The organism is Streptomyces sp. NPDC056061, from assembly GCF_042266885.1.
Taxonomy (GTDB): domain Bacteria; phylum Actinomycetota; class Actinomycetes; order Streptomycetales; family Streptomycetaceae; genus Streptomyces.
This window is the reverse complement of sequence record NZ_JBHJWQ010000003.1, coordinates 209552-267222: the sequence shown is the minus strand read 5'-3', so window position 1 is coordinate 267222 and position 57671 is coordinate 209552. Positions and strand designations below refer to the sequence as shown.

Below are 57671 nucleotides of genomic sequence, written 5' to 3'. Positions count from 1 at the left end.
GTCCCCGCAGGTGTTCGGGTTCGGGACGCAGTCGCTCAAAGGACTGCTGGGCGATGCGCTGCACGGGCACCGGGACGGCTGGTCGCCGCTGTGGAGTCCGTACCGCTTCTCCGACCACCCGCCGCAGCCGGGGTTGTGGGCGGTCGAACCCCACCTCGGATTCCGGGGTACGGGCGCCAAGTTCGAGGAGATCCTCGTCGTCACCGACTCCAAGGACCCCGAGCAGAGCGCCTTCTGGCTGGACGACGATCTGCCGCACGTGCGGCGCTGGGCCGAGGAGAGGGTGGCGGCATGAGTCCGCAGGGTCTGGAGGATGCGCGTGAGCGCCGGGTCCGCACGGGCGGAATCGAGCTGTGCGTGGCGGAGTTGGGCGACGAGACGCGACCGACGATCGTGCTCGTCCACGGCTATCCGGACAGCAAGGAGGTCTGGACGGACGTGGCGAGGCAGCTGGCCGACCAGTGGCACGTCGTGCTGTACGACGTGCGCGGGCACGGCAGGTCCACGGCGCCGAAGCCGCTGCGCGGGGGCTTCACCCTGGAGAAGCTGACCGACGACTTCCTGGCCGTCGCCGATGCGGTCAGCCCGGACCGACCGGTGCACCTGGTCGGGCACGACTGGGGGTCGGTCCAGTCCTGGGAGTTCGCCACGGTCAAACGGACCGAGGGCCGAATCGCCTCGTTCACCTCGATGTCCGGGCCTTCCCTGGACCACTTCGGTCACTGGATCAAGCAGCGGATGGCCCGGCCCTCTCCGCGTCGGGTGGGCCAGCTGCTCGGCCAGGGCGCCAAGTCCTGGTACGTCTACATGCTGCACACACCGGTCCTGCCCGAGCTCGCCTGGCGCGGTCCGCTCGGCAGGCGATGGCCGCAGATCCTGGAGCGGATGGAGAAGGTGCCCGCGGGCGACTACCCGACGCCCTCCCTGCCCGACGACGCGGCACACGGCGCCTGGCTCTACCGCGACAACGTCAGGGCCAGGCTGAGCAGGCCCCGCACCGACGCCTACGCCCACGCACCGGTCCAGTTGATCACTCCGACCGGTGACGCCTTCCTCTCGGAGCGGCTGTACGACCAACTGGAGCTGTGGGCACCACAGCTGGTGCGTCGATCGCTGCCGGGCAAACACTGGGTGCCGCGGACCAGGCCGGACCGGCTCGCCTCCTGGATCAGCGAGTTCGTCACCGCCAACGAAGCGGCCCGGGAGGCGGGGCGGCCGGTGCACGACTCGGCGCCCACCGGGGCCTACGCGGACCGGTTCGGCGGGCAGTTGGTCCTGGTGACGGGTGCGGCCGGTGGAATCGGCCGGGCGACCGCCTTCGCGTTCGCCGAGGCGGGCGCCCGGGTGGTGGCCGTGGACCGGGACGCGGAGGGTGCGGCCAGGACGGCGGAAATGGCCCGGCTGATCGGGTCCCCGGCCGCCTGGGGCGAAGCGGTCGACGTCAGCGACGAACAGGCGATGGAGAAGCTGGCCGAGAAGGTCGCCTCCGAGTACGGCATCGTCGACGTTCTGGTCAACAACGCCGGTATCGGGCTGTCCGGCTCCTTCCTGGAGACCACGAGCGAGGACTGGAAGAACGTCCTCGATGTCAATCTGTGGGGAGTCATCCACGGCTGCCGGATCTTCGGCAGGCAGATGGCCGAGCGCGGTCAGGGCGGTCACATCGTCAACACCGCTTCCGCCGCCGCCTATCAGCCGTCCAGGGCACTTCCCGCATACAGCACCTCCAAGGCAGCCGTGTTGATGCTCAGCGAGTGCCTGCGGGCCGAGTTCGCCGACCGGTCGATCGGGGTCAGCGCGATCTGCCCCGGAATCGTCAACACCGGCATCACCGCCGCGGCGCGCTTCGCAGGGGCGGACGCGGCGGAGGAGACCCGGTTGCGGAAGCGAACCAGTCGGCTGTACGGACTCCGCAACTATCCCCCGGAGAAGGTCGCCGACGCCGTCCTCAGGGCGGTGGTGCGCAACCAGGCCGTCGTGCCGGTGACACCGGAAGCCCGCGGGGCCCGCGTCCTGGCCCGGTTCAGTCCCGGCGCACTGCGTGGCATCGCCCGGCTGAAGCCGCCGCTGTGAGCGGCTCCGGACGATCGGCCGCGGCGGACAGGCAGTCGTCGGTTGCGGGTGGACAGACGTCGACGGCGGCGGGCGGGCGGCCCGCCGCCGAGTACCGAATCGAGGATCTGGCCCACGCCAGCGGTGCCACGGTCCGTACGATCCGCGCCTATCAGGACCGCGGCCTGCTGCCCACGCCGGAGCGGCGCGGCCGGGCGAATGTGTACCGGGACACCCATCTGTCCCGGCTCCGGCAGATCGCCGACCTGCTCGACCGCGGCTACACCCTGTCCAGCATCAAGGAATTGCTGGACGCCTGGGACACCGGCCGCGGCCTGGGCGGGGTGCTCGGTCTCGTCGCCGAGGTGCACGGCCCGTGGACGGACGAGCGGACCGGCCGGATCACTCGGGCCGAGTTGGACGCCAGGTTCGGCGGCACCCCGGACGACGAGGCGGTGGCCGAGGCGGTGGACCTCGGTGTGCTGGAGCGTGTTCCCGGGCGGGACGACGAGTTCCTGGTGCCCAGCCCGCAGGAGCTTGCCGTGGCAGCGGAGTTGCACGCGGCCGGAGTGCCGCTCGGTGCAATCTCCGGTCATCTGCGTGAACTTCGCGGACAGGTGGAGCAGATCGCCTCACGCTTCCTGGAGTTCACCACCGAGCACGTCTTTGGCCGCTACCTGGGCCATCGCCCACCGACGGACACGGATGCGGCCGAGGCGGCCGCCATGGTCCGCAGGCTCCGTCCACTCGCCCAACTCACGGTGGATGCCGAACTCGCCCGGGCGATGCGCACGTTCGCCACGCTCCATCTGCGCCATCACTTGGGCGAGGACACGGTGCTCCTGGCGGATACCCCACCCGTCGAAGGGGAGCACGTGGCCCTGCCGGCCGAGACAATCGAAGCCGTTCGACGTCTCGTTGGCGAGGACAACGTTTCCGCGTTCGTGGCGACGGCGGCCGAACGCGAGGTGCGCGCACGGCTATTGGACTCTCTCGTTTCACCTCGGGCTGAATCCGGGCGAGTTGACCAAATCACCCGAAATGACATTGTGTTGTCCACAGAAGGATGAACTAGCCTGTGGATAACCTCAGTTGGCTGTGGATCAAACCTGCTGCCAAAAAATTACCAAAGCAAATAAATTCACCTTGGTGAATTCGTGACGAAATGCGGATGCGTTCCGGAAAGCGCCTGGCCAAGCTGTAGACATGGATGCGAAACGCACCGTCAAGGTGTCCAAGTACCTATCGAAGCACCTGCGCCATCAGCCGGAGCGGCTCGGGATCACGCTCGATGCGCATGGCTGGGTGCCCATCGACGAGCTACTGCGTGCCACGGCCCGCAACAACGTCCCCCTCACCCGGGCCGAGCTCGACCACGTCGTCGCCACCAACGACAAGCAGCGCTTCGCCGTCGAGGGCAGCCGTATCCGTGCGAGCCAGGGCCACACCGTGCCGGTGGACCTGGACCTCCCGCCGTCCGAGCCGCCCGCGTACCTCTACCACGGCACGGTGGGCCGTGCGCTGGACGCAATACGCGGCGAGGGGCTGCGTCCCATGAACCGCACGCACGTCCACCTCTCGGCCGACCGCGAGACGGCCACCAGGGTCGGGGCACGGCGCGGCCGCCCCGTCGTGCTGTCCGTGGACGCCGCCGCGATGCACCGCGCGGGCCACACCTTCTACGTCAGCGCCAACGGCGTCTGGCTCACCGCCGCCGTACCGCCCCCGTTCCTGCGCTTCCGCAGCTGACCCGGGAGCGGCCGGCAGACGAGCCCGACTGCGCAGGCTCATCGGCGCAAACCCGTCCGCCGATTCCGCGAAGGCGCGTGAGCGGCCGGTGGGAGACAGGGCGTGCACGGAGGAGCGTGCCGACCCGTATCGGCCGCGGTCATGCGGCCGAACCCTGTGGTTCTGCCGATCCACCGCCGACGCGAGAGCCGAGGCCGGATTCGGCACTGCCCGGCGCGCCCGTGGCGCCACGGCAACAACCCCATCGCGGCTTCGGCGTGACTTCCCGAATCTGCCCCGTCGGCATGTCCCTGGCAGCGGGAAGCCCACGTATCGTCGGAATCACGCGTCTGAGCACGGTGATCCTCCCCATCCACCGATGGGGCGAAGGACAGAAGACCTGGCGGCGGGCCGAAGAACTCGGCTTCCACACCGCGTACACGTACGACCACCTCTCCTGGCGGACCTTCCGCGACGGCCCGTGGTTCGGCGCGCTGCCGACACTCACCGCCGCGGCGGCGGCCACCGACCGACTGCGGCTCGGCACCCTCGTCCCCTCGGTCAAGCCTTGCTCACCTATCGCAGCCTGACCTGCGGAATCAGAGTGCAGGCTCAGAAGGATCGGGCGTCGGCGCGGAGATGCGAGTGCGGCACAGTCGGCGGAGGTTGTCCGGGGCTCTCGTGATGACGGTGACGTCGCCATGTTCCGTGTGGCCCGCGGCGGCGGGCATCACATCAATGGCGTACTTGTGACCGTGCAGGAACGGTACGGTCCAACTAACCTGTCGGCGCTCCGTGATGACTACGAGTGCCCGCCGACGAGCTCACTGAGGCGGTCGCCGATGACGGATACGCCCGGACGGGGCTCTCTCGCGTAGTACCAGGGTTTGCGCCGCCGCAGCAACGTCTCACCGTGCTCGCTCCAGGTGAATCCGGGTTTACGCAGCAGCTTCTGGAACACCGTGTTGGCGGTCTCCGGGTGGGCGGCTGCCAGTCGACGGACGGGCAGTGGCGTGATCGACTCCTCGCGCAGGTACGTGCGCAGCAGATCCTGGTGCCGCCTGCGGCCCGTGAGGGCCGGTTCCGCGAAAAGGTCCCGCAGCATTCCGTAGTCGGCGTAGACGTTCAGCCCGTCTACCTCGTCGTAGATGACACCGATGGTGTCCGCCTCCGCGAGCTCTCGCGGCAGCTCGAACAGCGGCAGGTCCGGGCCGGGCGACCGCCTGCGCCGGGCACGGCCGGGCTGTGCGGGGACGGCGGTGTCCTGGCGGTGGCGGTAGTAGGCGTTGAGGAGGTTCTCGGCTTCGGCAGGCGGAAGGACCAGCTCGTCGTTGCCGCAGAACTCGACGAACGCGGCCCGGTCCTCTCGCATCCGCTGCCACCCCTGCTCGATCTTCGCGGGGTTGCGGAAGACCAGTTCGGGACGGCTGGTGGCCAGTTCGAGCGCCGCCTGCGCAATGTCGATGGCACTGGACCTGGGGTAGTACGACATCGCCCCGGACACCAGCCATGCCTCGTCGGCCGAGTGGACAGGCACCAGGTGGGTGTGGAGGAATCCCCCCTTGAGCACTCCACGGAACGCCGCTCGACCGACGTTCGAGTACGTGCGGTACTCCAGGTCGTCGACCAGGTTCAGCAGGACAACGGCATCCCCGTCCTTCCGCTGGACCTCGAAGACACCCTCGACCGGGTCACGCCAGCCGAGCAGCATCCCCCGGTCGGCCGTGGTCAGGTCCTTCCGCCCCGCGAGGAACTGATCCAGCACGGATGAACCGTCAGGTAGCCGGTACCGCAGGATGAAGTGGTCGGTGATCCGGACGGCCTCACCCTCCTCCAGTTGCCGCGCAGGCCCCGCAGCCTCCAGCAGCAAGGGTGTCAACCACTTGTCGAAGCGGGCGCTCTGAGCAAAAGTGACAAGTTCCCCCTTCAGCTCGGCGCTGCGTTCAATGAGGTCGGCGAGCGACGGTCCCCCCGCGCCCTGTACAACATCAGCCACGTTCGTCCCTTTCATGCCAACCGGTCCCATGTGAGATGAGAGGTGTCCGGCCTCAACCGGCCCAGTGGCGGTACGCCTCGATCCACTCCGCGCCATCGGGCGCGGGGATGGGCAACGGCAGGTCCAGGATGCCGATCGACTGCCGAACGCGACCACGAGAGCACAGGGCGACGACCCTGCCCTCGGGCGTGAGGCCGACACCGCGCACCGTCACCTCGACGCCAAGAACCGTGGTGGTGAAGGGCAGATCGAGGTACTGCTCCAGCATGGTGAACAGGCCGTTTCGCTGCTCGTCCTCGCCGTAGGCGTCCACCGTTGCCTCTTCGATCATGGCCTCACGTTCTGCCCTGCCCAGCGTGCCCATGACGCCACGGTAGCGGCCCCCACTGCGATGTCGGTGCGGCCCCGAATCTCCTTTGCCGGTCGGCGCATCAGTGGCGGCAGGAAGTCCGCGTATCGTCGGGATCATGCGTCTGAGCACGGTGATCCTCCCCATCCACCGGTGGGCCGAAGGACAGAAGATCTGGCGGCGGGCCGAGGACCTCGGCTTCCATGCCGCGTACACGTACGACCATCTCTCCTGGCGGAGCTTCCGCGACGGGCCGTGGTTCGGCGCGATCCCGACGCTCACCAGCGCCGCGACATCAACGCAGAGTATGCGATTGGGCACCCTCGTCACCTCCCCCAACTTCCGGCACCCAGTCACCCTGGCCAAGGATCTGATCACGCTGGACGACGTCTCCGACGGGCGCGTCACCCTCGGGATCGGCGCGGGCGGCAGCGGCTTCGACGCCATGACGCTGCGCCGGAGCGACGAGGAACCGTGGACCCCGCGCGAGCGGGCCGACCACTTCGACGAGTTCGTGCCTCTGCTCGACCAACTGTTGCGAGAGCCGTCGGTGACGCACGAGGGCCGGTTCTACGCGGCGCACGAGGCCCGCAACATCCCCGGCTGTGTGCAGCGGCCCCGGCTGCCGTTCGCGGTGGCCGCCACCGGGCCCCGCGGAATGGGGCTCGCGGCCCGGTACGGACAGGCCTGGGTCACCACGGGCGATCCGAAGCTGTTCGAAACGGGCACCCCGGAACAGTCCGTTCAGGCCATCCGCGGACAGCTGACACGACTGGAAGCGGCCTGCGAGGCGGCCGGCCGGGACGTGGCCGAGCTGGACAAGGTCCTGCTCACCGGTTTCACGCCGGACCGCCCGCTGGATTCCTTCGACGCCTTCGTGGACTTCGCGGGCACCCACTTCGCGCTGGGCTTCACGGAGATCGTCCTGCACTGGCCGGTACCCGACTCCGACTTCGCCGCGAACGAGAAGGTCTTCGAACGCATCGCCACCGAGGGCCTGACCGAGCTGAGCCGCTGACCGTCGGCGCCCGCCGCCCGCCGATGTCCGCCTCCACGGTCCGGTCGACTTGCCGCCCGCCGATGTCCGACCCGGCCGATCGCCGAACGGTCCGGTCAGCCGTCGGCCGGGTGGCGACCGCCCGTTCGGGTCGCCGTCGGCCGGGTGGCGGTCGGCCCCTGCGGGCGGCGGACCGCGCAGGCGTGGCACCCACCGCAGAGGTGGGTCCGGCGCCGAGTCCAGCAGTCTTGGCATATTCCTGAGTCACGCCCCCCCGGTCAGGAGCGCGCAGCCTCATATGTGCGCCCCTCCGCACGGTCGTGCGGTCCGGTACGCGAGAATGGGCGGGTGACCTCAGCTACCGACTCGCCTTCGCCTGCCGTTCCCCGGCTGATCGCCACCGACCTCGACGGCACCCTGCTGCGCGACGACAAGACCGTCTCGGAGCGCACCGTTGCCGCGCTCGCCGCCGCCGAGGAGGCCGGTATCGAGGTCTTCTTCGTCACCGGACGCCCGGCCCGCTGGATGGATGTGGTCAGCGATCACGTCCATGGTCACGGGCTGGCGATCTGCGCGAACGGCGCGGCTGTCGCCGACCTGCACGCGGACGGCAAGCTGATCAAGGTACGTCCGCTGGCCCGCGACATCGCCCTCGATGTCGTACGCACCGTGCGGGCCGCCGCTCCCGGCACCTCCTTCGCGATCGAGCTGACCACCGGCATCCACTACGAGCCGGCCTACCCGCCGCTCCGCCGTGATCCGGGCGCCACCGTCGCCGGCGCCGAGAAGCTGCTCCGCGAGGAGTCGCCGGGCTCGGGTGCCCCCGTGCTGAAGCTCCTCGCCCACCACGCCGAACTGGCCCCGGACGACTTCCTCGCCCTCGCCCGCACCGCGGCCGGGGACCTTGCCTGCTTCACCCGGTCCAGCCCCACCGCCCTGCTGGAGATCAGCGGGCCGGGAGTGTCCAAGGCGAGCACGCTGGCGCTCTGCTGTGCCGAGCGCGGCATCTCGCCCGCCGAGGTCGTCGCCTTCGGCGACATGCCCAATGATGTGGAGATGCTCCGCTGGGCGGGCACCTCGTACGCGATGGGCAACGCGCACCCCGCCGCCCTTGCCGCCACGACCGGCCGGACCGCCTCCAACAGCGAAGACGGCGTCGCGCTCGTCATCGAGAGAATCCTCGCCGAGCACCCGTCGGCCGACGCCATCGACGCCACGCGCTGATCCTTTTACGCACACGGGGCGGCCGGCCGGGGCGGCGGGACGTGCGTTGCCCCTCGCGAGTCCCCGAAGCACCACAGGTCCGCACTCAGATCGGTGCCTCCCACACCACCGTCGTGCCGCCCCCGTCCCTCCCGATGCCGGGGCCGAACCAGCTCGCGCCGCCGAGCGACTCCGCCCGGCGGGCCAGGTTCCGCAACCCGCTGCGCCGCCCGCCTTCGGAAATGCCCACACCGTCGTCGGCGACCGACAGCCGCACCGCCTCACGCCCGTCGGGCAGCATGGCGGTCGCATCGACCACCACGTCGATCGTCGACGCCCCGGCGTGCCGGAAGGCATTGGACAACGCCTCCCGCAAGGCCGCGATCAGGTTCTTCCCGGTCAGTTCGCCGACCAACGAGTCGACCGGACCGAGGAAACGGTGCGAGGGCTTGAAACCCAGCGGGACCGCCGCCATGTTGATCTCACGTAGGACACGGGTGCGCAGCCCGGCCGGTGCCTCGGCGGGCTCCTGCTGGAGCGCGAAGATCGCGGTGCGGATCTCCTGGATGGTCACATCAAGTTCGTCGACCGCGCGGCCGACGCCGGTCTGCACCTCGGGCGCGGCCGACCGCCGTTGGGCACTCTCCAGCATCATCCCGGTGGCGAACAGCCGCTGGATGACCAGGTCGTGGAGATCGCGGGCGATCCGGTCGCGGTCCTCGTACACGGCGAGCCGTTCCCGGTCCCGTTGCGCCTCGGCCATCATCAGCGCGAGCGCGGCCTGCGAGGCGAACTGCGTGGCGAGGGTCCGCTCGGTCTCCGTGAACGGCCTCCCGCCGCGGGCCCGGGGAGTGGCGAGTGCCCCCAGAACCCGGCCGCCGCTCTGCAGGGGCAGCAGCATGCTGGGGCCGAACCGGTCGGCCAGTTTGGTGATCATGCGGGGATCGGTGGCCGAGTCGTCCACGAAGACGGCCTCGCCGCCGAGCAGTTGCGCCACCACCGGGCTCTCCGGCCCGATGATCACCCCCAGCGGCGCGGAGGGGGCGCCCGCGGAGACGGCGACGATCTCCAGTCCGCCCTCCGCGGCCGGCAGCATCACGATCCCGGCCGCGGACACCGCGAGATGGCGTGCCTGCTCGGCGACGACGGCGAGCGCGTCATCGGCGTCACCACCGGAGAGCAGGGCGGTGGTCACGGCAACCGAACCGTCGATCCACCGCTCCCGCTGGCGGGCCGCCTCGTACAGACGGGCATTTCCGATGGCGATCCCGGCCTCCGTGGCGAGCACCCGCACCATGTGCAGCTCGTAGTCGTTGAACTCGCTCCCGTCCGCCTTCTCCGCCAGGTAGAGATTCCCGAAGATCTCCCCCTGCACCCGGATCGGGACACCGAGGAAGGAACGCATCGGGGGATGACCGGGCGGGAACCCGGCGAACCTCGGATCGGCCGTCAGGTCGGCGAGCCGCACCGGGGCCGGGTCCCGCAACAGCGCGCCGAGCAGGCCCCGGTGGCCGTCGGGGCGGCGTCCGATCGCCTGCGCCACCTCGTCGGGCACTCCGCGGGTGACGAAGTCGGAGAGCCCCTCGCCCTCCTCGTCGACGACTCCGATGGCCGCGTAACGGGAGTGGGCGAGTTCGGCGGCCGTCTCGCAGATCCGGTCGAGCGTGGAGTGCAGTTCCAGGCCCGTGCCGACGGATCGCATGGCCTCCAGCAGCCGCGGCACGCGAACGGTCAGCTCGGTGGACAGGCCCCGCAGGCTGCGCGTCGCCTCCGTCGCGGCTTCGAGTGGGTCCTTCGGGTCCTGCTCTGCCATACCCAGAGAGTAGTTAGTCCCCATAGGTGAGGAAAGTCGGCTGTTCTCCTGCCCGGCCCGCGCTCGGCCCTCCCCTCATGCCGGCACACCCGCTGCTGCCTCGGGCACCCCCGTACTCTCCCGCTCGCGTTCCAGCATCCGGCGCAGCGGCCCCTCCCCTGACGCGAGATCGGCGTACGGGCCGCGCTGCACCACCCGGCCGGCATCCAGCACCAGCACCTCGTCGACGGCGTCGAGCCCGTGCAACCGGTGGGTGATCAGCACCGTCGCACGCCCGCGGGTGGCATCCAGCAGATCCGCTGTCAGGGCGTCCGCGGTCGCCAGATCGAGGTGTTCCGCCGGCTCGTCCAGGACGAGTACGGGGAAGTCGGCGAGGAGGGCCCGTGCGAGCGCGAGACGTTGGCGCTGACCGCCGGAGAGACGTGCGCCGTGCTCGCCGACGAGGGTGTCGAGTCCGTCCGGCAGCGCCTCGGCCCATTCCAGCAGCCGCGCCCGGTCGAGCGCGGACCTCAGTTCCTCGTCCGTCGCCCCGGTGCGGGCCAGCCGCAGGTTCTCCCGGATCGAGCTGTCGAAGACGTGGGCGTCCTGGGCGCAGAGTCCGACAAGACTGCGGACCGTGTCGCCCTCCAGGGTGCGGGCATCGGTCCCACCGATCCGGTAGGTGCCGGTACGCGCGTCCAGGAACCGGAGCAGGATCTGGGCGAGGGTCGTCTTCCCCGAGCCGGACGGTCCGACGACGGCGATCCGCCGCCCGGCGGTCAGTGTCAGGTCCACGGTGTCCAGGGCATCCCGTTCCGCTCCCGGATACCGGGCCGACAGTCCCCGCACCTCAAGCGGGAAGGGCGTTCCGGGCGCCTTTGCGGGTTCGTCCGGTTCGCACACGGGGAGCGGGGCGTCCAGCACCTCGTACACCCGCTCCGCACTCCGCTTCACCCGCTGCCGGAACTGCACGGCGAGCGGCATGCCTGTCACGGCCTCGAAGGCGGCCAGCGGGGTGAGCACGACCACCGCGAGCTCCACCCCCGCGAGCCGCCCGTCCTGCACGGCGGGGAGGGCGACGAGCGCCGTGGCGACGACGGTGAGACCACCGACCAGCGCGATCAGACCGCCGCCGAGCGCGGTGGCGGTCGCCGCGCGGGCCGCGATGCGGGTCAGGATCCCGTCGGCCTCCCGGGCCCGCGCCGAACGGGCGGGCAGCGCCCCCGCGACGGTCAGTTCGGCGGTCCCGCCGAGAAGGTCGGTGACGCGCATGGCCAGGTCGGCGCGTGCCGGGGCGAGCCGCCGCTCCGTGTGGCGGGAGCTCGCCCCGCCGACCCACGGCACCACCGCTCCGGCCAACAGCAGTCCGACGGCCAGCACGACGCCAGCCGCGGGCAACAGCCACCCGACGAATCCGACGGTGGCCAGGCCCACGACCACTGCGGTCCCGGCGGGCAGCAGCCAGCGCAGCCAGTAGTCCTGAAGCGCGTCGACGTCCGCGACGAGCCGGGAGAGGAGGTCCCCGCGCCGGGTGCGGCGCAGACCGGCCGGAGCGACGCGCTCCAGGCCCCGGTAGACCGCGACGCGCAGCTCTGCCAGCATCCTGAGCACCGCGTCGTGCGACACCAGACGCTCGGCGTAGCGGAAGACGGCACGGCCGAGCCCGAAGGCACGGGTGGCGGTCACGGCGACCATCAGGTAGAGCACCGGAGGCTGCTCGGAGGCACGGGAGATCAGCCATCCGGAGACGGCCATGAGACCGACGGCGGAGCCCAGGGCGAGGCTTCCCAGCAGCAGCGCGAGAGCGAGCTGTCCACGCCGGGCGCCTGCGGCCCTCCTGACCCGGGCGAGTACGTTCCCGGTACGGGCGCCGGCGCCTTCGAGCGGCTGGGGCTCCGCCGTCGTGCCGGGTCCGTCGCCCGCCTCGGCCGTCGGCCGTGGCGCCGCGGTGTTCTGCCCCGGCCTCCCCGGCTCCTCCGGTCGGAGAGCCGCACCCGATCCGGGGACCGCAGCCGATCCGGGAGCCGCGGCCGGTTCGAGGGCCACCACCCGGTCGGCCACCGCGAGCAGTGCAGGCCGGTGCACGACCAGCAGCACGGTCCGACCGGCCGCGAGCCTCCGCACGGCCTCGACGATCCCCGCCTCGGTCTCGCCGTCCAGGCTCGCGGTCGGTTCGTCGAGCAGCAGCAGGGGACGGTCGGCGAGGAAGGCACGGGCGAGCGCCAGCCGTTGACGCTGTCCGGCGGAGAGGCCGGCGCCGTCCTCACCGAGCAGGGTCCGTGCCCCGTCCGGGAGTTCCGCCACGAAGTCGTACGCGCCGGCATCCCGCAGCGCAACCGTCACCGCCGCGTCGTCCGCGTCCGGCCGGGCCAGCCTCACGTTCTCCGCGATCGTGCCCGCGAACAGATGGGGACGCTGCGGAACCCAGGCGATCCGTTCCCGCCAACGTGCGAGGTCCAACGTCGCCAGGTCGACGCCGCCGACCCGTACCCGCCCCTCGTCGGGCGCGGTGAAGCCCAGCACCACATCGAGCAGGGTGGACTTCCCGACGCCGCTCGGGCCGACCAGGGCGACGGTCTCCCCCTCGTCCACCACCAGCGAGGCCCGGTTCAACGAGGGCTCGTCACGTCCCTCGTGCCGTACGGTCACACCTTCCAGCTCCAGGCGCGACGACGCCGGTACGTCCGCCGTGCCGCCCCTGCGGGGCTCGGTCTCCAGGACCGAGAAGATCTCCTCCGCGGCCGAGAGCCCCTCGGCCGCGGCGTGGTACTGCGCCCCGACCTGGCGGATCGGCAGGTACGCCTCGGGCGCCAGGATCAGCACCACCAGCCCGGTGTAGAGGTCGAGCCCACCGTGCACCAGCCGCATGCCGATGGTGACGGCGACCAGGGCCACGGACAGCGTCGCCAGCAGTTCCAGCGCGAAGGACGACAGGAACGCGATCCGCAGGGTCCGCAGCGTGGCCCGCCGGTACTGCGAGGTGATGGCACGAATGGACTCGGCCTGAGCCTTGGCGCGGCCGAAGACCTTCAGCGTCGGCAACCCGGCGACCACGTCGAGGAAATGGCCGGAGAGCCGGGACAGCAGCCGCCACTGGCGGTCCATCCGCGACTGGGTGGCCCAGCCGATCAGGATCATGAAGAGCGGAATGAGCGGCAGCGTCACCACGATGATCGCGGCCGATACCCAGTCCTCGGTGACGATCCGGGCCAGTACCGCCACCGGCACGACCACCGCGAGTCCGAGCTGCGGCAGGTAGCGCGCGAAGTAGTCGTCGAGCGCGTCGACTCCGCGGGTGGCGAGTGTCACCAGGGAGCCGGATCGCTGTCCGCTCAACCAGCCCGGCCCGAGTTCCGTGGCGCGCGCCAGCAGGCGGCCGCGCAGCTCGGACTTGACCGCCGCGCTCGCCCGGTACGCGGCGAGTTCGGTGAGCCAGGAGACGAGAGCCCGGCCGAGTGCGACCCCGGCGAGCAGAAGAAGCGGCGTCCGCAGCCCGGAGGCGGTCAGCCCGTCCTCGAATCCGCCGACCACCACCTCGGCGACGAGCATGGCCTGGGCGATGACCAGCGCGGCCCCGACGACTCCCAGCGCCACCACGGCCGCCAGGAAGAATCGAGTGGCACGAGCGTGGTGGAGCAGACGCGGGTCGATCGGTTTCACGTGAAACAGCCCCCAGTGAGCAGGGTCGGTGGGCCAGTGCGGGGCCTGCCCGGCATTTCGGCGCCGGACAGGCCCCCGGTGCGCTCAGTGCACTTCGGCGATGTGCTGCGTACCGATGCGCTTGCGGAAGACCCAGTAGGTCCAGCCCTGGTAGAGCAAGACGATCGGGGTGGCGATCCCCGCGCACCAGGTCATGATCTTCAGGGTGTACGGGCTGGACGAGGCGTTGGTGACCGTGAGGTTCCACGCGTCGTTCAGCGAGGACGGCATGACGTTCGGGAAGAGCGTCAGGAAGAGCATGGCGACCGCGGCCGCGATGGTCACGCCGGAGAAGGCGAACGACCAGCCCTCGCGCCCCGCCGCGATCGCGCCGATCGCGGCGACCAGCGACGCCACCGCGACGATCAACGCCACCAGGCTCCAGCCGTCACCGTTGTCGATCTGGGTCCAGACGAGGAAGCCGAGGGCGAGCACCGCCGTGACCACCCCGAGCTTGAGCGCCAGTGCGCGCGCCCGGTGCCGTATGTCCCCGACGGTCTTGAGCCCCGCGAAGACTGCCCCGTGGAAGGTGAAGAGGGTGAGCGTGACCAGTCCGCCGAGAATGGCGTACGGGTTGAGCAGGTCCCAGAAGTTGCCCACGTACTCCTTGCCGGCGTCGATCTTCACACCGCGCACGATGTTGCCGAAGGCCACGCCCCAGAGCAGGGCCGGGATCAGCGAGGTCCAGAAGATCGCGTGTTCCCAGTTGGTCTGCCACCTGTCCCCGGGCCGCTTCGACCGGTACTCGAAGGCGACACCCCGCACGATCAGACAGACGAGGATGAGCAGCAGAGGCAGGTAGAAACCGGAGAACAGGGTGGCGTACCACTCGGGGAAGGCCGCGAAGGTCGCACCGCCCGCGGTGAGCAGCCACACCTCGTTGCCGTCCCAGACCGGTCCGATCGTGTTGATCAGGACCCGGCGCTCCTTGCGGTCGCGGGCCAGCAGTTTGGTGAGAACACCGATCCCGAAGTCGAATCCCTCCAGGAAGAAGTAGCCGATCCAGAGGACGGCGATGAGTACGAACCAGACGTCGTGGAGTTCCATCTCTCAGCTCCTCTGCCCTCAGTAGGAGAAGGCCATCGGCCGGTCGGCGTCGTCGTGATCGTCGCCGCCGATCTTGGTGGGCGGGTTGAGGTCGGCCTCGGTGAGCTCCGGCGGTCCGGCCTTGACGTACTTCACGAGCAGCTTGACCTCGATCACCGCGAGGATCGCGTAGAGCAGGGTGAAGCCGATCATCGAGGTGAGCACCTCGCCCTGCGAGACGCCGGGGGAGACGGCGTCCCGGGTCTGGAGCACGCCGTAGACGACCCAGGGCTGGCGGCCCATCTCGGTGAAGATCCAGCCCCAGGAGTTGGCGATCAGCGGGAAGAGCAGGGTCCAGAGCGCCAGGATCCAGTAGCACTTGGCGAACTTGGGGCTGAGTGCCTTGTTCTTGAAGAGGACCAGGTGGGGCACCTCGTCCTCACCGGTCCGCAGTCCCGGCGGCAGCATGAACTTCTTCCGGGTCAGCCAGAGACCGAGGATGCCGAGGGCGAAGGACGCCATTCCGAAGCCGATCATCCACCGGAAGCTCCAGAACGCGACCGGGATGTTGGGCCGGTAGTCGCCGGGGCCGAACTTCTCCTGCTCGGCCTTGTTGATGTCGTTGATGCCGGGGACGTACGAGGTGAAGCTGTCGTCGGCGAGGAAGGACAGTACCCCGGGGATGGAGATCTCCACCGTGTTGTGGCCCTTGGCCACATCGCCGACGGCGAAGACGGAGAAGGGTGCTCCCTTCTCGCCCTCCCAGAGGGCCTCGGCGGCCGCCATCTTCATCGGCTGCTGCTTGAACATGACCTTGCCGAGCTGGTCGCCGCTGACGGCGGTGAGAAGTCCGGAGATCACGATCGTGATCAGTCCGAGCCGCAGCGAGGTCCGCATCACCGGAATGTGCTTCTTGCGCGCCAGGTGGAACGCGGCGATGCCGACCATGAACGCGCCTCCGACGAGGAAGGCGGCAGTGATGGTGTGGAAGAACTGGGCGAGCGCGGTGTTCTGGGTGAGCACGTGCCAGAAGTCGGTCAGCTCGGCCCGGCCCCGCTCCTTGTTGATCCGGTAGCCGACCGGGTGCTGCATCCAGGAGTTGGCCGCCAGGATGAAGTAGGCGGACAGGATGGTCCCGATCGAGACCATCCAGATGCAGGCGAGGTGAATCTTCTTCGGGAGCTTGTCCCAGCCGAAGATCCACAGTCCGATGAAGGTGGACTCGAAGAAGAAGGCGATCAGGGCCTCGAAGGCGAGCGGGGCACCGAAGATGTCACCGACGAACCGCGAGTAGTCGGACCAGTTCATGCCGAACTGGAACTCCTGGACGATGCCGGTGACCACGCCCATGGCGATGTTGATCAGAAAGAGCTTTCCCCAGAACTTCGTGGCCCTGAGGTACTTCTCCTTGTTCGTGCGCACCCAGGCGGTCTGCAGGCCGGCCGTGAGCGCGGCGAGCGAGATCGTCAGAGGAACGAACAGGAAGTGGTAGACGGTGGTGATACCGAACTGCCAACGCGCCAGTGTCTCCGGCGCCAGAGCTAGCTCCACGTCGTCTTCTCCTTACATCGCCGTGATCACATCGGCAGTGTGCCCGTCGAAACCGACTCATCACGGGAAAAAACAGAACACGCTTGTGAACGCGTTCACATTCACAAGTAATTATGACGCACAGACTTTCGGGATCTACCGGCGGGGGTACCCCCTCTCGGGACCTTCCGATCAATCCGCCCGAAGCAGACACCGGCCCGGGCCGGACACTCGAACGCGCCCCCGGCGGGCGGGCCCCGAAGCGCCCCGGCGCGAAGCCGCCCGCCCCGTGTCACCGCACACGAAGGCCCCGCACCTCATCGATCGAGGTACGGGGCCCCGGGGCTCCCCGGTCACACGGGCGCGACCCCCGCTACATCTCCTTGCGGTACGACTCCGCCACCTTCAGGAACAGGTCGTTCGCCTCGTCCTCGCCGATCGTGACCCGCACCCCCTCGCCCACGAACGGCCTGACCACCACACCGGCCCGCTCGCACACCGCGGCGAAGTCGGCGGTGCGCTCCCCGAGCCGCAGCCACACGAAGTTCGCCTGGGACTCCGGCACCGTCCAGCCCTGGTCCGCCAGCGCCCGCTGCACCCGGTCGCGCTCGCACACCAAGGAGCCCACGCGTCCCAGGAGTTCGTCCTCCGCACGCAGCGAGGCGACCGCCGCGTCCTGGGCCAGCTGGCTGACCCCGAAGGGCACCGCCGTCTTGCGCAACGCGGCCGCCACCGGCTCGTGGGCCACGGCGAAACCGACCCGCAGACCGGCAAGACCGTACGCCTTGGAGAACGTGCGCAGCACCGCCACATTGGGACGGTCCCGGTAGATCTCGATGCCGTCCGGCACCTCGGCGTCACGGATGAACTCCCGGTACGCCTCGTCGAGCACCACCAGGACGTCACCCGGCACCCGGTCCAGGAAGCGCTCCAGCTCGGCCCGGCGCACGACGGTACCGGTCGGGTTGTTCGGGTTGCAGACGAAGATCAGCCGGGTCCGGTCCGTGATCGCGTCCGCCATCGCGTCGAGGTCGTGGACCTCGGCGCCGGTCAGCGGCACCTTCACCGAAGTCGCGCCGCTGACCTGGGTGATGATCGGGTACGCCTCGAAGGAGCGCCAGGCGTAGATGACCTCGTCACCCGGGCCCGAGGTGGCCTGGAGCAGCTGCTGCGCCACGCCGACCGAACCGGTCCCGGTGGCGAGGTGGGAGACGGGCACGCCGAAACGATCGGCCAGCTCGCTCATCAGCCCGGTGCAGGCCATGTCCGGGTACCGGTTGAAGGTCGCGGCCGCGGCCAGGGCGGATTCCATCACGCCGGGCAGCGGGGGATACGGGTTCTCGTTGGAGGACAGCTTGAAGGCAACCGGTCCGTCGGCAGCAGCCGGCTTCCCCGGCACATAGGCGGGAACGCCGTCCAGCTCGGCGCGCAACTTGGGACTCGTCTCGCTCACCGCAGATCCTCCTCGACCGTCTGTACACATCAATACTGCTCACCTTATGAGGATTGGGCGCCGCTGCGAATGGGCCGAGCGCCCAATCGTCCGATGCGACCGGGAATCGGGGGGAGCGCTTTTGACCTTGACGCGCGCCGATGGCTCACGCCGTGGCGCGCGTCCCTCGAAGAGGTGAGATGAGACCTCTTCGAGACATCGACCATTTAGTAGGCCCATCGGGTTCGCAACATCACACACCTCAGCCAATCCCGCCAACTCCCTTGCATTGCAAGGCTTCACCTGCCTAGTGATCATGCAAAAACGTGCCTGTCAACGCGCGCATATGCGACCGAGTCAACGTCCCGTGCGGCCCCTACTATCGGCACGCCATGACAGCAGCAGGGAAGCACCAGGTGAGCCGGGCGGAGACCCCTCGGCGCGGCGGCCGACAGGGACGAGCGGGAATCCGGGACGTGGCCGCCGCCGCCGGGGTCTCCATCACGACCGTCTCCGACGCGCTCAACGGCAAGGGCAGGCTCCCGGAGGCCACCCGCCGCCATGTCCGCGAGGTCGCAGAGCGCCTGGGCTACCGCCCGTCCGCCGCGGCCCGAACCCTCCGTACCGGCAAGTCCGGCCTCATCGGCCTGACCGTGACGACCTACGGGGACGAACCTTTCACCTTCACCGAATTCGCGTACTTCGCCGAGATGGCCAGAGCAGCCACCTCCGCCGCGCTCGCCCGCGGCTACGCCCTCGTCATCCTGCCCGCCACCTCACGCCACGACGTCTGGTCGAACGTCGCCCTCGACGGCACCGTCGTGATCGACCCCTCCGACCAGGACCCGGTCGTCACGGAACTCGTGCGACAGGGGCTGCCGGTCGTGTCGGACGGCCGGCCGGCCGGAAGCCTTCCGGTCACCGCGTGGGTCGACAACGACCACGGCGCCGCCGTGCTCGACCTCCTCGACCATCTCGCCGCCGCCGGGGCCCGCCGTATCGGCCTGCTCACCGGCACCACGACGGACACCTACACCCGGCTCTCCACCACGGCGTACCTCCGCTGGTGCGAGCGCGTGGGCCAGGACCCGGTGTACGAGTCCTACCCGGCCCACGACCCATGCGCGGGCGCGGTCGCCGCCGACCGGCTGCTCGCCCGCCCGGACCGGCCCGACGCCGTCTACGGCCTCTTCGACCCGAACGGCACCGACCTCCTGGCGGCGGCCCGCCGGTACGGGCTGCGCGTCCCCGAGGACCTGCTGCTGGTCTGCTGCAGCGAGTCCACCGTGTACGCGACGACCGAGCCCCCCATCACCACTCTGTCGCTCAAGCCGCGCAGAATCGGGACGGCGGTCGTCCAACTCCTGATCGACGCCATCGAAGGCGTGTCCCACGACGGACCGGTCGAGCAGGTCATACCGACGGAACTCATCGTCCGGACGTCCTCACAACGCCGCCCGCCCCGCACCACGGTCAGCGCACCGCGCTCACCCGCCGGGAACTGATCGGGGAAATTCGGACCAAACGGTCGATGAACCTGACATGCTCAGGGATTCACCACCCCTGGTGCGTCACACAGAACGATCCGCATTCCTATGATGGGCGCACGACACCGCGGACCGCCTCGACCAGCAGGGCCCGTCAGGTGTACGGCGGTGCGACGGTGGTGGAGGGGTCGATGACACAGGGGGCCGGTCAGGAACCCGTGGTGCGGACTGCGACGTTGCGCGACTTCCGCGTCCCGCCCTATGCGCAGACGCCGGTACCGCCCGCGTCCCCGCACCCGGGCAGCGCCGTCCCCGCGGACATCATGCCCGAGGGGTACACCCCCACCGAGCGCGACCTCCCGGTGATCAACCGCGGGGACACCGTCCAGGTGCGGGCCGTGCCCGACCCCCAGCCGGTCCCGGAACCGGGTCTCGGGCCGCTGTACGTCGTCGGCGACGTCCACGGCTATCTGGACGAGCTGCTCGCCGCGCTCACCGAGCAGGGCCTCATCGACGCCGACGGCAAGTGGGCCGCGGGAAACACCCGGCTCTGGTTCCTCGGGGACTTCACCGACCGGGGCCCGGACGGCATCGGGGTCATCGACCTCGTGATGCGGCTCTCCGCCGAGGCCGCCGCCGCCGGAGGCTACTGCAAGGCCCTGATGGGCAACCACGAACTGCTGCTCATCGGCGCCAAGCGGTTCTCCGACACCCCGGTGAACTCCGGCGCGGGCACCGCCACCTTCCAGGCCGCGTGGTTGCTCAACGGCGGCCAGAAGAACGACATGGAACGGCTCCAGGACGTCCACCTCCAGTGGATGTCCCGGCTGGACGCGATCGTCGAGGTGGACGGACACCTGCTGGTGCACTCCGACACCACGGCCTACCTCGAATACGGCACCACCATCGAGGATGTCAACGACACGGTGCACGCCATTCTCACGCGCAACGACGCCGACGAGTGCTGGGACCTCTTCCGGAAGCTCACCAAGCGGTTCGCCTTCCGGGACGCCGGGGGGCCGCAGGCCGTCCGGGAGCTGATGTCGACCTACGGCGGACAGCGTGTCGTCCATGGTCACAGCCCCATCCCCTACCTCCTCGGCGAGGTCGGTTCGGAGGACGGAGAGGACGGTTCCGGCCCGGTGGTCGACGGTCCTCACGTATATGCCGACGGGCTCGCGATCGCCATGGACGGCGGAGTGACCATGGCCGGAAAGCTGCTCGTCGTCCAGCTGCCCCTGCATGGCTGACGCTCCACCGGGAAGACGCACCACGACGTGACCATGCCGAGCGCTGGGCCTATTTCCGGAAACACCCTGTCACCCCGTGCCGTAGGCGCTCTACCATCGGCGTACCAGTAGCAGGCTCTCCTCCGTTTCCGCCCATCTGCCCGGTCCACACGGGCGATCGGGCCCGACGGAGCATCGGGGGATGCAGATGAACAGCGCTCCGCACCTGCTGACCGAGGACCGTCCCGAGTACGAGCGGATCCTCGACGACGCACTGCGCCATGCCCATGAGCGACCAGATCTGGCCGCAGTCGGCGAACGGCTCAACGCCGTGCAGCTGCGCACCATGGCGCTCGACGCCACGGCGTCGATCACCGCGACCGCCGCCACCGAGTACGACCACTACGTACGGGTCCGCGAGGAGCTGCGCGGGCCGGCCGGCGGGGAGGGCGAGGAGGCGAGCCCGGGGCCCGGCCCGAACCCGGACCAGTCCGGCGCCGGCATAGGCGCGGTCATCACCGTCCTCGCCCCCGTCCTCGCCGGCACGGCGGCATTCATCTTTCTGCTGGTCGGCTACCTGTTGAAGCTGCTCAGCCCGCCACCGGCCTTCGCCTCGACCATGGTCACCGCGGGCTGGTTCTTCGCGGCGGTCATGGCCGCGGCCATCCTGGTCGCCGCCGTCGGACTGCTCGTCACCGCGCTGCGGAACGGTTCCGCGTCGGACCCCGCCTCACGCGACGAGGTGGAACTGCCGGAGGACGTGGCCCGTGCCCGGGAGGCATGGCGGCACGCCCTGCTCGAACGCGGCATCCTGCCGTTCCTGCGCGACGCGCTCGACGACCCCGAGGCCGGCCGCGCCGCCCGGACGCCGCAGCCCTCGCCGAACCGCATCCCGAAGGTCGGCTACAGCCGACCAGACTTCTCCGGCCCCGACGAGGGCGCGGCCGCCGGGCCTCGCCCGACCTTCACCAGCCCGGACTTCACCGGCCCGGAATTCGGCGGCCCCGAGCACGAAGTGGAATGACCCTCTCCGCTTTTGTCACCGTCCCGCGGCCCCGGAACCGCACCGAGCGGAGCCGGGTTCCGTGCCCGAGCCCGGTCACAGCTCCCAGGCCCGCGGCCGCCCCAGCTCTTCCCACTCGGGCCTGAGCAGCGCGAGCACCGCGACATCGTGGCGGCGTCCCCGGTGCAGGCATGCCGAACGCCGTACGCCCTCCTGGACGAACCCCGACTTGGCGAGGACGGCGAGCGCGGCGGCGTTGTCGGTGTGGGTGACGGCCTGAAGGCGGTGCAGGGGAAGCTCGCCGAACGCCAGGTCCGTCAACGCGTCCAGCGCGTCCGTACCGTACCCCCGGCCGCGGTGCCGCGCGGACAACACCAATTCGACGTCGGCGGTACCGTCGGCGAGGTCCTGTTCGGTCAGGGCAGCATGACCGACGGGGGTGCCGTCGGCACGCACGACGAGGAAGTTGTCGACGTCCTGGTTCTCCTGGTCGCGCTCGATGCGCTCGCGCAGCGCGGCGAGCGATCGCGGCCAGTACCCCGTCGCATGAGCGGCCACCGGTTCGCATCGCCACTCCTGCCACAGCTCGGCGTCATCGGTCTCGACGGGGACGAAGGCGATGTCCCGTCCTCGCCAACACGGCCGCCGTTCCGCTTCGTTCATCAATGCCCACATATCGCTCACGCGCGAAACCTACAGACACACGTTCGCCCCGATCACCCGATTTTCGTTCCGGGCATTGCGCCCCAAGCCCCAAGCTCCGGGCCCCAAGCTCCGGGAGCTCCGGGCTCCGGGCTCCGGGCTCCGGGCTCCGGGCTCCGGGCTCCGACGGTACGCTCCCGCATCGCGCCGAACACGTCGCGAACCGTCACACGGCAGTGCCGCGGCGGCAGGCCGACGGGCGGCGAAGCCCCGTGTCGTACCGGGACCCCGCCTCCCGTCACCACGCTCCGGAGCGGTCAGTCCGCGATCGGCAGATAGACCCGGTTGCCCGCGGCGGCGAACTCCCTCGACTTCTCCGCCATGCCCGCCTCGATCTCCGCTTGCGAACCCCCGTGCTCGCGCCGGATGTCCTGGGAGATCTTCATCGAACAGAACTTCGGTCCGCACATCGAACAGAAATGTGCCGTCTTCGCCGGCTCGGCCGGCAGCGTCTCGTCGTGGAACTCCCGCGCGGTGACCGGGTCGAGCGCCAGATTGAACTGGTCCTCCCAACGGAACTCGAAGCGGGCGTCGGAGAGCGCGTCGTCCCAGTCCTGGGCGCCCGGATGCCCCTTCGCCAGGTCCGCCGCGTGAGCCGCGATCTTGTACGTGATCACACCGGTCTTCACGTCGTCCCGGTTGGGCAGGCCGAGGTGCTCCTTGGGCGTGACGTAGCAGAGCATCGCCGTACCCCACCAGGCGATCATCGCCGCGCCGATGCCCGAGGTGATGTGGTCGTACGCCGGCGCGACATCGGTGGTCAGCGGACCCAGCGTGTAGAACGGCGCCTCCTCGCAGATCTCCTGCTGGAGGTCGATGTTCTCCTTGATCTTATGCATCGGGACGTGGCCCGGGCCCTCGATCATGGTCTGGACACCGAACCGCTTGGCGACCGTGTTCAGCTCACCGAGCGTGCGCAGCTCGGCGAACTGCGCCTCGTCGTTGGCATCGGCGATCGAACCGGGGCGCAGGCCGTCGCCGAGCGAGTACGTCACGTCGTACGCGGCGAGGAGTTCGCAGAGCTCCTCGAAGTGCTCGTAGAGGAACGACTCCTTGTGATGCGCCAGGCACCAGGCCGCCATGATCGAGCCGCCGCGGGAGACGATGCCGGTCTTGCGGCGCGCGGTCAGCGGCACGTACGACAGGCGTACGCCGGCGTGGACCGTCATGTAGTCCACCCCCTGCTCGGCCTGCTCGATGACCGTGTCCTTGTAGATCTCCCAGGTCAGCTCCTCGGCCTTGCCGTCGACCTTTTCAAGGGCCTGGTAGAGGGGAACGGTGCCGATCGGCACAGGGGAGTTGCGCAGAACCCACTCACGGGTGGTGTGAATGTTGCGGCCGGTGGAAAGGTCCATGACCGTGTCGGCGCCCCAACGCGTCGCCCACGTCATCTTCTCCACCTCCTCCTCGATGGAGGACGTCACCGCGGAGTTGCCGATGTTGGCATTGACCTTCACAAGGAACCGCTTGCCGATGATCATCGGTTCGATCTCGGGGTGGTTGACGTTGGCCGGAAGCACGGCACGCCCCGCGGCGATCTCCTCGCGCACCACTTCGGGGTCGACGTTCTCCCGGATCGCCACGTATTCCATCTCCGGGGTGATCTCGCCCCGTCGGGCGTACGCGAGCTGGGTCACCGGCTGCCCGTCCCGGCTGCGGCGCGGGAGCCGAGGACGGCCGGGGAAGACCGCGTCGAGATTGCGCAGCCCTCCGCGCGGCGAGGTGTGCTTGAGCCCGTCGTCCTCGGGGCGGGCGGGGCGACCCGGGTACTCCTCCGTGTCGCCGCGCGCGATGATCCAGTTTTCCCGCAGCGGCGCGAGCCCGCGACGGACGTCGGTCTCGACGGTGGGATCGGTGTACGGCCCCGACGTGTCGTACAGCGTCACATCCTTGCCGTTGGTGAGGTGCACCTGACGAACCGGCACGTGGAGGTCCGGGCGTGATCCCCGGACATAACCCTTGTGCCAGCCGATGGACTTCCCGGCCTCGTCGCTCTGGTTCGAGGCAGGCGTGCGTGCGTCCGATGTGGTCATGAGACCTACTCCCTACGCCGGCATTACCCGGTAACAGGTTCGGCGGTCGGCGCAGCCCGTCCCGTACCGACGTACGGACAATCAGCGCCCTCTCAGCCCGGTGCTCCGAGCTCCCGCGTGTGCAAAGGTCCCACCACGCTAACGTCCCGTCCGGCGGGATGAACAGAGGGCCCTCCCCTTCTTGCGATGATCGGCCGGTGACGTCCCTCTCCCTCGATCCCGAACCGCCGGGCCATCAGCACGACCATGCACACACCCATGGCCCCGCCGCGCCTGTCTCCAAACATCTCCGAAAGGTCATCGCCGCCGTACTGGTCCCGTTCGCCACCGCGGTCCTCGTGGGCCTGGTGGCGCTCTGGCCGGGCGGCGCCCCGTCGCACGAGCGAACCGGTGTCGGTTTCGACCGGCAGACCCAACAGGGCAAGGTGGTGAAAATCGACAAGGTCGACTGCACGGACGTGGCAGCGGGGCAGCAACCGGCCGACGGCAGCGCCCCTCCGCCCACGAGCAGCAACGGAAGATGCGCGAGGGCCACCGTCGAAGTCGCTTCCGGCCCCGACAAGGGCAGGACCTTCATCGAAATCGTCCAGCCCGACGCACCGCTTCAGCTGCGCGACGGGCAGGGAGTGGTGGTGGCCCATGCCCCGGACGCGCCCCGCGAGCTCCAGTATTCGGTGACCGACGTGAACCGGAAGTTCCCGATGACGCTGCTGGCCGGGGTCTTCGCACTCGTCGTGGTCGCGGTGGGCCGAATGCGCGGCGTGATGGCGCTGATCGCGCTCGCCGTGTCGTTCGCCGTACTCACCCTGTTCATCCTTCCCGCCATACTCCAGGGCTCGAATCCGCTGCTCGTCGCGGTGGTCGGCGCCAGCGCGATCATGCTGATCGCGCTCTACATGTGCCACGGCCCGAGCGCCCGCACCTCGGTCGCGGTGCTCGGCACGCTGATCTCGCTGCTGCTCATCGGGCTGCTCGGATCACTCTTCATCGGCTGGGCGAGCCTCACCGGCAACACCGACGACAGCACGGGCCTGATCCACGGCCTGTACCCGGACATCGACATGAGCGGTCTGCTGCTGGCCGGCGTCATCATCGGCTCACTCGGGGTGCTCGACGACGTGACGGTCACCCAGACATCGGCGGTCTGGGAACTTCACCGGGCGAACCCGACATTGGGGGTGCGAGGGCTCTACCGGGCGGCGATCAGGATCGGGCGCGACCACATCGCCTCGGTCGTCAACACGCTGGTGCTCGCCTACGCGGGCGCTGCGCTGCCGCTGCTCCTGCTGTTCTCGATCGCCCGGAGCGATATGGGGACGGTGGCCAACAGCGAGCTGGTGGCGGAGGAGATCGTGAGAACGCTCGTCGGCTCGATCGGTCTGGTCGCCTCGGTGCCGGTGACGACGGCACTCGCCGCATTGGTCGTCTCCGCGGACCGCACAGGGCTCGGCGCGGAAGCCGGAGCTCCAGCACCCGTACGGACCGGGAAGGGCCGCCGCCGCAGGACGAAACCGTGAACGTTTTCCGAACGTCGAACGGCCCCGGAAGTGTGGGCGACTCCTACGGAGAGCGACCTCACGGAGAGCGATTCACCCATTCGGCGGGCATCGTGTTCGACCAGCGAACCGGTCGGCAGCACCGTGTTCTTCAGCCGGCGTTCTGCTCCTCGGCCAGGATCCGGCCGAGGGCCTCCTCCAGGCTGCCCTCGAAGTCACCCAGCGTGCATTCCTGCCCAAGTGGCACGAGCTTGTCGGTACGGTCGAGAAAAGCCACGAGTGGCGCAGTGCCCGCCCTGAACAACGCCCGATCGGCACCCACCTGGAGCCGAATGTGCACGTCGGAAAGCCCCTCGGGCTCGGTCGGCCCGATGTGCACATCGCCGTCACCACTGGGACTGTTGAGGCCGTCGAGCAACAACTCGCGACCGAATGCCCAGGTGACGGGGGCGTCACCAGGCAGATGGAAGGTCATCCGAATCGCATACGGATCACACACTTCGTACCGGAGCTCCACCGGGATCCGGAAAGAGAGCTCCTCGGAGACGAGGAAGCTCATCATGACCTCAGCTTGAACCGACTCGCGCATCGTTCAACCCCGCAGTAGATGAATCTGGCCAGGAATGATCCCCCGTGGCCCTATTGACGCCATCGTGGTGCACGCGATAGCAGATCACAAGGAGTGATTTTTCAGATACTGATAGAGAACACGAACGAACGCAAGAGGTTGGCTACTTCGCCACGTAGTTGTTCGACTGCGGGGAGCAACCTGTCTTCCTGCTCCAGGGGGACCGAAATCGCCATCGCGGCAACGGTGAAACCCGCAGTGATCGGGATGGCCGCACAGACCGTGCCCAGGGCGTACTCCTGCCGCTCGATGACGGGTTCCAACCGCCGCAGCGAGCGCAGCCGATCGAGGAACTCCGCGCGGTCCTTCACCGAGTAGGGGGTCAGCGGGCGAACAGGATGCCGGTCCAGGTGATCCTCACGGGCCTTCTCGTCCAGCTGACTCAGCAGGCACTGGCCGAACGCGTGCGCGTGCCCCGTCTCCCGGAAGGACGCCCACTCGGTCACGGCCGGGGTGGCGGGATCGTCGGCGACCGCGACGAGTTCGATCTCGCCCTCGCGGTAGACCGCGCAGTACACCGGTGCGCCGATGGCGTCGCGCCAGCGCTCCAGCGGCTCCGTCATCCTGCTGCGGCACATCTGCGGCGAGCGTTCGCCGACCAGGCGCTCGGCGGCGGCCCCGAGAAGGAAGACGCCGTTCTCGCGGCGCAGATAGCCCTCGTACGTCAAGGTACGCAGCAGGTGGTAGGCGGTGGGAAGAGGAAGGCCCGCTTCCCTGGCCAATTGTTTCGCGGGCGCCCCGTCCCGATGCGCGCCCACTGCTTCCAGCAGCCTCAGCGCTCGCTGAACCGAACCGATCAGCGTCGGCGCAGCAGTGTTCGGTGCCGTGGTCAATGGTCACCCCCAGGCATGGTGACGGGCGGTCAGCCCGCCTGTGGGGGCCGCCCCCACAGGCCGCCGCATCACCGGAATCCGGAGGCCGAACACCGCTCAATCCACTGGTCAGTATGGTGGCGGGCTTTGATTCCCAGGTGGCGGCAGCAGAATGCCACCATATCTGCCATGCTCCCGAGGGGTGTCTTTTTGTCCTGCGCTTAGCCCGGCCGGCCTAATGCCGGACTGATTATAGATCGTCCTACCAACCGCCTCGCGAGGACGACATGAACTTGCGCACGACGAAGACGAGTCCGCCGACGAGGATCACGAAGACCAAAATCTTGAAGACCAGGCCGATCACGAACCCGACCACGCTGGCAATCAGACCGCCGAACACGACGATCGCGATGACCGGCACCGCAATCCACTTCACCCACCAGGGCATCCCCGCGAATATCTCCCGCACGGCCATCGTCCTTGCCTCGTCTCTTGAGTCGCTCTTCCGATACCTCGATGCTAGGGGCGCGGAGGGGTGCGAGGGAGATTTCCCATCCCTTGTCCTCCCCTGATCGTCCCCCTAGGGATCCCTGGCACCGGGCCCCGTCGGGTCCCTGCCGGATTCCCGTCGCAATCACATCGGGTTCCTGTCGTCGGGCTCCGGACTCCGGACTCCGACGGGGTCCGGTTCGGGTACGAGCCCGTCAGCTCTCCGGCGGGGAGAAGACCACCATGACCCTGAGGTCCTCGGTGATGTGGTGGAACTTGTGTGCCACCCCAGCAGGCACGTACACCACGCTGCCTCTTCCCACCTGCGTGGTTTCCATGCCGACCGTGATCGAGGCACGGCCGCTGACGATGAAGTAGACCTCGTCCTCCGCGTGCGGCTGCTGCGGGTCGAGCTCGCCGGCGTCCAGCGCGTACAGGCCGACGGACATATTCCGTTCCTTGACGAACTGCAGATACGCACCATTGTTGGCGGCTCGTTCCGCTTCCAGTTCGTCCAGTCTGAATGCCTTCATGGCCTGTCCGCCCCTTGCTCCCTGTGCAGGCCGGTGTCCGCCACCGACCGTGTCTGCCACGATCAGACACATGAAGAATTTCGTAGTCAAGACGATCGCCAACGCAGGTGCGCTGGCCGTGGCCATCTGGCTGCTTCAGGACATCACGCTGGAGGGCGGCAGCACCGGACGCAAGGCGCTCACGCTGATCCTTGTCGCTCTGCTCTTCGGCCTGGTGAACTTCGTGGTCAAGCCGGTCGTGAAGCTGATCGCCCTGCCGCTCTTCATCCTCACGCTGGGGTTGATCACCCTGGTGATCAACGCGCTCATGTTGCTGCTGACCTCCTGGCTGGCCGGTCTGTTCGACCTGAGCTTCCATGTCGAGGGCTTCTGGACCGCCGTGCTCGGCGGCCTGATCATCTCGATCGTGTCGTGGGCACTGAACGTGGTGCTGCCCGACGAGGACTGACAGACCCCCTGTTGAAAGAGTGCGAGGGGACCGGTGGCACGCCGGGAAGGACGACGAGGAACGCGATGAGCACCATGGGTGACGGAACCAGGGCGGTACGGGCCGGGCTGCCCGAGCCGGAGCAATTCGAGCCCACCCTGCCCGGTCCGGTCTTCGCCGCGCACTTCCATCTCTCCGGCGAGCCGACCGGCCCGTACACCTACGGCCGAGACACCAATCCGACCTGGACCCATCTGGAACGCGCCATCGGCGAGCTGGAGGCACCGGGGGAGCCGGTCGAGACCGTCGTCTTCGCCTCCGGCATGGCGGCGATCTCGGCCGTGCTGCTGTCCCGGGCACGCAGCGGCGGCACGGTGGTCCTGCCCGACGACGGATATCAGGCTCTGCCGCTGGTGCGTGATCAGTTGGAGGCGTACGGCGTCGAGGTGCGGACCGCGCCGACCGGCGGCGACGCACAGCTCGCGGTGCTCGAGGGCGCCGGGCTGCTGTGGATCGAGACTCCGTCCAATCCCGGGCTCGACGTCTGCGACGTGCGCCGTCTCGTCGAGGCCGCGCACGCGGTGGGTGCGCTGGTCGCCGTCGACAACACTCTCGCCACCCCGCTCGGCCAGCGCCCCCTGGAGCTGGGGGCCGACTTCTCGGTGGCCAGCGATACCAAGGGCATGACCGGTCACGGGGACATCCTGCTCGGTCACGTGACCTGCCGCGATCCCGGACTGGCGGCAGGGGTCCGGCGCTGGCGCAAGGTCGTGGGCGCGATTCCGGGCCCGATGGAGGCATGGCTCGCACATCGCTCCCTGGCCACGCTGGAACTGCGGATCGACCGGCAGTGCGCCAACGCCCTGGCACTGGCCGAGGCACTGGGCCGCCGTGGGGACGTGACCGGACTGCGGTACCCGGGCCTGCCCACCGACCCCTCGTACCCGCAGGCCGTGCGGCAGATGCGGCGCTTCGGTTCGGTGGTGTCGTTCGTGCTGCCCGGCCGGGAGCGGGCCGAGCGGTTCCTGGCCGAACTGCGGCTTGTCGACGACGCCACAAGTTTCGGCGGTGTGCGTTCCACGGCCGAGCGACGGGGGCGCTGGGGCGGGGATACCGTGCCGGAGGGCTTCATCCGCTTCTCCGTCGGCGCCGAGAACGCGGACGACCTGGTGGCTGACGTGGAACGGGCCCTGGACGCTGCGGCGGGCACGGCCTGATCCGGTCGGCGGGTACGGGCGGTCCGAGCCTCCCCCTCGTGGTTCGGACCGCCCCGGCGCCGTTGAACAACCGCCTCGACAAGGCTAGTTGACTCTCCGTCAGTGTCCAATCACCCGAGCGACAGCGACCTATCGACATATTTATAGTTGTACGGGTCAGACGTGTCGCGGCGATGAGGGGGACAGGACATGGACCTGTCCCTGTTGCGCACCTTCATCACGGTGCACCGGGCCGGCTCCTTCACCAGGGCCGCCGCACTGCTCGGCCTCTCCCAGCCCGCCGTGACCTCGCAGATCCGCGCCCTGGAACGACAGTTGGGCCGTCCGCTCTTCCTCCGAGGGGCGCGAGGGGTGACACCGACGACCACCGGTGACGAACTCGCGCACCGGGCGGCGCCCCATCTGGACGCACTGATCGAGCTGGCCGAGGCCGAACTCGACGAGCGATCGGGCATACGGACACTGCACCTGGCTGGCCCACCGGAGTTCACGTCGGTACGCGCCCTCCCGGCACTCGCACCGCTCATCGCGCGAGGCCTGACGCTGCGCAGTTCGTTCTTCACCGGTGCCGAGGAGACCCTGGAGGGGCTCGCCGCCGGCCATCACGACATGAGCATCACGACGGCCCGGCCCCGCGGCGGACTGCTCACCGCGGTGCCGCTCTGCGACGAGGAACATGTACTGATCGCCGCACCGCGCTGGGCCGGCCGCCTGGAGCCGACGGGTCTGCGGCACAAGGGTCCCGAAGTGCTGGACGGGCTTCCGGTCGTGGAGGTGCACGAAAGCCTGCCGCTCGTCTCGCGCTACTGGGCCACCGTCTTCGACGGCCGGCCCTCCGCGGCCGCGGGGACCGTCGTCGCGCCGGATCTCAGGGCCGTCCTGGAGTGCGCGGCGGCCGGGGCCGGACTTGCCGTGCTTCCTCGCTATCTGTGCGCGGGGGCTCTGGAACGGGGGGAGGTCGTGGCGCTCCTCGATCCCCCCATGCCTCCGTTGCGCACCTACTTCCTGGCCGTGCGCACCGGCACACTGGCGCTGCCGCACATCGCGCGGGCGCACGAGTGGCTGCTGCGGGCCGCAACCGACTGGTGAGGGGCAGGACGTCCCGGCGCCGTCCGAGGGTTTCGGAACCGGTTCGGTGGGCCACGCTCTTGCCATGACCGAACGTCCCGTGGTCAAGCGCACCGCACGCGCCATTCTGCTCGACGGCAACGACCTCGTCCTGATCAAACGCACCAAGCCCGGAGTGGACCCGTACTGGCTCACACCGGGCGGCGGGGTCGAGCCCGAGGACACCACCGTCGTCGACGCCCTGCACCGCGAGCTGGATGAGGAGCTCGGTGCCGAGGTCACCGATGTGGTCCCCTGCTTCGTCGACACCGTCGAGCACATCGAGGGCGGTGGGGTGAAGGGCGTAAAAGTCCAGCACTTCTTCGTCTGCCGGCTGAAGTCGATGGATCTTTCCCTGCGCCATGGTCCCGAGGTCGATGCCCCCTGCGGGGAGTACGAGGTCGTCCGGGTGCCGTTCAGCCGGGTGGGCATCGCCGCCGTCCATCTCGTACCGCTGTCGCTCCGGCACTACCTCGACGGCAATATCGAGGGCGTACGCGCCATGCACGCACCCGACCTGGGCTGACCGCTCCGGTCCTGCGGCGCCACCGGACCGCGGGCCTCAGGACCCGTGTGCCCTACCAGGTTGCACGTGTCACCCGTCAACGACGGCCGCCAGTTCCTCGACGGCGTCATGGCGGATGCGATCGGTCGGCATGCCCATGCTTCTGAGCGCGTCCGCACTGCTGCGGATCATGCCGGGTGGGCCCGAGAGATAGGCGTTGTACTCGCGCCACGGGCCGCATTCACGCACGGCCTCCGACAGCAGCCCCTGCAGACCGCCCTCCCACCCGGGTCGGCCGACCGCGACCACCGGCCGCACCGTGAGCCAGGGGAAGGTCTTCTGGAGGCGCATCATCGTGTCGATCTCGTACAGGTCGTGATCGCTGCGTGCCCCGTAGAGAACCTCCATGGGACGCCGGTCGCCGCGCTCCGCGACGTCCTCGACGAGTGCCTTGATCGGCGCGATGCCCGTGCCGCCGCCCAGGCAGAGCAGGCCGTGATGGGTGGAATGGTCGACCGTCATCGAACCGGTCGGCGGACCGAGGCGCACGACGTCGCCGGGCCGGGCCCGGTGAACCAGCGCGTTGGAGACCCATCCTGCCGGGACCGCCTTGACATGAAAGGTGAGCAGACCGTCGCGGCGGGGTGCCGAGGCGAAGGAGTAGTGACGCCAGACACGGGGCCACCACGGCGTCTCCATCGCCGCGTACTGGCCCGCGACGAAGGGATAGACCTGATCGGGGCGGACGGTGAGAACCGCTATGTCGCGTGTTCTCCGCTCGTGCGAGATGATTTCCGCGTGCCACCATGCCGGGGCCCGTCGCTCGTCCTCGGCAGCCGCGTCGATCATGATCTGTGACATCGCGGTGTAGGCGCGGACCCATGCTCCTTCGGTCTCCTGGTCCCAGACCGTGGTGACATAGCGGCTCAGCGCGCCGAGCAGTGCCTCACCCACAGCGGGGTAGTACGCGGCCAAGGTGCCGTACTTGCGGTGACCGCGGCCCAGCTCCCCGAGGTACTCGGCAAGCGCGGGGGGATCGTCGAACCGGTCCGCCGCGGCGAGGATCGCCCGGAAGAGACGATCGCGCTGCATGTCCATCGCGACCGGAAACAAGGCACGGAGGTCGGGACGCCGGGTGAAGAGCAGGGCGTAGAAGTACGAGGTCGCCTTGTCCGCGACCGGTGAGATCTCGGTCAGCGTGCGATGGATCAGAACCGCATCGGGAGATCTGTCCGTCCCGCCTTCGGTCCACCTGGTGGCCGGAGCATCCATACTGTGCCTCGCCTTGAACGTCTTATGGTCGCCCTGCGTACCCGGACGGCCCGCAACTGCAGCCCACGGGCGCTTTCCGACCCTGCTTGTGGTCGACGGCCGATTTCCTGCCCTTGGTTCCCCGCGGGCTCACATGCCATGAACGCAGACCACTATGAACACGGACCACTATGAGCACGGACCGGACACACGGCGGAGGGGCTGCACATCCGAATCAGCTTTCCCGTTACGCTCCTTTGCCCCGGGACCGGGCCGCGAATCCACCTCGGCCGCGCGCATCCATAAAGATGCGAGCCGCGGAGCCGCCCGCCTGCTGGGAGGCCGGAAGGGAATGCGTGCCGACCGGCCGTCCGACGGCCGCACAGAAGCTGGGCATAATACCAGTACACCGCCAGCAGTTGCGGGTACTCCCGCCGTCGGAAGCCCGGACCCTCTGGTCCCGGCACCGTGTTTCACGTGAAACCACTCACACGTTCCGCCCGCCGGAGCCTCCTCGTCGCACTCGTCGGAGCATCCGTGCGCTGGTCGAGATCGGCCTCGTGATCGCCCCGCCGCTGGCTGCGGTCACGCACCCGTTCGTCTCTGTTCATCACGGCGATCCCCGTGCTCAAGCCTCGAGAACCGACCTGCCGGACCGGGTGGTAATGGGGTGGACACGGTCGCATCCTGTCGGAGAGCCTGACCTGCATGCCTGCGCCACTGTCTCGTCCACTCGCCGAATTGCGAGTACGGCGTCTCACCCCGGCCGATCTGGTCGCCTGTGCCGATCTCTGCGAGGACCGTGGCTGGCCACGTGACGAACACCGATGGGGTCTGCTCCTTGCCGCGGGAACCGGATACGGCATCGATGATCCCGGTGGCGGCCAGGGACTGGCGGCCACGTGCGTGGTGACCTCCTACGGCCCGCGACTGGCCGCCATCGGCATGTTGCTCGTCGCCGAGCGCCATGCGCGACAGGGGATCGCCCGGCACCTGATGCTCCGAATGATCGACGAGGCGGGAGACACACCTCTCAGCCTGTACGCCACGTCAGCAGGACTTCCGCTCTACGAACAACTCGGCTTCGAACCCGTGGCCCGCGCCGAACGGGTCACCGGCCGCTTCGTGCCGGTGAACGGCGGCGAGCACACGGTGGGCGTCCGTCCGGCCACGGCGGAGGACCTGCGCGTACTCGTCCAGCTGGACGCGGAGGTATTCGGTGTCGACCGGACCCATGTCCTCGCCCGGCTGCCCGCCTACGCCGATCAGCTCCGGGTCGCGGAGGACAACGGAAGACTCGTCGGATACGCGGCGGCCTGGCCGAGTGCCCGCACCCAGGTGATCGGCCCATTGATCGCGCCCGACACCCGCACGGCCCAGGCGCTCGTCACGTCCCTCGCCTCGGCATCGGACCTGCCGTTGCGCGCGGACGTCGACGCACGCCACGCGGAACTGCTCGTCTGGCTCAAGGAGCGTGGTCTGCGCACCGACTCCGACACCACCCTGATGACGTACGGCGCCCCGGACCTCCCGGGCGACTGGACTCGTCGCTTCGCCCCGCTGACCGTGGCCATGGGCTGACCGAGGCAGCAGCCCGGCTTCTCGTCCCCGGCGGTCGGAACGGGCCTCCGCGCGATCGGCCGCGCGGACGCGGTCCGCATTCCGACGGGTGACGTCAACGCCGGATCGCAGTGGCCACCGGCCACCGCCGGTTCACCACAGCGGGTGCGGAACGAGCAGGCCGGAGAACGCCTCGGGCCGACAGAGCGAGGTGCGACCGCCCCTGGAAAGGACGGGGCCGGACGGTCCGCCCACCACTCGGGAACGTTCCTGCGCCGCCCGTGTGAGCTGCGTAACCTGCCCATCATGAACGAACTGGAGATACGCACCGCCACTCCGGCCGACATCCCCTCGATCGTGGCCATGCTCGCCGACGACCCACTGGGCGCACAGCGTGAGTCACCGGACGACCTCACTCCGTACCACGCCGCATTCCGACGGCTCGCGGACGACCCCAATCAGCACCTGGTGGTCGCCGTCCGCGAGGGCCGCGCTGTCGGAACTCTGCAACTGACGGTGATCCCGGGGCTTTCCCGGCGCGGCTCGACCCGTGCCGTCATCGAAAGCGTCCGCATTCATGCCGACGCACGCGGAAGCGGACTCGGAACCCACCTGATCACGTGGGCCGTGGAGGAATCCAGGCGCCAGAACTGTCAGCTGGTCCAGCTGACATCCGACGCAACCCGGACCGAGGCCCATCGGTTCTACGAGCAGCTCGGCTTCACCGCCAGCCATCTGGGGTTCAAGCTCTCGCTCTGACCACGGCCCGGGTCCGGCCCGAGCGCTCCCCGCACACCGCATCGGTGGCGAACAGCCGGGCGGGCCCGGACCCGGAACTGCCCTCAGGCCCATCCGTCTTCCGGGCCCGCCCCTGTGGCCACCCCGCTCCTGCGGCCAACCCGGTGGTCACTGCCGCTTCAGCATCCCCCAACCGGTCGTACCCGTTGCGTACCCGTTTCACGTGAAACACAGCGCTCAGGCTTCGAGGCCCCGCCACCCACCGCCGTCCACACCGCCGGGAACAGCTGCCTCGGGATCGTACGGCTTCCGCGTGAAGACGAAGGAGCCCAGGTCGAGATGGTTCACAGTGCCGTCGCCGTTCCGGACGACACGCAGAATCTCTCCCGCGTAATAGCCGTCACGACCTATCCAGGTGCCGTCACGTCGTGCGGTGAATCGGGCGCCACGTCCACTGCCCTGCAAGGGCCGGATCTCCAACCCGCCGTCCGAGGTCAGGCGCAGCACATTCGCCCGTACGCCCCAGTACCAGGGACCGGTCAGCGCGAGAAGCTCCTGGTCCGCCTCGGAAAGCGGGCGCCAGGGCTCCGGGATACGAGGCTCGGCGTCGGCGACGATCTCCACAAGATCGGCGGCGAGAGCGCCGATCAGTGGTCCCGACGTGACGTTGGTCAGAGCGACGGCCGCCACGTCGTCATCGACGCTGAACCACAGGGCTGCGAGGAACCCGGGCAGCGAGCCCGTGTGCCCGTAGAACGTGCGGCCGCCCCTCCGTTCGATCTGAAGGCCCAAGCCGTATACGCCGTCCCAGTCACCGGGCTGAGTCGGTGCGGACGGTTCGCGCATCTGCTCCACCGAGGCCGCGCCAAGCACCCGTTCGTCGCCCTCGGCAAGAAAGACCGCGAAGCGGAGAAGGTCGTCGGTGGTGGACCAGAGCTGGCCGGCCGGGGCCATCAGTCCGAGGTCCTCCGCCGGTTCGGGCAGCATGACATCCGCCCAGGGATGCACCGCCCAGCCACTTGCGTGCGGTGCCTGGGGACGGGGGCTCGTGCGGTGCATTCCCAGCGGCTCAAGAATTTCCCGCCGCAGCACCTCTTCCCAACGTTCCCCGCGCACCCGCTCGATCAGCGTGCCCAGCAGGGTGTAACCCGGGTTCGAGTAGTGGTACCGGTGGCCCGGCGGATGCATCCTCGTTCCCTCACCGAGTACATCGGCCAGCTCGGGACGCAATGCCCCCGGTGTCCTCTCCCACCACGGCGCGGGTGACTCCGCCCCCAGTCCGGCACTGTGGCCCAGGAGTTGATGGATGGTGACATCCCCCACGCCGGTTCCGGGGAGGTGCTTCTCCAACGGGTCCGACAAGTCCAGCAGTCCCTCGTCACGGAGCCGCAGGACCAGCACCGCGGTGAAGGTCTTGGTGAGCGAACCGATCCTGAACTGCGTGTCCGCGTCCGGTGCGTGACCATCCACACAACTCCGGGATCCATTCCAGACGGTCCGCTCCCTCCCCCTCCGCACTGCGGCGACGAGCGAAGGAGTCCGGCCTTCCGACTGTGCGGTGGCAATGCGGTGCATCAGAGCACGCTGTGTACCCGGAAGCAATTGTTCGGCTGAAGAAGTCATGCTCAACAACTACCCGTGAAAGCCGCATTACGACGAACGCATTTCGTCCGGCCTGATGCGACTGGTCACCTGGCGAAATCAGCCCGACAACGGCGAGCCACCCGTGATCGCGCCCGGCAGCTTCGGTCACCTTGCCCAGCCCCCGCGCCGCCTACCCGGGCCTGCGTTCGGGGCGTTGTCGACATGGACCCTGCCGATACCCGCGACCTCGAAGCACGGATGCGCCGTGCCGAGGCCGTGCTCGCCGATGGTCGGCCACACGCACACATCCGTCGTTGTTGCTTCCGCCGCCCCACCGAAGAAATGGCTTGTCGGCACGCGAATCACCCGCCTAAGGTGCTTCGCATGGGTTCCCTGTGACAGTCCCCCGCGGCCGCGTCGAGCTCGGCTCCGCCGTCGCGCGTTCTCATCCGTGATTCCACTCCTCCCGTAATGCCGCCTGCCTGGCGTGCCTCGGAAGGTTCTGACGTGCGCGGATGCGTTCTTCCACCCATGCCGATCGGCCCGGCCGAGAACAGGGGGCTCCATGCTTACCTCACAACTGTCTCTTCAGAACGTCACCCGCCGCTACGACGACCACACCGTGCTGGACGACGTGTCCTTCAGCATCAGTCCTGGCGAGAAGGCCGGCATCATCGGGGACAACGGGGCCGGGAAATCCACCCTGCTGCGGCTGATCGCCGGGCAGGACCGGCCCGATCACGGCGAGTTGACCGTGGTTGCACATGGCGGCTCGGGCCATCTCGCTCAGTCGTTGTCTCTGCCCCCAAAGGCCAGTGTCCAGGACGCGGTGGATGTGGCTCTATCCGATCTGCGCGTCCTGGAAGCACGGATGCGCGACGCCGAAGCCGGGCTCAAGGGCTTGGCGGGGGCGGAGCTCACCGCAGCACTGGACGCCTACGCCCACCTGGTGGCCCGCTACGAGGCGCGTGCCGGCTACGAGGCGGATGCCCGGGTCGACATCGCCCTGCACGGGCTCGGCCTGCCGGGCCTGGCCCGGGACAGACCGCTCGGCACGCTGTCGGGCGGTGAGCGGTCACGACTGTCATTGGCCGCGACCTTGGCATCCCAGCCGGAGCTGTTGCTGCTGGACGAGCCGACCAATGATCTGGACGACCAGGCGGTGGGCTGGCTGGAGGCACACCTGCGGGCGCATCGCGGCACCGTGCTCGCGGTCACCCACGACCGGGTGTTCCTGGAACGGGTCACCACCACGATCCTGGAGGTCGGCGAGGGCAAGGTGACGCGTTACGGCGACGGCTACGACGGATACCTCGCCGCCAAGGCCGCTGAGCGACGCCGCCGTCTGCAGGAGTACACGGACTGGTGCTCCGAACTGGCCCGGAGCCAGAAGTCGGCCGCCACGAACGTGGCACGGTTGGATGCGATCCCTCGCAAGCTGCCGTTCGCCGTGTTCGGCCACGGCGGCTTCCGTTCCCGCGGCCGTGGCCACGGGGCCATGGCCCGTATCCGCAACGCGAAGGAGCGTGTCGAGCGGCTGACGGAAAATCCTGTCGCGCCGCCGCCCGAACCGCTGATGTTCGCCGCCCGGATGACGACCGCCGACGGTCGGACGTCGCAGGCCGCGGCGGAACTCACCGGCATCCGTGTCGAGGACCGGCTGCACGTACCGTCGCTGCGGATCGGCGGCGGGGAAAGGCTGTTGGTCACCGGACCCAACGGGGCCGGAAAGACGACACTGATGCGGGTGCTGGCGGGTGAGCTGCAACCCGATGAGGGAACGGTGCGCACGCGGGGCCGAGTCGGGCACTTGAGACAGGAGGAAACGCCGTGGCCGGCCGGCCTGACAGTCCCGCAAGCGTTCGCCCACGGACGCGCGGGCGACCTGGACGAGCACACGGACCAACTCCTGTCCCTCGGCCTGTTCAGCCCCGCCGACCTGCGCCTGAAAGTGGGCGAGCTGTCCTACGGGCAACGGCGCCGGATCGAACTTGCCCGCCTCGTCAGCGAGCCCGTCGACCTGTTGCTGCTGGACGAGCCCACCAACCACCTGTCCCCCGCCCTGATCGAGGAACTGGAAGGAGCCCTGGCCTGCTACCGAGGCGCGGTCGTCGTCGTCACCCACGACCGCCGCATGCGGAACCGCTTCGCCGGCAGACACCTGGAACTGAACGCCGCCCACATCGCACAGCTTCATGAGGCCGCAGCCGACTAGCCCGCAGTTCGCCTCCGCCACCTCATCCAGCACGGGGCGGCCTTCCGACCGATGCTCTCTTCTGCCCCTCGCCGACCACGACCGGGAGACCGTGCTCCGCGGTATGACCGACTGTCTGAGAGTGATGCCCGGCGACCACACGGAGTCGACAGCGGCGACCCCACCGGCCCTGGCCTTCGCCGAGCCCTTCCACGACGGCCTCACCCCATTCGCCGAACTCGCCGCGGGACAACGACGCCTCCCTCAGACATTGGTGAAGGCAGGTCCCTGGGACGCGTCCGCGTTCGAAGAGGGTCTCAGGAGTCGGCGGCTGCCAGGCTTCCGGGGCGGCCCCTGCGCGTCTACGCGAGCCTTCCGGACGACGGACACGACGACACGACCGGATACATCCGGGGTCGAGCGTTGCCGCTGGTCGAACGGGCAGTTCAAGAATCATCGCTCCGGATCGGTGCCGGGCTGCGGCCACAGGCGTGCAGGCTCTTCCGGTAGACCGTGGAGCTGCGTCGAACCTTCATGCCCACGCGTAGGTACAGGGTGAGCGCGCCGGTGTCGGAGTGCGTGCCGAGCGTGCACGTCCGCCGTCCTTGCCGGTGGAAAGCGCGGAAGGCGTGACACAGCAGCAGGCGGGCGATGCCCTGGTTACGGTGGTCACGGCGAACCGCGACCTGCTCAATGTAGCCCTCACCGGTCTCCGGTAGGTCCAACGCGACCACGGCGCCTACCAGTTGCCCGCCGTCGAACGCCAGGGCAGACATCGCAGGGGCGAATGTGGGGCGTTCGACAGTGTGCCGGGCCCACTCCTGGTAGGGCATGCGCCGCTGCTGCCACTCGTCGAAGGCGTCCTCGATGAGCTGGTGCGCGTTGTGCTCATCGCCCGGGCAGAAGGGTCGGACCGTGATTCCCGCAGAGGGCTCCGGCACCGCGGGCTCATCGGGCATGGCGAACTCCAGCAGCCATTCGGTCACCATCGGCCCATATCCGCGGGAACACAGCAGCGCGACGGCCCCCGCGTCGTCGTCCGGCACGGTCTGGACGATCTGTTCGCTCCCTGCCCGGCGGGCACGGGCTTCGGCCCAGTCCAGGAGCATGGCGCCGAGACCGCGGCCCCGGTGCCGAGGATGGACATCGACCTCAGAGCGCCGGTCCACCCAAGCGCGAGCGGCCAGATGCCCCGTCCGGTCGTGGATCAGCAGGGTGTCCAGCTCCGGGACAAGCCCCGGTCGGGCGAGGACGGCGGTGATGCCGCCGAGGTCGGTCTGCACCCGACCGTACAGCTCACGCTCGCAAGCCGAGACGAGGCGATGAATGGTGCTGATGTCATCGGCTGTCGCTGGGCGTGCCCGGTAGCCGGCAGGCAGCGGTGGCACGAGCTCTGGCATAGGTAGGCACTCCCAGGACATCGAATCTGCCGCGTCCTGGCGACGCCACAGACGCAGGACCGCAGGACCGCAGGACCGCAGCACCGCAGCACCGCAGCACCGCAGCAGTCTTCCGGTCGACCTGGGGCGAATCAAGGGACTTATCCGCGCCGGGCTTCGGATCGCCGTTGGACCGGCACAGCGAACCGGACGGCCCACTCGCGCCCTTGAAGCAGGTTGTCGGGCTGTCTCACGTCATGGCCAGGACTCGTCTCAGGAGGGATGGCGTTTCCTCATGGCCCGCTTCAGGAGTCAGGACGGCCGGGCTGCGATCTGTCGGCGGACCATGTCCCAGACCTCCTGGAACTCCTCGGAGGTCAGTTGCTCCGGGTCGCGGCCTTCCCACTCCGAGACGGGCATTTCTGCGGTGATCCCGAACCTGTTGTCGTACTGGTCGAGGCGGCCTGCATCGTGGGCCTGCTGCCATTCCTTCAGGGAGGCGGCAGCGATCGGGGTCGGTCAAGGGCCTCGCAACTCGATCTGCCGGGTCACCCGGCTTTCGACGTCGACCTCGAAGTAGAACCAGGTGTCTTCCTCGTCCCAGTGGTAGCGCACTCATGTCATGACATGACCACGATGGGACGGGCACACACGAAAACTGACCGTCGCTCCCATCCCCACTCCCGTGGTCGGATTTGCCATCGGCAGCACGATGCTCCCGCTTCAACACACCGACGAGAGCGCACCGGCAACGCCTGCACTCGAACGGGGTGCAGCAGCGACCTGCGAGTCTCAGCTCAGTGTCGGATCCGACTTCGATCCGACATCGACCGTGAGATTCCGACACGAAATCTGAGACCCTACAACAACGGAATCAGGTCTGCGCCATGTCCACAAAGCGTGAATAGTGGCCCTGGAACGCCACGGTGATCGTCGCCGTGGGACCGTTTCGGTGCTTGGCCACGATCAGGTCGGCCTCGCCCGCACGGGGCGACTCCTTCTCGTACGCGTCCTCGCGGTGCAGCAGGATCACCATGTCGGCGTCCTGCTCGATGGACCCCGATTCACGCAGGTCGGACACCATCGGCTTCTTGTCCGTGCGCTGTTCGGGGCCACGGTTCAGCTGGGAGAGCGCGATGACCGGGAGTTGCAGCTCCTTCGCCAGCAGCTTGAGGTTTCGGGACATGTCCGAGACCTCCTGCTGCCGGCTCTCGGCCCGCTTGGAGCCGCCGGACTGCATCAGCTGCAGATAGTCGATGACCACGAGCTTGAGGTCGTTGCGCTGCTTGAGCCGACGGCACTTCGCACGGATCTCCATCATGGAGAGGTTCGGCGAGTCGTCGATGTAGAGAGGGGCAGCCGACACGTCCGGCATCCGGCGGGCCAGTCGCGTCCAGTCGTCGTCGGTCATGGTGCCGGAACGCATGTGGTGCAGCGCGACGCGGGCCTCGGCCGACAGCAGTCGCATGGCGATCTCGTTGCGGCCCATTTCGAGCGAGAAGATCACGCTGGGCAGGTTGCTCTTGATCGAGCAGGCCCGGGCGAAGTCCAGCGCCAGTGTGGACTTACCCATCGCGGGACGGGCGGCGATGACGACCATCTGCCCCGGGTGCAGCCCGTTCGTCAACGCGTCGAGGTCGGTGAAACCGGTCGGCACTCCGGTCATCTCGCCGCTGCGGGACCCGATCGCCTCGATCTCGTCGAGGGCGCCCTCCATGATGTCGCCGAGCGGCAGGTAGTCCTCACTGGTGCGCTGCTCGGTGACGGCGTAGATCTCGGCCTGCGCGGAGTTCACGATGTCGTCGACATCGCCGTCGGCCGCGTATCCCATCTGCGTGATCTTCGTCCCGGCCTCCACGAGCCGCCGCAGAACGGCCCGCTCGTGAACGATCTCCGCGTAGTACGAGGCATTGGCCGCGGTCGGCACGGACTGGACGAGGGTATGCAGATACGGCGCCCCGCCGACCTTGGTGATCTCCCCACGCTTGACCAGTTCGGCCGCCACCGTGATCGGATCGGCAGGCTCGCCCTTGGCGTAGAGGTCCAGGATCGCCTGGTAGACGGTCTCGTGGGCGGGACGATAGAAGTCGTGCCCCTTGATGATCTCCACGACATCGGCGATGGCGTCCTTCGACAGGAGCATGCCGCCCAGGACGGACTGCTCGGCATCGAGATCCTGGGGCGGCACCCGCTCGAACCCCGAGGGGCCGCTCTCCCATCCGTCGTTGTCCCTGCCGCGCTCGTGCTGATCGCCGCGGTCACGACCCTCGCCACGGCGCTGACGGGAAACGGGCAGACGGTCGCCGGGGCCGGTGTCGGCCCAGTCCAAGGGCTCGGGAATGCTCACCGGGCCACCTCCTCCCGTCCGCTCCGCGGACCTCGCCATGCCACTCCTTCTTACGGCACGGCACCGACAAACAGGACGCCCGACTCCGGTTCCGGCGCGTCGAGTTCTACGGGTTTCCAGGGCCGGAACAGGGTGCGGGCGCCGGACCACGGTAGGCCGCTCGGCACCGTCAGCCAATCTGGTTATCCACAGGGCATGTGGACGACAGACCAGATGCTGTGGAGAACCCGCCAGATCCTGTGCACAGAGCAGGGGACAGCACTGTGGACAAATTCATAGCGGCACCCCGATTGATGCCCTGACCTGCAACTTCTCCATCCACTGGCTGTGGGGAAGAAAAACTTCTTCCACCCACTCAAGATCACGGCCAACCTCACCCGGGAGAACGCCGACCCCCAGCAAATGTAAGGGACGTGATTAGGTTGCATCTATTACCTGTGGAAGATTAGATTGACGCTCATGACTCAGGCTCCGGCGCCCTCCCCACCCAGTCGTCGACGGCACGACCGCGAGATCATCTCGCTCGCCCTCCCCGCCTTCGGCGCACTCGTCGCAGAGCCGCTCTTCGTGATGGTCGACAGTGCCATCGTCGGCCATCTCGGTACGGCGCAACTGGCCGGCCTGGCCATCGCGGCGGCCCTGCTGACCACCGCCGTCAGCATCTTCGTCTTCCTCGCTTACGCCACCACGGCAGCAGTGGCACGCCAGGTAGGCGCCGGCGACCTGGCCTCCGCCATCCGACAGGGCATGGACGGAATCTGGCTGGCCCTCCTGCTCGGCATATTCGTCATCGCCGCTGTGCTGCCGTCCGCACCCTGGATCGTGAACGCCCTCGGTGCCTCCGAAACGGCAGCTCCCTACGCCACCACGTACCTGAGGATCTCCAGCCTCGGCATCCCGGCCATGCTCATAGTGATGGCAGCAACCGGCGTTCTTCGCGGCCTGCAAGACACCAGGACACCGCTCTATGTCGCCATCGGTGGCTTCGCCGCCAACGGGGCCCTGAACGTGGGACTCGTCTACGGCGCCGGGCTCGGCATCGCCGGATCCGCCTGGGGCACCGTCATCGCCCAGGTTTCCATGGCCGCCGCCTACCTGATCGTGGTGGTACGAGGAGCACGCCGACACGGCGCGTCGCTGCGCCCCGATGCCGCGGGGATCAGAGCCAGCGCCCAGGCAGGTGTTCCGTTGCTGGTCCGTACGCTGTCGCTCCGCGCAGTATTGATGATCGCCACCGCCGTCGCCGCACGTCTCGGCGATACCGCAATCGCCGCACACCAGATCATCCTCTCGCTCTGGAGCCTGATGGCCTTCGCACTCGACGCCATCGCCATCGCGGGGCAGGCCATCATCGGTCGATACCTGGGAGCCGGTGACAGCAGAGGGGCCCGTGAGGCCTGCCGTCGCATGGTCCAGTGGGGCATCGTCTCCGGGGTGGTGTTCGGAGCCCTGGTCGTCCTCGCGCGACCGTTGTTCGTCCCCTTGTTCACCAGCGACCAATCCGTCCAAGGCGCCCTGGTTCCTGCCCTGTTGGTGGTCGCACTGTCCCAGCCGATCGCGGGCGTGGTCTTCGTGCTGGACGGAGTGCTGATGGGCGCCGGCGACGGGCGTTACCTCGCATGGGCCATGATCGTCACGCTGGCGGTCTTCGCTCCGGTCGCCCTGCTGGTGCCGACCTTCGACGGCGGACTCACCGCACTGTGGTGGGCCATGACCTTGATGATGGCCGTCCGTCTGGCGACGCTCTGGCTCCGTACCCGATCGGGCAGGTGGGTGGTCACCGGCGCCACTCGCTGACCGACGCCAATGCCCTGTTTCACGTGAAACATCAGTCAGTGACATCCATCAGCGCACATGTCCTCATGTATCCGGCCTCTCGAATACCGTTTCACGTGAAACACCTCCTCACGTGCGGCGCCGACGATACGGAACAACGACCTGGCGATGGCGGCACGGAACAACGGTGAAGGGCCGCACCCGGTCGGATGCGGCCCTTCACTTGCTCAGGTGAGCTGTGCCCTTAGGCAGCGACAACCTCGATACCGAGCTGCGCGGCAACCTCGGGGTGCAGACGCACGGACACCTGGTGCCCGCCGAGCGTCTTGATCGGCGAACCGAGCTCAACGCGGCGCTTGTCGACCTCGGGGCCACCGGCAGCCTTGATCGCCGAAGCGATGTCAGCCGGGGTCACGGAGCCGAAGAGGCGGCCGGCGTCGCCGGAGCGAACGGCCAGACGGACCTTCACGCCCTCCAGCTTGGCCTTGATCTCGTTGGCCTGCTCGATCGTGGCGATCTCGTGGATCTTGCGGGCGCGGCGGATCTGCGCCACGTCCTTCTCGCCACCCTTGGTCCAGCGGATGGCGAAGCCACGCGGAACCAGGTAGTTGCGGGCGTACCCGTCCTTGACGTCAACGACGTCGCCCGCAGTGCCGAGGCCGGAGACCTCGTGGGTCAGGATGATCTTCATGATTCGGTCACCCTTCCCTTATCGCGCGGTGGACGTGTAGGGCAGCAGCGCCATCTCACGGCTGTTCTTCACGGCCGTGGCGACGTCACGCTGGTGCTGCGTGCAGTTGCCGGTCACGCGGCGGGCACGGATCTTGCCACGGTCGGAAATGAACTTCCGCAGCATGTTCGTGTCCTTGTAGTCCACGTACTGGGTCTTGTCCTTGCAGAACGCGCAGACCTTCTTCTTAGGCTTGCGCACAGGCGGCTTCGCCATGGTGTTTCTCCTGTGTGATCAAGAAGTGGGGTACGAGCTGCCCTAGAAGGGAGGCTCGTCCGAGTAGCCGCCGCCGGAGCCGCCGGAGCTTCCGCCCCAACCGCCTCCGCCGCCACCCTGCTGACCGCCGGAGGGCGCGCCGGTGGCCCACGGGTCGTCGGCGGGAGCACCGCCGCCGCCCTGCTGGCCGCCGCCACCGGGACCGCCGCCCCAGTTGCCGCCGCCCTGCTGGCCACCGCCGTATCCACCCTGGCCACCGCGACCGGTGGTCTTGGTGACCTTGGCCGTGGCGTTCTTGAGGCTGGGGCCGACTTCCTCGACATCCAGCTCGTAGACCGTGCGCTTGATGCCCTCGCGGTCCTCGTACGACCGCTGCTTCAGTCGGCCCTGCACGACGACGCGCATGCCTCGCTGGAGCGACTCGGCGACGTTCTCCGCTGCCTGCCGCCAGACCGAGCAGGTGAGGAACAGGCCTTCGCCGTCCTTCCACTCGTTGGTCTGCCGGTCGAAGATGCGGGGAGTGGACGCGACACGGAACTTCGCGACCGCCGCACCGGACGGGGTGAAGCGCAGCTCGGGGTCGTCGACGAGATTGCCGACGACCGTGATGACGGTCTCGCCTGCCATGGGTGAACCTCTCGGCGGGATTGCTTCTGGCTGCTTGCTGCTACTCGGACCCGATGACCGCTGAGCGGAATGCTCAGTGGATCTCGGGACGGAGGACCTTGGTCCGGAGGACCGACTCGTTCAGGTTCATCTGGCGGTCGAGCTCCTTGACGACCGCAGGCTCGGCCTGCAGGTCGATGACCGAGTAGATGCCCTCGGGCTTCTTCTTGATCTCGTAAGCGAGACGACGACGGCCCCAGGTGTCGACCTTCTCGACCTTTCCGTTGCCCTCACGGACGACGGAGAGGAAGTTCTCGATCAGCGGGGAGACAGCGCGCTCCTCGAGATCGGGGTCGAGGATGACCATCACCTCGTAGTGACGCATGTGGAACCCACCTCCTTTGGACTCAGCGGCCACGGTCGTTCCGTGGCAGGAGGGTCGTGATGCGTGAGCATCGGCGCCTCCGAGCGGAACGGCCGCCATGTACGCCTCCGTCGAACGGGGCTGGCGGGCCGACCTGGGCAGACACCGGTGCAGACCGTACAGACTACCCGCACACCGGCTTCCGGTTGAAATCCACGGCTCAGGAGACGCAATCTGTACACATCGGGTGTGAGCGGTGCCACAATGCACCGCCTTTCGGCCAGGAGGTTCTCCATGGCACAGGCAACACGACCCCGTCCCCCCGTCTCCCTCCTCGCCACGGACGGCAAGCCCCATCCGCTCCAGCAGGCCCTGGTGGCGGTGACGCTGGTGCTCGGGGCGCTCGCCTTCGTGACGGCGATGTTCCACAACCTGCATCTGGTCAGCTCGTGGGCGGGACTCGTCGGGATCCTCACCGCGGCATACGGGCTGTACATCTCGGTGACCACACGCGAGAGGTTCCCGCTGATCATCGGCCTGGGCGCCGCCGCCATCGGGTTCTTCCTCGGCATGGCACACGGTGGCCTCTTCGGCGGGGTGGTGGGCTGATCCGCCGCTGAACGCGAGCGGACGGAGCCGGTTCGGCAGGCCGCCGCCGCGAAGCCCGTACCGGGCTTCGGCCGAGTTTGCCCACGCCGGGACCCACCGGTTCCCGGCGTGGGCGAATCCGGTCGGGTCCCATACGGCCAAACGGCGCACTCACCGGTCACAGTAGGCTTCGGCGCGAGAGCCGGAGCCCCTGACCGATGGGGACACACCTGCCGAGGAGCGCCCCGCATGAGCCTGACCCTGAGGACCATCAGTCGAGAGCAGCATCTGGCATACATCCAGAATCTGCCCGCTGCAAGTCACATGCAGGTCCCGGCATGGGCAGACGTGAAGGCCGAATGGCGCTCGGAGAGCCTGGGGTGGTTCGACCGGGACGGACAGCTCGTCGGCGTGGGGCTGGTGCTCTACCGGCAGCTGCCCAAGATCAAGCGCTACCTCGCCTATCTGCCCGAGGGCCCGGTCATCAACTGGTACGCGCCGAACCTGGACGAGTGGCTGCGGCCGATGCTGGCGCATCTCAAGCAGCAGGGTGCCTTCTCGGTGAAGATGGGCCCGCCGGTCATCATCCGTCGCTGGGACGCGGCCGCCATCAAGGCGGGCATCCAGGACCCGGAGGTGAAGCGGCTGCGCGACATCGAGGCCACCCACATCGAGCCCCGCGCCTTCGAGGTCGCCGACCGGCTGCGGAAGATGGGCTGGCAGCAGGGCGAGGACGGCGGAGCCGGCTTCGGCGACGTACAGCCCCGCTACGTCTTCCAGGTACCGCTGGCCAACCGTTCCCTCGAAGATGTCCACAAGGGCTTCAACCAGCTGTGGCGACGCAACATCAAGAAGGCCGAGAAGGCCGGCGTCGAGGTCGTCCAGGGCGGCTACGACGAACTCGCCGAGTGGCAGCGGCTGTACGAGATCACGGCGGAGCGCGACCGGTTCCGGCCGCGCCCGCTCAGCTACTTCCAGCGCATGTGGACGGCTCTCAACACCGAGGACCCCAACCGGATGCGGCTGTACTTCGCACGGCACGAGGGTGAGAACGTCGCCGCCGCGACGATGCTGATCGTCGGTGGACACGTCTGGTACTCGTACGGTGCGTCCGCCAACCACAAGCGGGAGGTCCGGCCCTCGAACGCGATGCAGTGGCGAATGCTGCGCGACGCGTACGCCATGGGCGCCACCGTCTACGACCTGCGCGGCATCTCCGACTCGCTGGACGAGACCGACCACCTCTTCGGCCTGATCCAGTTCAAGGTGGGCACCGGCGGGCAGGCGGCCGAGTACCTCGGCGAGTGGGACTTCCCGTTGAACAAGCTGCTCCACAAGGCTCTCGACATCTACATGTCTCGCCGCTGACCCACGTCGTCCCGCCGATGCGCGTCGTCCCCCGTAGGACACGCGCCCGGTCGGAAACGCGTCGCCCCGCTGACGGAACCGGCTTCATTCGTTTCAATGGGGGCATCGCACCGACACACATCCCCGCGGAGCCCTCGGCGGGTTTCCACCCCGGGCGATGCGACCGACCCCGCACACCCCCGACATCCCGCAGCCACCAGAAAGGTTCCGGACCGGCCATGGCGCTCTCCCTGTACGTCGACACCTCGCGCTGGCGGGCGCACCAGAAATCCGTCCTCGACCAGTTCCCCGGCATCGTCCCGGTCTGCAAGGGCAACGGATACGGCTTCGGTCACGAACGGCTCGCCGACGAGGCCATCCGCTTCGGCTCCGACATGCTCGCCGTCGGCACCACCTACGAAGCGGCGCGCATCAAGGACTGGTTCAGCGGCGACCTGCTCGTGCTGACCCCGTTCCGCCGCGGCGAGGAACCGGTGCCGCTGCCCGACCGCGTCGTCCGGTCCGTCTCCTCCGTGGACGGCGTGCACGCCCTGGTGGGCGCGCGGGTCGTCATCGAGTGCATGAGCTCGATGAAGCGCCACGGTGTCAAGGAGGAGGAACTCGGGCAGTTGCACGCGGCCATCGAGGACGTGCGTCTCGAAGGTTTCGCCCTTCACCTTCCGCTGGACCGCACGGACGGTTCCGACGCGGTCGAGGAAGTCATCGCCTGGATGGACCGGCTGCGCGCGGCCCGGCTTCCGCTGCACACGATGTTCGTCAGCCATCTGCGCGCCGAGGAGCTGGGACGGCTCCAGCAGCAGTTCCCGCAGACCCGTTTCCGCGCCCGCATCGGCACTCGGCTGTGGCTCGGCGACCACGAGGCCACGCAGTACCGGGGCGCCGTTCTGGACGTCACGCGCGTCGCCAAGGGCGACCGCTTCGGCTACCGCCAGCAGAAGGCGGCCTCGGACGGCTGGCTGGTGGTCGTCGCGGGCGGAACGTCGCACGGGGTGGGCCTGGAGGCCCCGAAGGCCCTGCACGGTGTGATGCCGCGTGCCAAGGGGGTCGCCCGCGCGGGCCTGGCCACGGTCAACCGCAACCTGTCCCCGTTCGTCTGGGCGGGCAAGCAGCGATGGTTCGCCGAACCGCCGCACATGCAGGTGTCGATCCTGTTCGTGCCCGCGGACGCCCAGGAGCCGAAGGTCGGCGACGAACTGGTCGCCCACCTGCGCCACACCACCACCCAGTTCGACCGGCTCGTCGACCACTAGGCCCCGGCACCGGTCCCGCGACCGGGCCACAGCCAGGCATTGTTCGGGCCGCGCTGCGCCCGGAAGGGTTCGCCGGCGCTCGACGCCCGGCAGCCCTTCCGGCCGCAGCGCCGGAACGAGATCGGCGGGCCGCCGACGGCGAGGGTCTTCCCGGGAAGGTTCGGGAAGACCCTCGTCTCAGTCCGAGGCCGGTTCCCCGGCCTCGGACAGGCCGGCCCACGGGCCCGGTACGGCGGCGACGGACTTCCGCGGCGGATACGCCGCCCGTCCCAGCACGAACGCGTCCTCGGAACCGTCGAGCACCCCGCCGGACGGGTCGTCCGATCCGTCGCGCCGCACGACGTCGCGCTCCGGCACAAGAACGTCCCGCACCACGACGGCGCAGAGGTACAGCGTGCCCAGCAGGTGCAGGGCGATCGCCAGCTGGTACCCCTCCGTGGGCAGCCCCTGGTGCTTGTCCCCGCTCGTCGTGTACGCGAGGTACATCCAGATGCCCAGGAAGTACATGACCTCGCACGCCTGCCAGATCAGGAAGTCGCGCCATCGGGGCCTGGCCAGGACGGCCAGCGGGATCAGCCACAGCACGTACTGCGGCGAGTACACCTTGTTGACCAGGATGAACACGGCGACGACGAGAAAGACGAGCTGCGCGAAACGCGGCCGACGCGGTGCCATCAGCGTCAGTGCGCCGATCGCCGCGCACAGCACGACCGTCAGCAGGGTCGAGACGGTGTTGACGGTCGTGACCTCGATCGCCCTGCCGGTGCGCTGGGTGATGATCAGCCAGAAGGAACCGAAGTCGATGCCCCGTTCCTCGCTGAAGGCGTAGAACCTCTTCCATCCCTCGGGGGCAAAGATCATCACCGGCAGGTTCACCACCAGCCAGGACGCCGCCGCGCCAAGCGTCGCCACGACGAATTCCCGCCACTTTCCCGCTCGCCAGCACAGGACGAAGACCGGCCCGAGCAGCAGCACCGGGTAGAGCTTGGCCGCCGTGGCCAGCCCGATCAGGATGCCGAACGCCAACACCCGTGCCCGGGACCACATGAGCATCGCCGCGGCCGTCAGCGCGACCGCCAGCAGGTCCCAGTTGATCGTCGCGGTGAGCGCGAAGGCAGGTGCGAGGGCGACCAGCAGCGCGTCCCAGGGGCGGCGGCGGTGCGTGCGGGCCACGCAGACGGCGATGATCACGGCACAGATCATCAGCATGCCCGCGTTGACCATCCAGTACATCTGCTCGCGGTGCTGCAAGGACCCGCCCGGCGTCAGCCACGACGCGACCTGCATGAACACACCCGTCAGAACCGGGTACTCCAGGTACTGCATGTCACCGGGAAACCGGTCGAAGTACGGCACGAGACCGTCGGAGAACCCGCGTGCGACGAAGAGATGCGGGATGTCGGAGTAGCAGGCGTGCGTGTACTGCGACGTGGCACCTCGGAACCACGCCCAGTTGTAGCAGGGGAGCTTCTGCACCATGCCCAGGGCGAACATGCCGAGTGCCACCAGTGCGACGGCTCCCACGGGCGTGAGTGCCGTGCTGCCGAGCCGTGTCCAGCGTCCCGACCGTCCGCCGATCAGCTCGCTGCCCGCCGCGGCGATCTCGTCCTGGTGCGTGGGCCGTACGACGGGCCGTTCCTGGTCCACGTCGGTCTTCTCTGCGCTTGGCATGCCGTTCATCCTGCCGTACGGGGATGTGGAAACGACGAGGGCCGCCGCACCATCCGGTGCGGCGGCCCTCATGGGGTGATGCCACGGATCGGGCCGATGTCAGCCGTGCGGTCCGCCGAGGATCGATCCGGGTCCTCCCGGGCCTCCGGGACCGCCTGGGCCTCCCGGACCGCCATGACCGTTTCCGTTGTCACCGCCCGGTGGCGGCGTCGACGGATTGCCGCCGGGACCGCCGTTGTCCGAGCCGTCCGTGGAGCCGGTATTGGTCCCGCCGTTGTTGTGCTTGCAGTCCCAGTCCCACATCTCGCAGGTCTCGGTGGGGTCGGGCACCGGCGGGGGCGACGACGGCGTGTTCGGCGCTGTCGGCGACTCGCTGTGCGTGGGCTTCTCGTCCATGGTGGGCGTCGGCGTCGGGCTGTGGGCACCGCCGCCGTACACCTTCTCGCCGATCGGCGTCGGCTCCGGGAACGACACGGCCGGCACGCCCTTCAGCGCCCCCGCCATGTAGTCGTGCCAGATCTGGGCCGGGAAGGAGGCACCGTGAATCGTCTTCTCGCCACCCGTGCCGTACATCTTCTCGAACTTGCGGTCCTTGTTGGTCTCGTCGTCGTCCAGCCGGTACATGCTGATGGCCGTCGACAACTGAGGGGTGTAGCCGACGAACCAGGCCGACTTGTTGTCGTCCGTCGTACCGGTCTTGCCCGCCACGTCGCGGCCGGGGAGCTGTGCGGGGGTACCGGTCCCCTTCTCGACGACGTTCTTCAGGACGTCGGTGACGTTGTCGGCGATCGCGGGATCGAAGGCACGCTTGGCGACGTCCTTGTGCCGGTAGATGGTCTCGCCCCGGTGCTTCACCTCCTCGACCGAGTAGGGCTCGCGCTGCTGGCCGCTGGCGGCGAAGGTGGCGTACGCACCGGCCATGCGGATCGCGCTGGGCGAGGACGTACCGATGGAGAACGACGGAACGTTCGAGTTCGCCATGTTGGTGTCGTCCTTGAGCCCGGCGGCGATGGCGACGTCCTTCACCTTGTCGGTGCCGACGTCCATGCCGAGCTGCACGTACGGGGAGTTGGCGGACCACTGCATCGCCTCGCGAAGGGTGATGTTGCCCTTCGACTCACCGCCGTCGTTGGCCTGCCGCCACTCGTTGCCCTTCTCGTCCGTCCAGATCTGCCCGTTGTACTTCTTGATCTTCAGGTTGTGATCGGCGTTGTAGATGCTCAGCGGGGAGACCTTCTCCCGCTGCGACTCGTCCTGGTCGGGGCCGCCTGCGGGATCACGCCTGCCGTACTCCATCGCGGCCGCCAGCACGAACGGCTTGAAGGTCGATCCGACCTGCGCACCCGTGGGATCGGCGTTGTTGGTGAAGTGCTTGGTCGCGTCCTGACCGCCGTAGATCGCCGCGATGGCACCCGTCTTGGGGTTCACCGAACCGCCGCCGAACTGGACGTGGGTGTCCGTCTGGGGCCGTTCCTTGGGCTTGATCTTGGTGTCGTAGACCTTCTGGACCGCGGCGTTGAGCTCCTCGACCTTCTTCTTGTTGAAGGTGGTGTGGATCTCGTAGCCGCCCTGGGCGAGCATCTCCGCCGTGACGCCCTTGTCGTTGTTGTTGAGGAAGTAGTTCTTGGCGAGGTCGACCAGGTAGCCGGTCTGGCCGCCCAGCTGGGCGTTCTTCCTCGGCGGCTTGGGGTCCGGGAACTCGGTGTACTTGGCGCGTTCCGCCGCCGACAGCCGCCCGTCCTTGACCTCCTCGTCGAGGATCCACTTCCAGCGCTTCTTGGCGCGCTCGGCGTTCAGCTCCTTGGTCGCCTGCTTGGCGTCGATCTCGGGTGCGCCCGCCGGGTCGTAGTACGTCGCGCCCTTGAGCAGCGTGGCCAGGAAGGCGCACTCGCTCGGGTTCAGGTCGCTGGCGTCCTTGTCGTAGTACGTACGCGCCGCCGCCTGAATCCCCGACGCGCCCCGTCCGTAGTACGAGACGTTGAGGTAGCCGGTGATGACGTCCCGCTTCTTCACCTGGTTGGCGACCTTGAGCGTGATGAAGAGCTCCTCGAACTTCCTGCTCAGGGTCTGTTCCTGGGACAGGCGCGAGTTCTTCACGTACTGCTGGGTGATCGTCGAACCACCCTGGGTCTGGCCGCCCGTGGCCATGTTGAACAGGGCGCGGCCGATGCCCATGGGGTCGATGCCCCGGTCGTGGTCGAAGGACTTGTTCTCCGCCGAGATGACCGCGTTCCGCATGGCCTCGGGGATCTGCTCGTAGCTGATCTCCTGGCGGTTGACCTCACCGCCGGTGGCGACCATCTGGGTGTCGTCGTCCCAGAAGTAGACATTGTTCTGCGCCTTCGCGGCGTCCTTCACGCTGGGCATGCCGACCATCGCGTAGGCGATGCCGGCGAATCCCATGAGCAGGCCGAGGAAGCCGACACAGAGGCCGGAGACCAGCCTCCACGACGGCACCCAGCGGCCCGCCCCGTACTTCCCGGCGCGCGGATAGTCGATGAACCGCTTCTTCACCGGTTTCTGAGCGGTCCGGCCACGTCGTCCCCGACCCGGGCCCTCGTGTCCGTTGTCGCCGCCACCACCGCGGCGACGGCCGCCACCGCCACCGGAACCGCGGCCACCACCGCCGCGCTGGGCAGCACGTCTGGCCGCCGCGCGACCGCCGTACGGGGCTTCCCCGCCATGCGAACCGGATAGTGACTCGGATGTTACTCCGCGTGACGGAGCGGCTCGGCGTCCGGAGGACTGCTGGGCGGCTCGTCTGGCCGCTGCACGCCCGCCACCTTGCGGTTGCGGCGTTTTGCGACGGTGCTCGCTCATGGAACGACTACTCCTCGGGCAGGCGAGAGCGCCTGGAAGCGGCAGTTGAGATCCGGTCCCCCCGAATCCGGTCCCCCCGAAATACGGATCGGCCGGGCGTCGGCCCGATCCGCCATGCGTCCGGCTGATCCGCGAAGACTGACGCGGGCGGGCGTCTCACGGTTCCCGGTGGTCTGCATGCCGCACAGACTACGCACGGCCAAAACCCACCTAGGGCCGAACTTCACCCCAAACAACGCAAGTCGGTGCCTACGAATTCGCGATGTGACGCCGTTCACCATGACTCGTCTTGTCGCGACGCGACACCCGATCTATCGTCGTGATGTATCGAGTCGATACATCAGCTCGGTACATCAGCTCCGCACAAGGACCCGCAGAAGCATTCGGGAAAGAAGGAGGCGAAGATGAGCAGACGCTCCGGCATCCTCGAATTCGCCGTTCTCGGTCTGCTTCGCGAGTCCCCCATGCATGGGTACGAGCTGCGCAAACGCCTCAACACCTCGTTGGGGATCTTCCGCGCCTTCAGCTACGGGACCCTCTATCCCTGCCTCAAGACGCTGGTCGCCAACGGCTGGTTGATCGAGGAGCCGGGGGTCGCCCCGGCCGACCTCCCAACCGCCGCCGGACGTCCGGTCGCCCCCGCCTCCTCACTGGCCGGGCGCCGCGCCAAGATCGTCTACAGGCTTACGGCGGAGGGCAAGGAACACTTCGAGGAACTGCTCTCGCACACCGGCCCGGATTCCTGGGAGGACGAGCACTTCGCAGCCCGCTTCGCCTTCTTCGGACAGACGGAGCGCGAGGTGCGGATGCGGGTGCTGGAAGGCCGGCGCAGCCGGCTGGAGGAGCGCCTGGAGAAGATGCGGGCCTCTCTGGCCCGCACGCGCGAGCGCCTCGACGACTACACACTTGAGCTTCAGCGACACGGCATGGAATCCGTGGAGCGCGAAGTGCGCTGGCTGAACGAGCTCATCGAGAGCGAGCGGTCGGGACGGGATCAGCGACGATCCTCGCCCGGGGGCGAAGCTCAGCAGGACACCGCAGGAGAATCGGGCGGCCTGCCCCGGCGCCGGGGTGACACCCCGCCGGATCCGTCCGACGACACCTCACAGTGAGGTTCCCGCAGATCCGCGGGGCCTCATCGGGAACATCCATTACACACAGGGAGCAACCGGAATGGGTTCGGTTCGCGTAGCCATCGTCGGCGTGGGCAACTGCGCCGCCTCGCTGGTCCAGGGCGTCGAGTACTACAAGGACGCCGATCCGGCCGGCAAGGTGCCCGGTCTGATGCACGTCCAGTTCGGCGACTACCACGTGCGGGACGTCGAGTTCGTCGCCGCCTTCGACGTCGACGCGAAGAAGGTCGGTCTCGACCTCGCGGACGCCATCGGTGCCAGCGAGAACAACACCATCAAGCTCTGCGACGTGCCGAACACCGGCGTCACCGTCCAGCGCGGGCACACCCACGACGGTCTGGGCAAGTACTACCGCCAGACCATCGAGGAGTCGTCCGAGAGCCCGGTCGACATCGTCCAGGTCCTCAAGGACCGCGAGGTCGACGTGCTCGTCTGCTACCTGCCGGTCGGCTCCGAGGTCGCGGCGAAGTTCTACGCCCAGTGCGCCATCGACGCCAAGGTCGCGTTCGTCAACGCCCTCCCGGTCTTCATCGCCGGCACCAAGGAGTGGGCGGACAAGTTCACCGAGGCCGGTGTCCCGATCGTCGGCGACGACATCAAGTCGCAGGTCGGCGCCACCATCACGCACCGCGTGATGGCGAAGCTCTTCGAGGACCGGGGCGTCATCCTGGACCGTACGATGCAGCTGAACGTCGGCGGCAACATGGACTTCAAGAACATGCTCGAGCGCGAGCGCCTGGAGTCCAAGAAGATCTCCAAGACGCAGGCGGTCACGTCCCAGATCCGCGACCGTGAACTGGGCGAGGACAACGTCCACATCGGCCCGTCGGACTACGTGGCGTGGCTGGACGACCGCAAGTGGGCGTATGTGCGTCTTGAGGGCCGTGCCTTCGGTGACGTCCCGCTGAACCTTGAGTACAAGCTTGAGGTGTGGGACTCCCCGAACTCCGCCGGTGTCATCATCGACGCGCTCCGCGCCGCGAAGATTGCCAAGGACCGCGGCATCGGCGGCCCCATCCTCTCCGCGTCCTCGTACTTCATGAAGTCCCCGCCGGTCCAGTACTTCGACGACGAGGCCCGCGAGAACGTCGAGAAGTTCATCCGCGGCGAGGTCGCCGACTGACGCGAGCGGACACGGTCCGTCAACGCGATCCGGATGAGGAGCGGCAACGCCCCGTCGAGATCGTGCCGTCGAGGGTTCCCGGGTCACCCGGGGACCCTCGACGTATGTGACTCTTGCTCACATGCCCGTCGTAGGTGATCTGCGCGTACTGCTGCGCCTTCGGAACTTTCGTCGTCTGCTCGCCGTACGACTCCTTTCCCAATCGGCCGACGGCGTCTACCAGGTCGCGCTGGCCTCGTACGTTGTCTTTTCTCCCGAGAAGGAGGCTTCGGCAGCCGCCATCGCCTCGGCCATGGCCGTGCTACTGCTGCCGTACTCGTTCGTCGGTCCGTTCGCAGGCGTCCTGCTGGACCGCTGGTCACGTCGCCAGGTCTTTCTGTACGGCAATGCGCTGCGCGCCGCGCTCGCCTGCTGCACCGCATTCCTGATCCTCGGCTCGGTACCCGAGTGGCTCTTCTACGCCTCGGCGCTGTGCGTGACCGCGGTCAACCGTTTCGTGCTGGCCGGGCTCTCGGCAGCGCTGCCCCGGGTCGTCGACACCGAGCGGCTGATCCTGGCCAACTCGCTCTCACCGACCGCAGGCACGCTCGCTGCCACGGCCGGTGGTGGCCTCGCGTTCGTCGTGCGACTGGTATTCGCCGATTCCGACGCGGCGGTGGTGCTGTTGGGAGCCATGCTCTATCTCGCATCGGCCCTGATCTCGCTGAGGCTGCCCACCCGGCTCCTCGGGCCGGATCCGGACGGAAACCGAATCCGACTGGGAACGGCACTGGCCATCACCGCTCGCGGGCTCGTCGAGGGGCTGCACCATCTGGCGGAGCGCAAGCCTGCCGGCCGGGCGCTGGCCGCCATGACCGCCATCCGTTTCTGTTACGGCGCGCTGACCGTGATGGTACTGATGCTGTGCCGATACGCCTGGTCCGCCAACGATTCCGAGGGCCTTGCCCTTCTCGGGCTTGCGGTGGGTATCTCCGGAGCGGGGTTCTTCGCCGCGGCAGTGGTGACGCCCTGGACGGCGGCGCGGCTCGGCCGGTTCCGCTGGATGGCCACATGCGCGGCTACTGCCGCGGTACTCGAACCCGCGCTGGGGCTCTGGTTCGCCCTCTCGCCGATGCTCGTCGCGGCCTTTGTCCTCGGACTCGTGACCCAGGGCGCGAAGATCGCGACAGACACGGTGGTGCAGACCGCGGTGGAAGATGTGTACCGCGGTCGTGTCTTCTCGCTCTACGACGTACTTTTCAACGTCGCCTTCGTGGGCGCTGCCGCAGTGGCCGCCCTGTTGCTGCCACCCGATGGGCGCTCTGCGCCCGTGGTGGCCGGAGCGGCAGTGCTGTATGCCGTCGTCGCCGCACTGCTGTTCCGATGGAGTCGCACCGACCGGGACCAATGACCGGTTGGTGTGGGTGGGGGGTGGTGTTTGACGGGTAACACCACCCCCCACCCCCACCACACACCCACTCCGTAGAAGTGAAACAAAGCCACACCCCCCCCGCCGCGGCCC

At 68.5% G+C, this 57671-nt stretch carries 47 protein-coding genes, 3 pseudogenes and 1 riboswitch (1 of these 51 cut by a window edge); of the genes and pseudogenes, 25 read left to right on the top strand and 25 right to left on the bottom strand.

The features are described 5' to 3' along the window. The 5 genes and pseudogenes from ACFC79_RS07235 to ACFC79_RS07215 all read left to right on the top strand — a co-directional run. On the top strand, positions 1–295 hold the final stretch of the coding sequence (locus tag ACFC79_RS07235; RefSeq protein WP_376236341.1) for a M24 family metallopeptidase. It extends 557 nt beyond the left edge of the window; only the last 295 of its 852 coding nucleotides appear in the window; its start codon lies off the left edge, out of view; its stop codon occupies positions 293–295. After that, positions 292–2073, top strand: a complete 1782-nt coding sequence (locus ACFC79_RS07230; protein WP_376236338.1) for an SDR family oxidoreductase — start codon at positions 292–294, stop codon at positions 2071–2073. The genes ACFC79_RS07235 and ACFC79_RS07230 overlap by 4 nt, the downstream gene beginning before the upstream one ends. Before the next feature lie 98 nt (positions 2074–2171). Beyond that, complete coding sequence (locus ACFC79_RS07225; RefSeq protein WP_376236689.1) at positions 2172–3122, top strand: MerR family transcriptional regulator; 951 nt, start codon at positions 2172–2174, stop codon at positions 3120–3122. A 136-nt stretch (positions 3123–3258) separates the two neighbouring features. Further along, a complete protein-coding gene (locus ACFC79_RS07220; RefSeq protein WP_376236336.1) occupies positions 3259–3801 on the top strand; it encodes an RNA 2'-phosphotransferase in 543 nt (180 codons plus the stop codon). A gap of 284 nt (positions 3802–4085) precedes the next feature. Then, a pseudogene (locus ACFC79_RS07215) lies at positions 4086–4340 on the top strand (LLM class flavin-dependent oxidoreductase); the annotation flags it as partial. Between the two features lie 242 nt (positions 4341–4582). Here ACFC79_RS07215 and ACFC79_RS07210 read toward each other — a convergent pair. Further along, positions 4583–5776 carry a hypothetical protein gene (locus ACFC79_RS07210; RefSeq protein WP_376236334.1) on the bottom strand — a complete coding sequence of 398 codons (1194 nt, stop codon included), beginning with the start codon at positions 5774–5776 and terminating at the stop codon, positions 4583–4585. Between the two features lie 52 nt (positions 5777–5828). Then, a complete protein-coding gene (locus ACFC79_RS07205) occupies positions 5829–6140 on the bottom strand; it encodes a hypothetical protein (RefSeq protein WP_376236332.1) in 312 nt (103 codons plus the stop codon). A gap of 103 nt (positions 6141–6243) precedes the next feature. Between ACFC79_RS07205 and ACFC79_RS07200 the strand changes: the two genes are divergently transcribed. Further along, the gene (locus ACFC79_RS07200) at positions 6244–7143 is read left to right on the top strand and encodes an LLM class flavin-dependent oxidoreductase (protein WP_376236329.1); all 900 of its coding nucleotides are present in this window, start codon (positions 6244–6246) and stop codon (positions 7141–7143) included. A gap of 327 nt (positions 7144–7470) precedes the next feature. Then, positions 7471–8346: an HAD family hydrolase gene (locus ACFC79_RS07195; RefSeq protein WP_376236327.1), complete on the top strand. Its 876-nt coding sequence runs from the start codon at positions 7471–7473 to the stop codon at positions 8344–8346. 85 nt (positions 8347–8431) lie between these two features. On the opposite strand, the gene ACFC79_RS07190 is transcribed toward ACFC79_RS07195, so the two are convergent. From ACFC79_RS07190 to hisC, 5 genes are all read right to left on the bottom strand, one after another. Continuing rightward, complete coding sequence (locus tag ACFC79_RS07190) at positions 8432–10138, bottom strand: GAF domain-containing sensor histidine kinase (RefSeq protein ID WP_376236324.1); 1707 nt, start codon at positions 10136–10138, stop codon at positions 8432–8434. A gap of 75 nt (positions 10139–10213) precedes the next feature. Then, a complete protein-coding gene (gene cydD / locus ACFC79_RS07185) occupies positions 10214–13777 on the bottom strand; it encodes a thiol reductant ABC exporter subunit CydD (RefSeq protein ID WP_376236321.1) in 3564 nt (1187 codons plus the stop codon). Positions 13778–13861: 84 nt separating this feature from the next. Further along, positions 13862–14863, bottom strand: a complete 1002-nt coding sequence (gene cydB / locus ACFC79_RS07180) for a cytochrome d ubiquinol oxidase subunit II (RefSeq protein ID WP_376236318.1) — start codon at positions 14861–14863, stop codon at positions 13862–13864. Positions 14864–14881: 18 nt separating this feature from the next. Beyond that, the gene (locus ACFC79_RS07175; RefSeq protein WP_376236316.1) at positions 14882–16393 is read right to left on the bottom strand and encodes a cytochrome ubiquinol oxidase subunit I; all 1512 of its coding nucleotides are present in this window, start codon (positions 16391–16393) and stop codon (positions 14882–14884) included. A gap of 352 nt (positions 16394–16745) precedes the next feature. Then, the gene (hisC, locus tag ACFC79_RS07170; protein WP_376236313.1) at positions 16746–17825 is read right to left on the bottom strand and encodes a histidinol-phosphate transaminase; all 1080 of its coding nucleotides are present in this window, start codon (positions 17823–17825) and stop codon (positions 16746–16748) included. A 371-nt stretch (positions 17826–18196) separates the two neighbouring features. On the opposite strand from hisC, the gene ACFC79_RS07165 reads away from it, so the two are divergent. The 3 genes from ACFC79_RS07165 to ACFC79_RS07155 all read left to right on the top strand — a co-directional run bounded on the left by ACFC79_RS07165 (position 18197) and on the right by ACFC79_RS07155 (position 21544). Then, complete coding sequence (locus ACFC79_RS07165; protein ID WP_376236311.1) at positions 18197–19309, top strand: LacI family DNA-binding transcriptional regulator; 1113 nt, start codon at positions 18197–18199, stop codon at positions 19307–19309. Between the two features lie 173 nt (positions 19310–19482). Further along, positions 19483–20541: a metallophosphoesterase gene (locus ACFC79_RS07160; RefSeq protein ID WP_376236308.1), complete on the top strand. Its 1059-nt coding sequence runs from the start codon at positions 19483–19485 to the stop codon at positions 20539–20541. A gap of 181 nt (positions 20542–20722) precedes the next feature. Then, a complete protein-coding gene (locus ACFC79_RS07155; protein ID WP_376236305.1) occupies positions 20723–21544 on the top strand; it encodes a hypothetical protein in 822 nt (273 codons plus the stop codon). 75 nt (positions 21545–21619) lie between these two features. Here ACFC79_RS07155 and ACFC79_RS07150 read toward each other — a convergent pair whose 3' ends face one another. Then, positions 21620–22198 carry a GNAT family N-acetyltransferase gene (locus ACFC79_RS07150; RefSeq protein ID WP_376236686.1) on the bottom strand — a complete coding sequence of 193 codons (579 nt, stop codon included), beginning with the start codon at positions 22196–22198 and terminating at the stop codon, positions 21620–21622. Between the two features lie 284 nt (positions 22199–22482). Next, positions 22483–24258: a phosphomethylpyrimidine synthase ThiC gene (gene thiC / locus ACFC79_RS07145; protein WP_376236302.1), complete on the bottom strand. Its 1776-nt coding sequence runs from the start codon at positions 24256–24258 to the stop codon at positions 22483–22485. Beyond that, a riboswitch (TPP riboswitch) is annotated at positions 24251–24385 on the bottom strand. It overlaps the preceding gene by 8 nt. 31 nt (positions 24386–24416) lie before the next feature. Here thiC and ACFC79_RS07140 point away from each other — a divergent pair. Then, positions 24417–25775, top strand: a complete 1359-nt coding sequence (locus ACFC79_RS07140) for a YibE/F family protein (RefSeq protein WP_376236300.1) — start codon at positions 24417–24419, stop codon at positions 25773–25775. A gap of 130 nt (positions 25776–25905) precedes the next feature. Here ACFC79_RS07140 and ACFC79_RS07135 read toward each other — a convergent pair whose 3' ends face one another. The 4 genes from ACFC79_RS07135 to ACFC79_RS07120 form a co-directional block, all read right to left on the bottom strand. Next, positions 25906–26343, bottom strand: coding sequence for an SsgA family sporulation/cell division regulator (locus tag ACFC79_RS07135; protein ID WP_376236297.1), 438 nt, complete (start codon positions 26341–26343; stop codon positions 25906–25908). A 101-nt stretch (positions 26344–26444) separates the two neighbouring features. Then, positions 26445–27215 (bottom strand): IclR family transcriptional regulator, encoded by a 771-nt coding sequence (locus ACFC79_RS07130; protein ID WP_376236294.1) that lies wholly within the window; start codon positions 27213–27215, stop codon positions 26445–26447. Between the two features lie 241 nt (positions 27216–27456). Beyond that, entirely contained in the window at positions 27457–27663 is a 207-nt protein-coding gene (locus ACFC79_RS07125; RefSeq protein WP_376236292.1) for a DUF5326 family protein, read from the bottom strand. 235 nt (positions 27664–27898) lie between these two features. Continuing rightward, positions 27899–28216, bottom strand: coding sequence for a cupin domain-containing protein (locus ACFC79_RS07120; RefSeq protein ID WP_376236290.1), 318 nt, complete (start codon positions 28214–28216; stop codon positions 27899–27901). Positions 28217–28286: 70 nt separating this feature from the next. Between ACFC79_RS07120 and ACFC79_RS07115 the strand changes: the two genes are divergently transcribed. The 4 genes from ACFC79_RS07115 (at position 28287) to ACFC79_RS07100 (ending at position 31493) form a co-directional block, all read left to right on the top strand. Further along, on the top strand, positions 28287–28664 hold the full coding sequence (locus ACFC79_RS07115) for a phage holin family protein (protein WP_376236288.1): 378 nt from the start codon (positions 28287–28289) through the stop codon (positions 28662–28664). A gap of 65 nt (positions 28665–28729) precedes the next feature. Beyond that, the gene (locus ACFC79_RS07110; protein ID WP_376236286.1) at positions 28730–29860 is read left to right on the top strand and encodes a cystathionine gamma-lyase; all 1131 of its coding nucleotides are present in this window, start codon (positions 28730–28732) and stop codon (positions 29858–29860) included. Between the two features lie 189 nt (positions 29861–30049). Then, the gene (locus ACFC79_RS07105; RefSeq protein ID WP_376236284.1) at positions 30050–30949 is read left to right on the top strand and encodes a LysR family transcriptional regulator; all 900 of its coding nucleotides are present in this window, start codon (positions 30050–30052) and stop codon (positions 30947–30949) included. A gap of 64 nt (positions 30950–31013) precedes the next feature. After that, entirely contained in the window at positions 31014–31493 is a 480-nt protein-coding gene (locus ACFC79_RS07100) for an NUDIX domain-containing protein (RefSeq protein ID WP_376236282.1), read from the top strand. A 69-nt stretch (positions 31494–31562) separates the two neighbouring features. Here ACFC79_RS07100 and ACFC79_RS07095 read toward each other — a convergent pair. Beyond that, positions 31563–32699, bottom strand: a pseudogene (locus ACFC79_RS07095) (FAD-binding oxidoreductase); the annotation flags it as partial. Between the two features lie 732 nt (positions 32700–33431). Here ACFC79_RS07095 and ACFC79_RS07090 point away from each other — a divergent pair. Next, positions 33432–34304, top strand: coding sequence for a GNAT family N-acetyltransferase (locus ACFC79_RS07090; RefSeq protein ID WP_376236279.1), 873 nt, complete (start codon positions 33432–33434; stop codon positions 34302–34304). A gap of 285 nt (positions 34305–34589) precedes the next feature. Continuing rightward, complete coding sequence (locus ACFC79_RS07085) at positions 34590–35042, top strand: GNAT family N-acetyltransferase (protein WP_376236276.1); 453 nt, start codon at positions 34590–34592, stop codon at positions 35040–35042. A 216-nt stretch (positions 35043–35258) separates the two neighbouring features. On the opposite strand, the gene ACFC79_RS07080 is transcribed toward ACFC79_RS07085, so the two are convergent. Then, positions 35259–36644: a serine hydrolase domain-containing protein gene (locus ACFC79_RS07080; protein WP_376236274.1), complete on the bottom strand. Its 1386-nt coding sequence runs from the start codon at positions 36642–36644 to the stop codon at positions 35259–35261. 526 nt (positions 36645–37170) lie between these two features. On the opposite strand from ACFC79_RS07080, the gene ACFC79_RS07075 reads away from it, so the two are divergent. Further along, positions 37171–38820, top strand: a complete 1650-nt coding sequence (locus ACFC79_RS07075) for a TlrC/CarA/OleB/SrmB family ABC-F type ribosomal protection protein (RefSeq protein WP_376236272.1) — start codon at positions 37171–37173, stop codon at positions 38818–38820. A gap of 425 nt (positions 38821–39245) precedes the next feature. On the opposite strand, the gene ACFC79_RS07070 is transcribed toward ACFC79_RS07075, so the two are convergent. From ACFC79_RS07070 to dnaB, 3 genes and pseudogenes are all read right to left on the bottom strand, one after another. Beyond that, positions 39246–40220 carry a GNAT family N-acetyltransferase gene (locus ACFC79_RS07070; RefSeq protein ID WP_376236269.1) on the bottom strand — a complete coding sequence of 325 codons (975 nt, stop codon included), beginning with the start codon at positions 40218–40220 and terminating at the stop codon, positions 39246–39248. 270 nt (positions 40221–40490) lie between these two features. Next, positions 40491–40793, bottom strand: a pseudogene (locus tag ACFC79_RS07065) (hypothetical protein). 259 nt (positions 40794–41052) lie between these two features. Continuing rightward, the gene (gene dnaB / locus ACFC79_RS07060; RefSeq protein ID WP_376236266.1) at positions 41053–42525 is read right to left on the bottom strand and encodes a replicative DNA helicase; all 1473 of its coding nucleotides are present in this window, start codon (positions 42523–42525) and stop codon (positions 41053–41055) included. 459 nt (positions 42526–42984) lie between these two features. On the opposite strand from dnaB, the gene ACFC79_RS07055 reads away from it, so the two are divergent. Next, a complete protein-coding gene (locus tag ACFC79_RS07055; RefSeq protein WP_376236264.1) occupies positions 42985–44322 on the top strand; it encodes an MATE family efflux transporter in 1338 nt (445 codons plus the stop codon). A gap of 223 nt (positions 44323–44545) precedes the next feature. Here the strand turns inward: ACFC79_RS07055 and rplI are convergent, their stop codons facing one another. The 4 genes from rplI to rpsF all read right to left on the bottom strand — a co-directional run bounded on the left by rplI (position 44546) and on the right by rpsF (position 46238). Then, positions 44546–44992: a 50S ribosomal protein L9 gene (gene rplI, locus ACFC79_RS07050; RefSeq protein ID WP_376236261.1), complete on the bottom strand. Its 447-nt coding sequence runs from the start codon at positions 44990–44992 to the stop codon at positions 44546–44548. A gap of 18 nt (positions 44993–45010) precedes the next feature. Then, a complete protein-coding gene (gene rpsR, locus ACFC79_RS07045; protein ID WP_003967857.1) occupies positions 45011–45247 on the bottom strand; it encodes a 30S ribosomal protein S18 in 237 nt (78 codons plus the stop codon). Positions 45248–45289: 42 nt separating this feature from the next. Next, entirely contained in the window at positions 45290–45874 is a 585-nt protein-coding gene (locus tag ACFC79_RS07040) for a single-stranded DNA-binding protein (protein WP_376236259.1), read from the bottom strand. A 73-nt stretch (positions 45875–45947) separates the two neighbouring features. Beyond that, on the bottom strand, positions 45948–46238 hold the full coding sequence (gene rpsF / locus ACFC79_RS07035; RefSeq protein WP_015609864.1) for a 30S ribosomal protein S6: 291 nt from the start codon (positions 46236–46238) through the stop codon (positions 45948–45950). Between the two features lie 273 nt (positions 46239–46511). Here rpsF and ACFC79_RS07030 point away from each other — a divergent pair, with 273 nt between their 5' ends. From ACFC79_RS07030 to ACFC79_RS07020, 3 genes are all read left to right on the top strand, one after another. Continuing rightward, positions 46512–46826: a hypothetical protein gene (locus tag ACFC79_RS07030; RefSeq protein ID WP_376236257.1), complete on the top strand. Its 315-nt coding sequence runs from the start codon at positions 46512–46514 to the stop codon at positions 46824–46826. A gap of 228 nt (positions 46827–47054) precedes the next feature. Further along, the gene (locus tag ACFC79_RS07025) at positions 47055–48173 is read left to right on the top strand and encodes a lipid II:glycine glycyltransferase FemX (RefSeq protein WP_376236254.1); all 1119 of its coding nucleotides are present in this window, start codon (positions 47055–47057) and stop codon (positions 48171–48173) included. Between the two features lie 218 nt (positions 48174–48391). Next, positions 48392–49423 carry an alanine racemase gene (locus tag ACFC79_RS07020; protein ID WP_376236251.1) on the top strand — a complete coding sequence of 344 codons (1032 nt, stop codon included), beginning with the start codon at positions 48392–48394 and terminating at the stop codon, positions 49421–49423. 177 nt (positions 49424–49600) lie between these two features. Here the strand turns inward: ACFC79_RS07020 and ACFC79_RS07015 are convergent, their stop codons facing one another. The 3 genes from ACFC79_RS07015 to ACFC79_RS07005 all read right to left on the bottom strand — a co-directional run bounded on the left by ACFC79_RS07015 (position 49601) and on the right by ACFC79_RS07005 (position 53778). Then, on the bottom strand, positions 49601–51094 hold the full coding sequence (locus ACFC79_RS07015; protein ID WP_376236249.1) for a glycosyltransferase family 87 protein: 1494 nt from the start codon (positions 51092–51094) through the stop codon (positions 49601–49603). 99 nt (positions 51095–51193) lie between these two features. Further along, positions 51194–53497 carry a transglycosylase domain-containing protein gene (locus ACFC79_RS07010; RefSeq protein WP_376236683.1) on the bottom strand — a complete coding sequence of 768 codons (2304 nt, stop codon included), beginning with the start codon at positions 53495–53497 and terminating at the stop codon, positions 51194–51196. A gap of 107 nt (positions 53498–53604) precedes the next feature. After that, positions 53605–53778: a hypothetical protein gene (locus ACFC79_RS07005; RefSeq protein WP_376236246.1), complete on the bottom strand. Its 174-nt coding sequence runs from the start codon at positions 53776–53778 to the stop codon at positions 53605–53607. 540 nt (positions 53779–54318) lie between these two features. Here ACFC79_RS07005 and ACFC79_RS07000 point away from each other — a divergent pair. The 3 genes from ACFC79_RS07000 (at position 54319) to ACFC79_RS06990 (ending at position 57560) form a co-directional block, all read left to right on the top strand. Next, a complete protein-coding gene (locus tag ACFC79_RS07000) occupies positions 54319–55026 on the top strand; it encodes a helix-turn-helix transcriptional regulator (RefSeq protein ID WP_376236243.1) in 708 nt (235 codons plus the stop codon). Between the two features lie 61 nt (positions 55027–55087). After that, positions 55088–56170 (top strand): inositol-3-phosphate synthase, encoded by a 1083-nt coding sequence (locus ACFC79_RS06995; protein ID WP_376236241.1) that lies wholly within the window; start codon positions 55088–55090, stop codon positions 56168–56170. A 121-nt stretch (positions 56171–56291) separates the two neighbouring features. Next, positions 56292–57560, top strand: a complete 1269-nt coding sequence (locus ACFC79_RS06990; RefSeq protein ID WP_376236238.1) for an MFS transporter — start codon at positions 56292–56294, stop codon at positions 57558–57560. The last annotated feature ends 111 nt before the right edge of the window (positions 57561–57671 follow it).

Bases quoted from the DNA above. Each gene is read 5' to 3' on its own strand.
- ACFC79_RS07010 (WP_376236683.1), bottom strand. From the start codon at position 53,497: ATGGGATTCGCCGGCATCGCCTACGCGATGGTCGGCATGCCCAGCGTG.
- ACFC79_RS06990 (WP_376236238.1), top strand. From the start codon at position 56,292: ATGCCCGTCGTAGGTGATCTGCGCGTACTGCTGCGCCTTCGGAACTTT.
- ACFC79_RS07020 (WP_376236251.1), top strand. From the start codon at position 48,392: ATGGCGCTCTCCCTGTACGTCGACACCTCGCGCTGGCGGGCGCACCAG.
- ACFC79_RS07090 (WP_376236279.1), top strand. From the start codon at position 33,432: ATGCCTGCGCCACTGTCTCGTCCACTCGCCGAATTGCGAGTACGGCGT.
- ACFC79_RS07230 (WP_376236338.1), top strand. From the start codon at position 292: ATGAGTCCGCAGGGTCTGGAGGATGCGCGTGAGCGCCGGGTCCGCACG.
- ACFC79_RS07055 (WP_376236264.1), top strand. From the start codon at position 42,985: ATGACTCAGGCTCCGGCGCCCTCCCCACCCAGTCGTCGACGGCACGAC.
- ACFC79_RS07000 (WP_376236243.1), top strand. From the start codon at position 54,319: ATGAGCAGACGCTCCGGCATCCTCGAATTCGCCGTTCTCGGTCTGCTT.
- ACFC79_RS07105 (WP_376236284.1), top strand. From the start codon at position 30,050: ATGGACCTGTCCCTGTTGCGCACCTTCATCACGGTGCACCGGGCCGGC.
- ACFC79_RS07030 (WP_376236257.1), top strand. From the start codon at position 46,512: ATGGCACAGGCAACACGACCCCGTCCCCCCGTCTCCCTCCTCGCCACG.
- ACFC79_RS07220 (WP_376236336.1), top strand. From the start codon at position 3,259: ATGGATGCGAAACGCACCGTCAAGGTGTCCAAGTACCTATCGAAGCAC.
- ACFC79_RS07115 (WP_376236288.1), top strand. From the start codon at position 28,287: ATGAAGAATTTCGTAGTCAAGACGATCGCCAACGCAGGTGCGCTGGCC.
- ACFC79_RS07205 (WP_376236332.1), bottom strand. From the start codon at position 6,140: ATGGGCACGCTGGGCAGGGCAGAACGTGAGGCCATGATCGAAGAGGCA.
- ACFC79_RS07155 (WP_376236305.1), top strand. From the start codon at position 20,723: ATGCAGATGAACAGCGCTCCGCACCTGCTGACCGAGGACCGTCCCGAG.
- ACFC79_RS07025 (WP_376236254.1), top strand. From the start codon at position 47,055: ATGAGCCTGACCCTGAGGACCATCAGTCGAGAGCAGCATCTGGCATAC.
- ACFC79_RS07100 (WP_376236282.1), top strand. From the start codon at position 31,014: ATGACCGAACGTCCCGTGGTCAAGCGCACCGCACGCGCCATTCTGCTC.
- rplI (WP_376236261.1), bottom strand. From the start codon at position 44,992: ATGAAGATCATCCTGACCCACGAGGTCTCCGGCCTCGGCACTGCGGGC.
- ACFC79_RS07080 (WP_376236274.1), bottom strand. From the start codon at position 36,644: ATGACTTCTTCAGCCGAACAATTGCTTCCGGGTACACAGCGTGCTCTG.
- ACFC79_RS07140 (WP_376236300.1), top strand. From the start codon at position 24,417: ATGAACAGAGGGCCCTCCCCTTCTTGCGATGATCGGCCGGTGACGTCC.
- ACFC79_RS07165 (WP_376236311.1), top strand. From the start codon at position 18,197: ATGACAGCAGCAGGGAAGCACCAGGTGAGCCGGGCGGAGACCCCTCGG.
- ACFC79_RS07085 (WP_376236276.1), top strand. From the start codon at position 34,590: ATGAACGAACTGGAGATACGCACCGCCACTCCGGCCGACATCCCCTCG.
- cydB (WP_376236318.1), bottom strand. From the start codon at position 14,863: ATGGAACTCCACGACGTCTGGTTCGTACTCATCGCCGTCCTCTGGATC.
- ACFC79_RS07040 (WP_376236259.1), bottom strand. From the start codon at position 45,874: ATGGCAGGCGAGACCGTCATCACGGTCGTCGGCAATCTCGTCGACGAC.
- ACFC79_RS07150 (WP_376236686.1), bottom strand. From the start codon at position 22,198: ATGTGGGCATTGATGAACGAAGCGGAACGGCGGCCGTGTTGGCGAGGA.
- ACFC79_RS07075 (WP_376236272.1), top strand. From the start codon at position 37,171: ATGCTTACCTCACAACTGTCTCTTCAGAACGTCACCCGCCGCTACGAC.
- ACFC79_RS07135 (WP_376236297.1), bottom strand. From the start codon at position 26,343: ATGCGCGAGTCGGTTCAAGCTGAGGTCATGATGAGCTTCCTCGTCTCC.
- ACFC79_RS07120 (WP_376236290.1), bottom strand. From the start codon at position 28,216: ATGAAGGCATTCAGACTGGACGAACTGGAAGCGGAACGAGCCGCCAAC.
- thiC (WP_376236302.1), bottom strand. From the start codon at position 24,258: ATGACCACATCGGACGCACGCACGCCTGCCTCGAACCAGAGCGACGAG.
- rpsF (WP_015609864.1), bottom strand. From the start codon at position 46,238: ATGCGTCACTACGAGGTGATGGTCATCCTCGACCCCGATCTCGAGGAG.
- ACFC79_RS07070 (WP_376236269.1), bottom strand. From the start codon at position 40,220: ATGTCCTGGGAGTGCCTACCTATGCCAGAGCTCGTGCCACCGCTGCCT.
- ACFC79_RS06995 (WP_376236241.1), top strand. From the start codon at position 55,088: ATGGGTTCGGTTCGCGTAGCCATCGTCGGCGTGGGCAACTGCGCCGCC.
- ACFC79_RS07190 (WP_376236324.1), bottom strand. From the start codon at position 10,138: ATGGCAGAGCAGGACCCGAAGGACCCACTCGAAGCCGCGACGGAGGCG.
- ACFC79_RS07015 (WP_376236249.1), bottom strand. From the start codon at position 51,094: ATGCCAAGCGCAGAGAAGACCGACGTGGACCAGGAACGGCCCGTCGTA.
- rpsR (WP_003967857.1), bottom strand. From the start codon at position 45,247: ATGGCGAAGCCGCCTGTGCGCAAGCCTAAGAAGAAGGTCTGCGCGTTC.
- ACFC79_RS07005 (WP_376236246.1), bottom strand. From the start codon at position 53,778: ATGGCGGGGAAGCCCCGTACGGCGGTCGCGCGGCGGCCAGACGTGCTG.
- ACFC79_RS07110 (WP_376236286.1), top strand. From the start codon at position 28,730: ATGAGCACCATGGGTGACGGAACCAGGGCGGTACGGGCCGGGCTGCCC.
- ACFC79_RS07160 (WP_376236308.1), top strand. From the start codon at position 19,483: ATGACACAGGGGGCCGGTCAGGAACCCGTGGTGCGGACTGCGACGTTG.
- ACFC79_RS07200 (WP_376236329.1), top strand. From the start codon at position 6,244: ATGCGTCTGAGCACGGTGATCCTCCCCATCCACCGGTGGGCCGAAGGA.